Source organism: Pelotomaculum terephthalicicum JT, assembly GCF_022410535.1.
GTDB lineage: Bacteria > Bacillota > Desulfotomaculia > Desulfotomaculales > Pelotomaculaceae > Pelotomaculum_D > Pelotomaculum_D terephthalicicum.
The window spans coordinates 1-55,581 of record NZ_JAKNBL010000020.1 but is presented as its reverse complement, the minus strand read 5'-3'; the positions used below and the strand labels follow the sequence as shown (position 1 = coordinate 55,581).

General features: G+C 48.8%; 67 protein-coding genes, 1 tRNA gene, 1 other RNA gene and 1 riboswitch. Of the genes, 17 read left to right on the top strand and 52 right to left on the bottom strand.

What is annotated here, in order from left to right; all coding sequences use genetic code 11:
• Positions 1-121 precede the first annotated feature (121 nt).
• The 3 genes from L9W92_RS12100 to yabG form a co-directional block, all read right to left on the bottom strand.
• On the bottom strand, positions 122-418 hold the full coding sequence (locus L9W92_RS12100) for a hypothetical protein (protein ID WP_240084009.1): 297 nt from the start codon (positions 416-418) through the stop codon (positions 122-124).
• An 896-nt stretch (positions 419-1,314) separates the two neighbouring features.
• The gene (locus tag L9W92_RS12095) at positions 1,315-1,806 is read right to left on the bottom strand and encodes a hypothetical protein (RefSeq protein ID WP_240084008.1); all 492 of its coding nucleotides are present in this window, start codon (positions 1,804-1,806) and stop codon (positions 1,315-1,317) included.
• 72 nt (positions 1,807-1,878) lie between these two features.
• A complete protein-coding gene (gene yabG, locus L9W92_RS12090; protein ID WP_240084014.1) occupies positions 1,879-2,772 on the bottom strand; it encodes a sporulation peptidase YabG in 894 nt (297 codons plus the stop codon).
• 133 nt (positions 2,773-2,905) lie between these two features.
• Between yabG and L9W92_RS12085 the strand changes: the two genes are divergently transcribed.
• Positions 2,906-3,709 (top strand): glycosyltransferase family 2 protein, encoded by an 804-nt coding sequence (locus L9W92_RS12085; protein ID WP_240084007.1) that lies wholly within the window; start codon positions 2,906-2,908, stop codon positions 3,707-3,709.
• A 171-nt stretch (positions 3,710-3,880) separates the two neighbouring features.
• Here L9W92_RS12085 and L9W92_RS12080 read toward each other — a convergent pair whose 3' ends face one another.
• From L9W92_RS12080 to metG, 6 genes are all read right to left on the bottom strand, one after another.
• Positions 3,881-4,351: a ribonuclease H-like YkuK family protein gene (locus tag L9W92_RS12080; RefSeq protein WP_240084006.1), complete on the bottom strand. Its 471-nt coding sequence runs from the start codon at positions 4,349-4,351 to the stop codon at positions 3,881-3,883.
• Between the two features lie 160 nt (positions 4,352-4,511).
• On the bottom strand, positions 4,512-5,396 hold the full coding sequence (gene rsmA / locus L9W92_RS12075) for a 16S rRNA (adenine(1518)-N(6)/adenine(1519)-N(6))-dimethyltransferase RsmA (RefSeq protein ID WP_240084005.1): 885 nt from the start codon (positions 5,394-5,396) through the stop codon (positions 4,512-4,514).
• A gap of 198 nt (positions 5,397-5,594) precedes the next feature.
• Positions 5,595-6,578: a resuscitation-promoting factor gene (locus tag L9W92_RS12070; protein WP_240084004.1), complete on the bottom strand. Its 984-nt coding sequence runs from the start codon at positions 6,576-6,578 to the stop codon at positions 5,595-5,597.
• Positions 6,579-6,858: 280 nt separating this feature from the next.
• Positions 6,859-7,392 carry a cob(I)yrinic acid a,c-diamide adenosyltransferase gene (gene cobO / locus L9W92_RS12065; RefSeq protein WP_240084003.1) on the bottom strand — a complete coding sequence of 178 codons (534 nt, stop codon included), beginning with the start codon at positions 7,390-7,392 and terminating at the stop codon, positions 6,859-6,861.
• 38 nt (positions 7,393-7,430) lie between these two features.
• Entirely contained in the window at positions 7,431-8,216 is a 786-nt protein-coding gene (locus L9W92_RS12060; RefSeq protein WP_240084002.1) for a TatD family hydrolase, read from the bottom strand.
• Between the two features lie 6 nt (positions 8,217-8,222).
• The gene (metG, locus tag L9W92_RS12055) at positions 8,223-9,773 is read right to left on the bottom strand and encodes a methionine--tRNA ligase (protein WP_240084001.1); all 1,551 of its coding nucleotides are present in this window, start codon (positions 9,771-9,773) and stop codon (positions 8,223-8,225) included.
• A gap of 299 nt (positions 9,774-10,072) precedes the next feature.
• On the opposite strand from metG, the gene L9W92_RS12050 reads away from it, so the two are divergent.
• Positions 10,073-10,327: an AbrB/MazE/SpoVT family DNA-binding domain-containing protein gene (locus tag L9W92_RS12050; protein WP_240084000.1), complete on the top strand. Its 255-nt coding sequence runs from the start codon at positions 10,073-10,075 to the stop codon at positions 10,325-10,327.
• Positions 10,328-10,435: 108 nt separating this feature from the next.
• Here the strand turns inward: L9W92_RS12050 and rsmI are convergent, their stop codons facing one another.
• The 6 genes from rsmI to L9W92_RS12020 all read right to left on the bottom strand — a co-directional run bounded on the left by rsmI (position 10,436) and on the right by L9W92_RS12020 (position 15,814).
• Positions 10,436-11,296 (bottom strand): 16S rRNA (cytidine(1402)-2'-O)-methyltransferase, encoded by an 861-nt coding sequence (gene rsmI / locus L9W92_RS12045; RefSeq protein ID WP_240083999.1) that lies wholly within the window; start codon positions 11,294-11,296, stop codon positions 10,436-10,438.
• Between the two features lie 25 nt (positions 11,297-11,321).
• The gene (locus L9W92_RS12040) at positions 11,322-11,663 is read right to left on the bottom strand and encodes an initiation-control protein YabA (protein WP_240083998.1); all 342 of its coding nucleotides are present in this window, start codon (positions 11,661-11,663) and stop codon (positions 11,322-11,324) included.
• Entirely contained in the window at positions 11,664-12,539 is an 876-nt protein-coding gene (locus L9W92_RS12035; protein WP_240083997.1) for a PSP1 domain-containing protein, read from the bottom strand.
• The gene (gene holB / locus L9W92_RS12030) at positions 12,530-13,555 is read right to left on the bottom strand and encodes a DNA polymerase III subunit delta' (protein ID WP_240083996.1); all 1,026 of its coding nucleotides are present in this window, start codon (positions 13,553-13,555) and stop codon (positions 12,530-12,532) included. Before holB ends, L9W92_RS12035 begins: the two co-directional genes overlap by 10 nt.
• A gap of 87 nt (positions 13,556-13,642) precedes the next feature.
• Entirely contained in the window at positions 13,643-14,323 is a 681-nt protein-coding gene (locus L9W92_RS12025) for a dTMP kinase (protein ID WP_502687946.1), read from the bottom strand.
• A 33-nt stretch (positions 14,324-14,356) separates the two neighbouring features.
• Positions 14,357-15,814 (bottom strand): aminotransferase class I/II-fold pyridoxal phosphate-dependent enzyme, encoded by a 1,458-nt coding sequence (locus L9W92_RS12020; protein ID WP_240083994.1) that lies wholly within the window; start codon positions 15,812-15,814, stop codon positions 14,357-14,359.
• Positions 15,815-16,090: 276 nt separating this feature from the next.
• On the opposite strand from L9W92_RS12020, the gene L9W92_RS12015 reads away from it, so the two are divergent.
• Positions 16,091-16,375: a hypothetical protein gene (locus L9W92_RS12015; protein ID WP_240083993.1), complete on the top strand. Its 285-nt coding sequence runs from the start codon at positions 16,091-16,093 to the stop codon at positions 16,373-16,375.
• On the opposite strand, the gene L9W92_RS19365 is transcribed toward L9W92_RS12015, so the two are convergent.
• Positions 16,327-16,500, bottom strand: coding sequence for a sigma factor G inhibitor Gin (locus L9W92_RS19365; RefSeq protein WP_353681847.1), 174 nt, complete (start codon positions 16,498-16,500; stop codon positions 16,327-16,329). The two genes, L9W92_RS12015 and L9W92_RS19365, sit on opposite strands and share 49 nt — an antisense overlap.
• A gap of 197 nt (positions 16,501-16,697) precedes the next feature.
• Positions 16,698-16,783: riboswitch (cyclic di-GMP riboswitch) on the top strand.
• Between the two features lie 233 nt (positions 16,784-17,016).
• Between L9W92_RS19365 and L9W92_RS12010 the strand changes: the two genes are divergently transcribed.
• A complete protein-coding gene (locus tag L9W92_RS12010) occupies positions 17,017-20,580 on the top strand; it encodes a Calx-beta domain-containing protein (protein WP_240083992.1) in 3,564 nt (1,187 codons plus the stop codon).
• A 189-nt stretch (positions 20,581-20,769) separates the two neighbouring features.
• Here L9W92_RS12010 and L9W92_RS19580 read toward each other — a convergent pair whose 3' ends face one another.
• The 3 genes from L9W92_RS19580 to L9W92_RS11995 form a co-directional block, all read right to left on the bottom strand.
• Positions 20,770-21,360 (bottom strand): Tn3 family transposase, encoded by a 591-nt coding sequence (locus L9W92_RS19580; RefSeq protein ID WP_282442351.1) that lies wholly within the window; start codon positions 21,358-21,360, stop codon positions 20,770-20,772.
• Between the two features lie 31 nt (positions 21,361-21,391).
• A complete protein-coding gene (locus L9W92_RS19575) occupies positions 21,392-22,582 on the bottom strand; it encodes a Tn3 family transposase (RefSeq protein ID WP_282442350.1) in 1,191 nt (396 codons plus the stop codon).
• A gap of 133 nt (positions 22,583-22,715) precedes the next feature.
• Positions 22,716-22,838 (bottom strand): DUF2922 family protein, encoded by a 123-nt coding sequence (locus L9W92_RS11995; protein WP_312038098.1) that lies wholly within the window; start codon positions 22,836-22,838, stop codon positions 22,716-22,718.
• Positions 22,839-22,939: 101 nt separating this feature from the next.
• On the opposite strand from L9W92_RS11995, the gene L9W92_RS19175 reads away from it, so the two are divergent.
• Positions 22,940-23,260, top strand: a complete 321-nt coding sequence (locus L9W92_RS19175; RefSeq protein ID WP_240083991.1) for a 4Fe-4S binding protein — start codon at positions 22,940-22,942, stop codon at positions 23,258-23,260.
• 115 nt (positions 23,261-23,375) lie between these two features.
• On the opposite strand, the gene L9W92_RS11985 is transcribed toward L9W92_RS19175, so the two are convergent.
• The 14 genes from L9W92_RS11985 to L9W92_RS11925 all read right to left on the bottom strand — a co-directional run bounded on the left by L9W92_RS11985 (position 23,376) and on the right by L9W92_RS11925 (position 32,246).
• Positions 23,376-23,774, bottom strand: coding sequence for an iron-sulfur cluster assembly scaffold protein (locus L9W92_RS11985; RefSeq protein WP_240083990.1), 399 nt, complete (start codon positions 23,772-23,774; stop codon positions 23,376-23,378).
• 398 nt (positions 23,775-24,172) lie between these two features.
• On the bottom strand, positions 24,173-24,574 hold the full coding sequence (locus L9W92_RS11980) for an iron-sulfur cluster assembly scaffold protein (RefSeq protein ID WP_240083989.1): 402 nt from the start codon (positions 24,572-24,574) through the stop codon (positions 24,173-24,175).
• A 34-nt stretch (positions 24,575-24,608) separates the two neighbouring features.
• The gene (locus tag L9W92_RS11975; protein ID WP_240083988.1) at positions 24,609-25,952 is read right to left on the bottom strand and encodes an aminotransferase class V-fold PLP-dependent enzyme; all 1,344 of its coding nucleotides are present in this window, start codon (positions 25,950-25,952) and stop codon (positions 24,609-24,611) included.
• 146 nt (positions 25,953-26,098) lie between these two features.
• Positions 26,099-26,305 carry a 4Fe-4S dicluster domain-containing protein gene (locus L9W92_RS11970; protein ID WP_240083987.1) on the bottom strand — a complete coding sequence of 69 codons (207 nt, stop codon included), beginning with the start codon at positions 26,303-26,305 and terminating at the stop codon, positions 26,099-26,101.
• Between the two features lie 162 nt (positions 26,306-26,467).
• Positions 26,468-26,935 (bottom strand): C-GCAxxG-C-C family protein, encoded by a 468-nt coding sequence (locus L9W92_RS11965; protein WP_286726547.1) that lies wholly within the window; start codon positions 26,933-26,935, stop codon positions 26,468-26,470.
• A gap of 219 nt (positions 26,936-27,154) precedes the next feature.
• The gene (locus tag L9W92_RS11960) at positions 27,155-27,442 is read right to left on the bottom strand and encodes a hypothetical protein (RefSeq protein ID WP_240083985.1); all 288 of its coding nucleotides are present in this window, start codon (positions 27,440-27,442) and stop codon (positions 27,155-27,157) included.
• Positions 27,443-27,927: 485 nt separating this feature from the next.
• Positions 27,928-28,119, bottom strand: coding sequence for a hypothetical protein (locus L9W92_RS11955; RefSeq protein ID WP_240083984.1), 192 nt, complete (start codon positions 28,117-28,119; stop codon positions 27,928-27,930).
• Positions 28,120-28,143: 24 nt separating this feature from the next.
• Complete coding sequence (locus tag L9W92_RS11950; RefSeq protein ID WP_240083983.1) at positions 28,144-29,064, bottom strand: permease; 921 nt, start codon at positions 29,062-29,064, stop codon at positions 28,144-28,146.
• A gap of 49 nt (positions 29,065-29,113) precedes the next feature.
• Positions 29,114-29,464 (bottom strand): PadR family transcriptional regulator, encoded by a 351-nt coding sequence (locus L9W92_RS11945; protein WP_240083982.1) that lies wholly within the window; start codon positions 29,462-29,464, stop codon positions 29,114-29,116.
• A gap of 283 nt (positions 29,465-29,747) precedes the next feature.
• Entirely contained in the window at positions 29,748-29,975 is a 228-nt protein-coding gene (locus L9W92_RS19355) for a SoxR reducing system RseC family protein (RefSeq protein ID WP_376741808.1), read from the bottom strand.
• Positions 29,969-30,262, bottom strand: coding sequence for a class I SAM-dependent methyltransferase (locus L9W92_RS11940; RefSeq protein WP_240083981.1), 294 nt, complete (start codon positions 30,260-30,262; stop codon positions 29,969-29,971). The genes L9W92_RS19355 and L9W92_RS11940 overlap by 7 nt, the downstream gene beginning before the upstream one ends.
• Before the next feature lie 36 nt (positions 30,263-30,298).
• Positions 30,299-30,529 carry a hypothetical protein gene (locus L9W92_RS11935; RefSeq protein ID WP_240083980.1) on the bottom strand — a complete coding sequence of 77 codons (231 nt, stop codon included), beginning with the start codon at positions 30,527-30,529 and terminating at the stop codon, positions 30,299-30,301.
• 246 nt (positions 30,530-30,775) lie between these two features.
• A complete protein-coding gene (arsB, locus tag L9W92_RS11930; RefSeq protein WP_240083979.1) occupies positions 30,776-31,840 on the bottom strand; it encodes an ACR3 family arsenite efflux transporter in 1,065 nt (354 codons plus the stop codon).
• Position 31,841: 1 nt separating this feature from the next.
• On the bottom strand, positions 31,842-32,246 hold the full coding sequence (locus L9W92_RS11925; RefSeq protein ID WP_240083978.1) for an ArsR/SmtB family transcription factor: 405 nt from the start codon (positions 32,244-32,246) through the stop codon (positions 31,842-31,844).
• A gap of 130 nt (positions 32,247-32,376) precedes the next feature.
• Between L9W92_RS11925 and L9W92_RS19510 the strand changes: the two genes are divergently transcribed.
• From L9W92_RS19510 to L9W92_RS11895, 7 genes are all read left to right on the top strand, one after another.
• The gene (locus L9W92_RS19510; protein ID WP_312038097.1) at positions 32,377-32,586 is read left to right on the top strand and encodes an arsenate reductase/protein-tyrosine-phosphatase family protein; all 210 of its coding nucleotides are present in this window, start codon (positions 32,377-32,379) and stop codon (positions 32,584-32,586) included.
• A gap of 7 nt (positions 32,587-32,593) precedes the next feature.
• Positions 32,594-32,827, top strand: a complete 234-nt coding sequence (locus L9W92_RS19570) for an arsenate reductase/protein-tyrosine-phosphatase family protein (protein ID WP_312038096.1) — start codon at positions 32,594-32,596, stop codon at positions 32,825-32,827.
• Positions 32,828-33,133: 306 nt separating this feature from the next.
• Entirely contained in the window at positions 33,134-33,514 is a 381-nt protein-coding gene (locus L9W92_RS11915; protein ID WP_240083977.1) for an ArsR/SmtB family transcription factor, read from the top strand.
• A gap of 128 nt (positions 33,515-33,642) precedes the next feature.
• Positions 33,643-34,059: a winged helix-turn-helix transcriptional regulator gene (locus tag L9W92_RS11910; RefSeq protein WP_240083976.1), complete on the top strand. Its 417-nt coding sequence runs from the start codon at positions 33,643-33,645 to the stop codon at positions 34,057-34,059.
• Between the two features lie 288 nt (positions 34,060-34,347).
• On the top strand, positions 34,348-34,689 hold the full coding sequence (locus L9W92_RS11905; protein WP_240083975.1) for an ArsR/SmtB family transcription factor: 342 nt from the start codon (positions 34,348-34,350) through the stop codon (positions 34,687-34,689).
• Positions 34,679-34,930 (top strand): thioredoxin family protein, encoded by a 252-nt coding sequence (locus L9W92_RS11900; RefSeq protein WP_240083974.1) that lies wholly within the window; start codon positions 34,679-34,681, stop codon positions 34,928-34,930. The genes L9W92_RS11905 and L9W92_RS11900 overlap by 11 nt, the downstream gene beginning before the upstream one ends.
• A 3-nt stretch (positions 34,931-34,933) precedes the next feature.
• Positions 34,934-35,893 carry a permease gene (locus L9W92_RS11895; protein WP_240083973.1) on the top strand — a complete coding sequence of 320 codons (960 nt, stop codon included), beginning with the start codon at positions 34,934-34,936 and terminating at the stop codon, positions 35,891-35,893.
• 682 nt (positions 35,894-36,575) lie between these two features.
• On the opposite strand, the gene L9W92_RS11890 is transcribed toward L9W92_RS11895, so the two are convergent.
• The 14 genes from L9W92_RS11890 to L9W92_RS11825 form a co-directional block, all read right to left on the bottom strand.
• On the bottom strand, positions 36,576-36,818 hold the full coding sequence (locus L9W92_RS11890) for a 4Fe-4S binding protein (RefSeq protein WP_240083972.1): 243 nt from the start codon (positions 36,816-36,818) through the stop codon (positions 36,576-36,578).
• Between the two features lie 47 nt (positions 36,819-36,865).
• Complete coding sequence (locus tag L9W92_RS11885) at positions 36,866-37,429, bottom strand: 2-oxoacid:ferredoxin oxidoreductase subunit gamma family protein (RefSeq protein WP_240083971.1); 564 nt, start codon at positions 37,427-37,429, stop codon at positions 36,866-36,868.
• Entirely contained in the window at positions 37,422-38,177 is a 756-nt protein-coding gene (locus L9W92_RS11880) for a thiamine pyrophosphate-dependent enzyme (RefSeq protein WP_376741807.1), read from the bottom strand. Before L9W92_RS11880 ends, L9W92_RS11885 begins: the two co-directional genes overlap by 8 nt.
• Before the next feature lie 258 nt (positions 38,178-38,435).
• Positions 38,436-39,524: a ferredoxin oxidoreductase gene (locus L9W92_RS11875; RefSeq protein ID WP_240083970.1), complete on the bottom strand. Its 1,089-nt coding sequence runs from the start codon at positions 39,522-39,524 to the stop codon at positions 38,436-38,438.
• A 35-nt stretch (positions 39,525-39,559) separates the two neighbouring features.
• The gene (locus L9W92_RS11870) at positions 39,560-40,225 is read right to left on the bottom strand and encodes a hypothetical protein (protein ID WP_240083969.1); all 666 of its coding nucleotides are present in this window, start codon (positions 40,223-40,225) and stop codon (positions 39,560-39,562) included.
• A gap of 70 nt (positions 40,226-40,295) precedes the next feature.
• A complete protein-coding gene (gene ruvB, locus L9W92_RS11865; RefSeq protein ID WP_240083968.1) occupies positions 40,296-41,324 on the bottom strand; it encodes a Holliday junction branch migration DNA helicase RuvB in 1,029 nt (342 codons plus the stop codon).
• Between the two features lie 14 nt (positions 41,325-41,338).
• Positions 41,339-41,974 carry a Holliday junction branch migration protein RuvA gene (gene ruvA, locus L9W92_RS11860; RefSeq protein WP_240083967.1) on the bottom strand — a complete coding sequence of 212 codons (636 nt, stop codon included), beginning with the start codon at positions 41,972-41,974 and terminating at the stop codon, positions 41,339-41,341.
• Complete coding sequence (gene ruvC, locus L9W92_RS11855; protein WP_240083966.1) at positions 41,971-42,486, bottom strand: crossover junction endodeoxyribonuclease RuvC; 516 nt, start codon at positions 42,484-42,486, stop codon at positions 41,971-41,973. Before ruvC ends, ruvA begins: the two co-directional genes overlap by 4 nt.
• Positions 42,487-42,923: 437 nt before the next feature.
• Positions 42,924-43,187 carry a pro-sigmaK processing inhibitor BofA family protein gene (locus tag L9W92_RS11850; protein WP_240083965.1) on the bottom strand — a complete coding sequence of 88 codons (264 nt, stop codon included), beginning with the start codon at positions 43,185-43,187 and terminating at the stop codon, positions 42,924-42,926.
• Between the two features lie 47 nt (positions 43,188-43,234).
• The gene (gene recR, locus L9W92_RS11845; protein WP_240083964.1) at positions 43,235-43,837 is read right to left on the bottom strand and encodes a recombination mediator RecR; all 603 of its coding nucleotides are present in this window, start codon (positions 43,835-43,837) and stop codon (positions 43,235-43,237) included.
• A gap of 2 nt (positions 43,838-43,839) precedes the next feature.
• The gene (locus L9W92_RS11840; RefSeq protein ID WP_240083963.1) at positions 43,840-44,157 is read right to left on the bottom strand and encodes a YbaB/EbfC family nucleoid-associated protein; all 318 of its coding nucleotides are present in this window, start codon (positions 44,155-44,157) and stop codon (positions 43,840-43,842) included.
• 48 nt (positions 44,158-44,205) lie between these two features.
• Positions 44,206-45,945, bottom strand: coding sequence for a DNA polymerase III subunit gamma/tau (dnaX, locus tag L9W92_RS11835; RefSeq protein WP_240083962.1), 1,740 nt, complete (start codon positions 45,943-45,945; stop codon positions 44,206-44,208).
• A gap of 193 nt (positions 45,946-46,138) precedes the next feature.
• An RNA gene (gene ffs / locus L9W92_RS11830) (signal recognition particle sRNA large type) lies at positions 46,139-46,403 on the bottom strand.
• Between the two features lie 78 nt (positions 46,404-46,481).
• Positions 46,482-46,571, bottom strand: a tRNA-Ser gene (locus tag L9W92_RS11825).
• A gap of 232 nt (positions 46,572-46,803) precedes the next feature.
• On the opposite strand from L9W92_RS11825, the gene L9W92_RS11820 reads away from it, so the two are divergent.
• Positions 46,804-47,448: a superoxide dismutase gene (locus tag L9W92_RS11820; protein WP_240083961.1), complete on the top strand. Its 645-nt coding sequence runs from the start codon at positions 46,804-46,806 to the stop codon at positions 47,446-47,448.
• Positions 47,449-47,536: 88 nt separating this feature from the next.
• On the opposite strand, the gene L9W92_RS11815 is transcribed toward L9W92_RS11820, so the two are convergent.
• From L9W92_RS11815 to L9W92_RS11800, 4 genes are all read right to left on the bottom strand, one after another.
• Positions 47,537-48,343 carry an ABC transporter permease gene (locus tag L9W92_RS11815; protein ID WP_240083960.1) on the bottom strand — a complete coding sequence of 269 codons (807 nt, stop codon included), beginning with the start codon at positions 48,341-48,343 and terminating at the stop codon, positions 47,537-47,539.
• Positions 48,344-48,539: 196 nt separating this feature from the next.
• Positions 48,540-49,481 (bottom strand): ABC transporter ATP-binding protein, encoded by a 942-nt coding sequence (locus tag L9W92_RS11810; RefSeq protein WP_240083959.1) that lies wholly within the window; start codon positions 49,479-49,481, stop codon positions 48,540-48,542.
• Positions 49,482-50,756 carry a radical SAM/SPASM domain-containing protein gene (locus L9W92_RS11805; RefSeq protein ID WP_240083958.1) on the bottom strand — a complete coding sequence of 425 codons (1,275 nt, stop codon included), beginning with the start codon at positions 50,754-50,756 and terminating at the stop codon, positions 49,482-49,484.
• 3 nt (positions 50,757-50,759) lie between these two features.
• Positions 50,760-51,596: a hypothetical protein gene (locus L9W92_RS11800; protein ID WP_240083957.1), complete on the bottom strand. Its 837-nt coding sequence runs from the start codon at positions 51,594-51,596 to the stop codon at positions 50,760-50,762.
• A gap of 178 nt (positions 51,597-51,774) precedes the next feature.
• Here L9W92_RS11800 and L9W92_RS11795 point away from each other — a divergent pair, with 178 nt between their 5' ends.
• Positions 51,775-52,581 (top strand): MBL fold metallo-hydrolase, encoded by an 807-nt coding sequence (locus tag L9W92_RS11795; protein ID WP_240083956.1) that lies wholly within the window; start codon positions 51,775-51,777, stop codon positions 52,579-52,581.
• A gap of 8 nt (positions 52,582-52,589) precedes the next feature.
• On the opposite strand, the gene L9W92_RS11790 is transcribed toward L9W92_RS11795, so the two are convergent.
• Positions 52,590-53,756: an LL-diaminopimelate aminotransferase gene (locus L9W92_RS11790; protein ID WP_240084010.1), complete on the bottom strand. Its 1,167-nt coding sequence runs from the start codon at positions 53,754-53,756 to the stop codon at positions 52,590-52,592.
• A gap of 289 nt (positions 53,757-54,045) precedes the next feature.
• Here L9W92_RS11790 and L9W92_RS11785 point away from each other — a divergent pair, with 289 nt between their 5' ends.
• The 3 genes from L9W92_RS11785 to L9W92_RS11775 form a co-directional block, all read left to right on the top strand.
• Positions 54,046-54,318, top strand: a complete 273-nt coding sequence (locus L9W92_RS11785; protein ID WP_240083955.1) for a CD3324 family protein — start codon at positions 54,046-54,048, stop codon at positions 54,316-54,318.
• Between the two features lie 129 nt (positions 54,319-54,447).
• Positions 54,448-55,155 (top strand): SAM-dependent methyltransferase, encoded by a 708-nt coding sequence (locus tag L9W92_RS11780; RefSeq protein ID WP_240083954.1) that lies wholly within the window; start codon positions 54,448-54,450, stop codon positions 55,153-55,155.
• A 161-nt stretch (positions 55,156-55,316) separates the two neighbouring features.
• Positions 55,317-55,581 (top strand): hypothetical protein (locus tag L9W92_RS11775; RefSeq protein WP_240083953.1); only part of this gene is annotated, 265 nt, incomplete at its 3' end.

Below are 55,581 nucleotides of genomic sequence, written 5' to 3'. Positions count from 1 at the left end.
CCCTCAAATATTATTCAAAAAAGATGACAGGCGGACTAACGGACTTTTTCATTTTTGGTCACTTTATCCGTCAAAACATGGACAACTTATACCAGCTGTTTTTGGTCATTATGCGGTAGCATTAACAGAATGAGTTTAAAATGCGTCCAGAAGATCCTCCAGGTGGAGTGATGCTTTTGTCATAACTATCTGAAAGTGATGCTGGGCTACTTAAAATTTTAGGGGACCCTTGCCCTTCTGGATTGGGATTATATAATGCTTTGTCAGTAACATTTGGTCCGGGAACAATCACTTTGTTTCCATTCTTATTAAGCAAGATTTGCCTATCACCCGATGAATTTTTTGCTAAAGCAGTTCCGGCAAAAGTAAATACAAATACTATGCAAAGAATTAATGAAACGACCTTCCTAACCCGCATAATCTTAATTCCTCCCTGTTTTTAATATTGATAAAATCAATGACTTTAATCGGGCTTTACCTAACAAAACCCATACTAATTTAATTATCCATTGGATTCACCCCCCATGTTTACACTAATCCACAATTAAAAAACGGAAGCAAAAACCAAATAAATCTTGGTTCTTAGCTTCCGTCCTTCGGTCAGCTCCAAACATTTTATTCTTTATTCCGTTTTCTAATCAGAAAATCATACCCAACCACTTTACTATTTTTAATAATTAAAGTAAAGTTTCCATATTTTGTATCCCTTAAGAATTTATTAAGAGCTTTTACCGTCTCACTATCTAAATAATTAACTATAACAGTTAATTCATCATTTTTCAATTAATCACAAGCCCTTAAACGATAATTTAATATACAGAAGATATCATAAATTTCTTCATATGTCAACATATTCCTCAATATATTATATTATATTATATAATTATGTCTAATTATGACGAAAACTATTAAAAAACATAAAATCTTAGAACAACCTCCCATCTCAATGGTCACTATAAATAACTCCCTTAATATACTCCCTCTATCCTTTTTCTCTACGTTCACTTTATTGAGAATACTGTTACGTAGTTGGAGTAGCGCTTGCCATTAGGAAGCGATTTTGAGGACGGCAATGGCGAGAGCCACTTTATGATATTAGCGTTTCTACTGTATCGCCATTGCAAGTCAAACCTATTATATTAGAACCGCCTTCGAAATAGCGAGGGAACTGTCTGAGCGAGAGAAGCGAGCGAGTTTGACCGAGCCCGAAGGCTCATGAGTTCATACAATTTTAAGGGGCGAATATGAGCCCGTTGGCAAGCGCTACTCCAACTCAGCCAGTAAAACTTTATATCATGTTATCAAAAATCCTTTTTATTTGCATATAAAATCCCATTTTCCTTTCCATGCAGTATCACAACCGCCGGGCTGTAAAATAGGATCGCCCGTCTTGGCCCTGGCCTCCTGAACACTGGAGCCGTTTGCCAGGACGTGATTATTGGACAGCACCATCAATTCATTGGTTCTCTTGTCTCTGACCACCGCCCCCAAAGTGCCCGCGGTGGACTGGTAATGACCGATGCTCACTCCCGGCTGGCACGGCCGCTCGCGTGACGTGCGCACGTCCAGCATCCTGACGGTGCCGATTTCGACCACGTCGGTATCCAGGCCGTCAATTCGCCTTGGCACGATATGACTGCGGGCAAGGTTCGACGTATGCACTTTTTTTTCCACATAAACGATATAAGCCGGACCTCCGGTATCATTTCCTCCGGCATTTTTGTAGCCGATTCCGACACCCACGACATTTTTTAAGCCCAACAATTTTCCGCGATATTTTTTAAAAGCGTTAAAATACCTATCCATGTTTTCGTCAATCCCTCCTTTGGATCCTACAACATGATATGCAGGCTAATAATCAGAGGGCACTAAACCGTCTTAATAAGGTGATTTCGGAATTCCCATGCGATATTTCCCGCGGGTTTCCATCCCGCCGATGCCTTCGAAGCCGGTTACCGTCCCGGCAATGATATCCTTGATTGAAATCGGATCATAAATTGAGGTGTAAGCGATTTTCTCCACGACAAAAACAGGATCGTAAGCGTGGATTAATACCCGTTGCGGAGAACTGGCGAAGTTGGCTCCGGCGGTCAGGATCGCTTCGTAATGCGACTGGCAGGCCCCCGCGAAAATAACCAAGTCATCCCTGCTTTTTTCATAGCGCCGGGCCGCCTTGATCGCCTCAACAAAATATTTTGACGAGTAATAATTGTCAATGTCCCTAAAATCAACCTTGCCCTTGATAAAACCGTCATGCCCGGTGAGCACAAGCAAATCCGGGCTGTGTTTTTTAAGCAAATCCTCCACAAACGCCGGCTGTTTGTCTTCATCAATGCAGTAACCGTTGGCGGGGATGCTCAACTGCTTGTATGTTGTTAAACAAAGCTCCAGGTAATCATTGTCGCCGTCAATGTGTAAAACAGTGCCGGGAATATCATAACCGTCCATTTTACCCTGTTCCGGTTCTTTGCTCCGGTCCCCTGGAACAGCCCTGCCCAGGATGATTTCCCGTTCTTTTACCCGGCGGCTGAAAATTCGCTTCATGTGTTCGCTGTTGCTCTTGGCCTGCTCCATCAAGTGCCTGGCGAGGACACCGGGTTCGACCTTGATCAGGTCATCCAGCGGCGCGTTCGCGTAGAGCCTGAGATGCAGCCCTTTTAAATAAGCGAGCTTGCGGCCGTCCTCGTGCCTGAACAGATCCACTACCTTAAAAAAAACATCGGAATTATAGGACTTTCTTCCTACAATATCACCTTGTTTAATTTCTCCCATCATACCTGGACTCCTCAATATTCATGTGTCTTTGGTATATAATATGTCAGCTGCAAGGTGACTTGTGATTCGCTAGCAACTTTCCCCGGCTTCTTCCATATGTTAGATTAAATAAATTGAAAGGGAGTTAGCAATGCTTGCTGCCGTAGTGCCGGCCCGCAATGAAGAGAAGCGATTAATCAAAGCCATTGACACACTGTTAAACACACCCGTTGATCTGATTATCCCAGTGCTTAACGGATGCACTGACAATTCCCCTTCTTACATCAGCCGGCTCAAGTCCCCCCGGGTAATGCCGCTATATTTTATTGAACCGCTGGGTATTGACGTGCCAAGAGCGGCAGGCGCTAAAATAGCATATGACGAAGGCGCCGCGGCGATACTTTTTTTGGATGGCGACATGGAAGGAGATATATCAAAAAATATATGTGAACTGCTGGAAAGCGTAAACTCTCACCGTCTTGACATGTCGTTAACTGATTGTTATCCGGCCACCGGCAAAGACGGCCTTTCAACCCTGGCATCCCACCTGCTGGAAGAGCGCCGCAGGTTAAACCGGGAAATCGGCCTGGAAAAAAAAGTCGGCGCCGCTTCACCTTCCCACGGGCCGCACGCTGTGTCCCGGCGCTTCCTTAACACCGTGCCGCTGCGGGAACTGGCGATTCCCCCGGTCTCCCTGGCGCTGGCGGCAAAAAACAATTTAACAATTGACATAGGCACGACAATCGGCCATAAATACCTGGGCTCACCCGAAAAAGACGAGCACCATTCCAGGCTCATCGCCGAAACCATCATCGGGGACTGTATCGAAGCCTTCTGCGCCTTTAATAATAAAAAACGGGGCAGAATCAGGGGGGGTATTGAATATACGGGCTACCACCTGGAAAGACGCTTCGACATCCTGGATGGATTCACCGCCGCTCCTTGTTTATATTGACAAACATATAAATTTAATTAATCTCTATAATGGCAGGGGGGGGAATAGGGAAATCAACGGCCGCAATCACGCCAATGAAAACAATTCGGGTAATACCGGCGAAGGTATGCCCGAATTCTATTTACTGCAAGAATGTTTGCGGAAGCGGGGTTAAGCGGAAGCTAAACGAGTTCACTTCGTATGTTTATCAGCCACGCTGGAAGCGCCATAAGCGTCTGGTTTGATTTTTGCCCGGAAACCGCTTCCCGTGACCATGCCCACCACTTCGCGGATGAGACTCTTAGTTTCACCGTGGTTGCCCACGTCAATATGGATTTCCACGTTCAATTCATCAAAACCGCTGTTGCTGAAGTATTTATTGACCATTCCTCCCAGTTCCAGGCTTAGCGCCGTTTCGTAAAAAATTTTTTGCCGGAGGCTTTTGATCTTCCGGTGTGTTTTTTTCCGGTAATAATAACGGGCGCCCTTACCCAAACGATGCACAATTACGGCGGTGACAAAGGAAGTTTCCCTTTTAACCTGGGAATCCGAACCGATAATGATTTTATACGACGAGGTGGGTATGCCTTTAATATAATTAATTATGTCGTTCATCATTTCATCAAAGTCCATGCGGCCCTTCGAAGGGCTTACAAAATACATGGCAACCAACCCCCACCTGTCAAATTCAAGACTCCCATTCGGGCTTCCTGACCCTTAAGCAGTTACGCTATTTTACAATTCAAGACGATAAACTGATTACTCTACTTCTATAATAATCATATCTAAACATATTGTTTCTAAATACCGCGCGGCTTAACTTTCAACTCCCCCGGATCTTCTGCAAGCAACCGGTTAAACGGGCAAATTCGGCCAGGCACAAAGTTTCACCCCGCCGTCCCGGATCGATAGCAGAACTCTCCAGCACCGCCTTCCACACTTCCTTCTCAATACCAAATCCCGAATCCGCCAGAGAGTTCAGCAATGTCTTGCGGCGCTTGCCAAAAGCCGCCCGCACAACCTTGAAGAAGGTTTTCTCATCCTGAACAGGATCACGCGGCGGCCGCGGTAAAAGCCGCACAACAGCGGAATCCACCGCCGGCGACGGGAAGAAAACAGTTCTGGGAACCCGGAAAAGAACTTTTACCTCAGTAAAATACTGCACGGCCACGCTCAGCACGCCATAATCCTTGGTGCCGGGCGCGGCGGCGAGCCGGGCGGCCACTTCGGACTGAACCATCACAACTATGCGGGATAAATTATAGCGCTCCTGTAGAATATGTATTAACAGCGGGCTGGTAATATAATAGGGCAGGTTGGCGAGAAGCTTGTACTGCCCGCTTCCCCGGCCAAATCTTCCACCGGTTTTTTCGTGAACCAGCTTGTCAAAATCAATTTCAAGAGCGTTGCCGTGAATAATTTCCACATCTCCGGCGCCTTCCACTACTTCCGCCAGCACGGGCAGCAATCCCCGGTCCACTTCCACCGCCAGCACCTTGCCGGCTTCGCGGGCAATTCTCGTGGTCAAAGCGCCGAGCCCGGGGCCGATTTCCACGGCCAGATCGCCGGCCGACAAGTCGGCCGCTTCGATAATTTTATCAATTATATTGGAGTCTACCAAAAAGTTTTGGCCTAAACTCTTCCGGCAGGATAATTTATTGCGCTTAAGCAGATCCCGCACTACCGCCGGTGACGCGACTTCCTTCAAACTGGCTCCTCCCGCGTTAACTCTCAGCCCAGGATGACGTGGCGCTTACCTAGAGGGCGATTTCTTAAGCCATTATGCAAAGAACGAGTGAGCCCTCGAATAACCATTAAAGCATAATTTCGACATACTACATTTATTTCCTCTTTATTATGCCCTAATATAAATAAAACAAAAAGGCCTTTCGGCCTTTTAATATAGCTAATCCAGCACATATACTTTTACCCGCCTCAAGCCCCATCCCATAGCTTCGCCATATGATCCGAAAAACAGGTCGATGCGGTTTCCTCTTATCGCGCTTCCCCGGTCAAGGGCGGTGGCATAACCATAACCGTCAACATATAATCTGGTCCCCATCGGAATCACGCTGGTGTCTACAGCCGCGACGCCGTAATGCGGGGCGGCGCCTGAAGCAGTGTTGCTGCCGGTGTAGGTATAGGCTGAAGCCAGCATATCCATGGCGCGGGAATACCGGATATTTTCGCCGCCACGGGACACAGCCATGGTGCTCCCGTATACGACTATCTTGTCTGTCGGCGGTTCAAGCACCTCCCGGGAAACTAACTGCCGGTCAATCTCCTGGCCGTCTTTAAAAGTAACCTGCCAGGTCTGACGCTCCTTCCCTTCTTTGCCCTCCTGCGCCACGCGGCTGGCTCCGCCCGGCATCAAAATAGTGTACTGTTTTTTCGTCTCGTAATCAATTGGAGCTTCACACACCTGATTTTCAGTTTTAATCCTGACAACTTTTACAGTCATCCCGGGGCTGACCGGGTCGTCTTTGGCCGGTTCAACCTCATCTTCCGGACCCAGGCTGATCCCGTATTCTAAAAGCGCGTCCTCAACTTTCCGGGTCATCGTTCTAGCGGCAATTTCGGTTCCGTCCACGGCAATCGTCAGATCCGTGGCCCGCTTTATCGTTACCACCATGCCCTTTTTCAACCGGGAATCAAGAGAAGGAGTCACCTCGTCCTTTTCCAGCAGGGCGATATCTTGCGAATTCAGCAAACCTCCAACCGTTAGGGAAAAGGTTGTCACTGCCGTCTGGCTGCCGTCAATATCCACAACCACTGTTTTCTTCGCCCAGGCATAACAGCCCAACAGGAACACAACCGCCACGGCAATCAAAACAGGCCACTTGAACAAAGCCCCCCGGTCATAGTTTACTTCTTTCTCTTTACTACTCATTAATTGCCTCCCTTTTTTATAGTATGGCAATAATGCAGACCTTAAACGCTGGAAACATTATCAGATTGCGGCACGCCGTCCGCGACAGCCATGATTATTTTTTCCAATATAATTTATTTTGCCATGTATTATTTTACTATATGGAGTAAGCCCTGGATAGATTTATTTTTTGTAAGATTATAGCTAATAATGCCAAAAAAACCGGGTTATCCGCCCAGTGGTTCCACTTCTTATTTTTGTTATATTAAGTAAATTTATACTCCATAAGGAAATTTATACTTTAAAACTCAATACCCCTTTGGGCGTAGAGCCCTTCTGTAAAGGGGTGCTTTATTTCCTTCATTTCAGTAACCAGATCAGCCTGTTTGATAATCTCGGGAGGCGCGTGACGTCCGGTAAGCACCAGATGCAACCGCTCCGGCTTTCCGGCGACCAAGGCCAGCACGTCTTCAATGGAGAGCAGGCCGTAATGCAGCGCGTATAATATTTCATCCAGAATGATCAAGTCGTATTTACCCGCGTTAATTTCGTTCGCCGCCGCGTTCAACGCCTCCCGGGCAGCGCGGCTGTGCCGGTCCGGAGACTCTTCACCCGCGCCGCGAATAAACCCTTTCCCCATCGGCCGTATTTCAAAACCCGGCCCAAGCTTCTCCGCCGCCTTGCTCTCCCCCGACTGCCGGCCGCTTTTGATAAACTGGAGGATCAGCACCTTCATGCCCTGACCCCAGGCGCGCAGCGCCAGCCCCAGCGCGGCGGTCGTTTTGCCTTTGCCGTCGCCGGTGTTAACCAGAAGCAGCCCTTTCCCCCTGTCCATTATTAAAATCCCCTTCCGGCAATGGACTTAATTAATACTTATAAATGGGGACATTCCTCTAAACGGAATAATCTCCGGCCGTTTTCAACGCAAATCTTGGCTAGTTCGTCAGCTTCCATCTTTTTCAGAGCGGCTATTTCCGTCAATGTAAACCCTACGTAAGCAGGCTCGTTTCGTTTTCCCCGGTGCGGCACAGGGGTAAGATAAGGCGCGTCGGTCTCCACCAGGAGGCGGTCCAGCGGCACGCGCGCGGCCACGTCTTTCAGCCTCGCGGATTTGGGAAAAGTCACCGGCCCGGCGATGGAGATATAGAACCCCATCGCCATACACTCTCTGGCCATCTCCCAGCTGCCGGAGTAGCAATGGATAACCCCGCCCGCGGGGAAAGGGCCGTCGTTGCGCAAAATATCCATCATGTCGCCGTGGGCTTCCCGGTCGTGAATGACCACGGGCAAGTCAAGCCTCCTGGCAAGAGCCAGTTGACCTCTAAACACTTTTTTTTGTTCCGGGACCGGGGAAAGGTTCCGGAAATAATCCAAACCCATTTCACCCAACGCCACGACTTTTGGATGAGCCGCCAGCTTCTCCAATTGCTCAAGGTAATCGGCCGCCGTCTCGCCCGCGGCATGGGGATGCACTCCAACCGCCGCGTAAACCAAATCATACTTTTCCGACATGCGCAGGGCCCTGCGGGAAGAATCGAGTTCAAACCCGACATTGACGATATTCACCACTCCCGCGGCGCGGGCCCGCCCGATCATTTCATCCCGGTCGGCGTCGAAATCTTCAAAGTCTATGTGGGCGTGCGTATCAAACAAGATCATAAACAATCATTCCTTTAATTTTTTCACGTCGATGCGCGGGAACAAAGCCTGCCCCTTTTGGACCGCCGCACCTACAGGCAGTTTGCCCCAGACCAGCGCGTCCCAAGTCGTCAGCTCAGGCCGGTCCTCAATGCCAAGCTGCGCCCAGACCTTCCCCGGCAGCAACGGCATAAACGGAGAGAGCATGACGGCAATGAACCGCAGGCTCTCGGCGAGGTTGTATAATACCGTGGCAAGCCGCTCTTGCTTGGCGGGGTCCTTGGCCAATCCCCAGGGAGCCGTTTCATCCACGTACTTGTTGGCCCTGCCGACCAGACGCCAAATTGCGGCCAGCGCGTTGGACAGCTCCATTTTGTCCATAAGCTCTTCAACAACCGCGGGGGTCTGTTCAGCCAAGTCGATCAGTTCCCTGTCCAGTTCTTCAGGCGCGGCAGGCGTCTGAACCGTTCCCTGAAAATATTTTTCCACCATCGCCACGGACCGGCTGACCAGGTTGCCCAAGTCATTGGCCAGGTCCTTGTTGATCCGCTCCACCAGCAAATCCTCATTGTAGTACCCGTCCGAACCGAACGGCAGCTCGCGGAGCAGGTAATAACGGATGGCGTCGACGCCATATTTGTCAATCAGCGCCAGCGGGTCAACCACATTGCCCTTGGATTTGGACATTTTGCCGCTCTCCAAAAGGATCCAGCCGTGGCCCACCACCTTTTTCGGCAGTTCGATCCCCAACGCCATGAGAATTGCCGGCCAGATGATGCTGTGGAACCGGATGATGTCCTTGGCCATCAAGTGCACATCCGCCGGCCAGTATTTTTTAAACAAGCTGTCGTCCTCAGTCCCGTAACCGAGGGCGGAAATGTAATTGGTGAGAGCATCGATCCAAACGTAGATGACATTTTTCTGATCAAAAGGCACCGGAATGCCCCAGTCAAAGGTTGTCCGGGATACGCAAAGGTCTTCCAGGCCGCTCTTGATAAAACTCACCATCTCGTTCCGCCGGGAGGCCGGCTGGATAAAATCAGGGTGCGCCTCAATATATTGAAGCAATTGATCAGCGTATTTGGAAATCCGGAAAAAGTAATTTTCCTCGCGGACCATCTCCACCGGCCGGCCGCAGTCGGGACAATTGCCTTCAACCAGCCGCGCTTCCGTCCAGAATGTTTCACACGGGGTGCAATACCACCCTTCATAGCCGGCTTTGTAAATATCACCCTGATCGTAAAGCCTTTGAAATATCTCTGAAACTACTTTTTTATGGCGTGGCTCGGTGGTGCGGATAAAGTCGTTATTGCTGATCTCCAGCCGGCTCCAGAGGCGTTTAAATCCAGCGACAATCTTATCCACATATTCCTGAGGCGTCTCCCCCTTGGCCATGGCTGCCCGTTCAATTTTTTGGCCGTGTTCGTCGGATCCCGTCAGGAATCTGGCGTCATAACCCGTCATTTTTTTGAAACGGGTCATCGCATCCGCGGCCACGGTGGTGTATGCATGGCCGATGTGCAGGTTGTCACTAGGATAATAAATTGGCGTGGTGATATAAAATGTTCCTTTTCCCATGATCCTTCCTCCCTGACTCTCCAATAGCTAATTCGCCTGATGAGTCATATACTACATATTATTGCTCTGAGCGGCGACAAAAAAACCCGCACCCCGTTTAGACGACAAGGGCGGAATTTTTATACTGATTTTAAAGGATGAACAGCAATTTGTCAAGTTTGCGCCAATGCTGGCGCCAAGCAAAAAAATTGTAAAAAATTATAAATTTTTAGTTGACTTTTAATGACATCATTGGTACCATTTAGTTATGCAATCTTTATTTTTTATTGCATTATATAGAAAAAAAGGAGGAGGTAGCAATGAAATCTACGGGGATTGTGAGGAAAGTTGACGAACTTGGACGGGTGGTTATTCCTATCGAATTAAGGCGTACTTTGGGGATTGACGAGAAAGACGCGCTGGAAATCTATGTCGACGCGGAAAAGATTATCCTGAAAAAGTACGAGCCTGCCTGCGTTTTCTGCGGCAACGCGTCTGACGTGCAGCATTACCGCGGCAAGCTGGTCTGCCGTGAATGTGCGGTAAGCATGTTCGAAAACACCAAGGCCATCTAAGAACCGGGAAACAATACTTTAACTGCGGAATTATTCAACGAATCTATACCTATTCATGGTACAAGCTGTTTAACAACTAAGCAACTAAAAAGAGAAACCTCTCTCTTTTCAGTTGCTTTTTTGTTTTTTCAGCACCACGGCGCGGTAAACCTCCCTTCTCGGCAAGCCATGCGCGCGGGCGACCGCACGGATGGCCTCTTTTCGTCCGGCGCCCTCCGCTTCCAGCCGGGCAACGTGCTCAGCCGGTTCCAGGGAAACCTCCGTCTTTTCAGCCGTCTCCAACAGCTCACCGGCGGCGCCGGCCAGAACAAGACAAAATTCCCCCCTGGGCTCTTTTCCCCGGAAATGCTCCAGCACCTCGGCAACCGTACCCCTTACCACCTCTTCGTGCTGTTTGGTCAGTTCTCTCGCGGCTGCCATCAGGCGGTTTCCAAAAACCTCTTGCAAATCAGCCAGTGTTGCCGTCAAACGGTGTGGCGCTTCGTAAAAAATCAGCGTCCTCGGCTCACGCGACAAAGCAGCCAGCTTGTCCCGCCGCGCCTTTCGGGCCGCCGGCAAAAAACCTTCGAAGGCAAAAGCGCCGGCGGGCAGCCCCGACACAACTAGCGCGGTGATACCCGCGCTGGGGCCGGGAACCGGAACCACCTTCAGATTGTTTTTCAGCGCCGACACCACCAGTTCGGTGCCGGGGTCCGAGACTCCAGGCATGCCGGCATCGGTCACCAGCGCGATCTGCTTGCCTGAAGCAAGCAGATCAAGGAGATACCCTCCCTTTTTTTGACGGTTGTGCTCGTGGTAGCTGGTCAGCGGGGTGTGGATATCGTAACGGCTCAGCAGCTTGCGGGTATGGCGCGTATCCTCGGCCGCTATCAGGTCAACTTCGCGCAGCACCCGCAAGGCTCTTAACGTGATATCCTCCAAGTTGCCGATGGGAGTGGCGCAAAGATACAGCGTCCCTTTTTGTTCCATAGTGAAAATTCACCTCTGCGGCAGTTCAGCCTTCCGTTCGCTCCGCGCGCGGCTCATGCTCCTTTCTCAAAAAAGCCATACAAAACAGACAATCCACCGTCCGCCTGCTCCCGAAGTTTAAATTGCACACATGAAAACCCTGATCATAAAGCTCCAGGAGATTTATGAAGCCCTCGCCCGTTTTCCCCGTTTCACCCTGCCCCGCGCAGGCAATGCCTCTCTCCCGGCAGGCGTCGGCCAGCCCTTTTCTCAGCCTGGCGTTTTCTTCTTCCAGCTGACGCGCTTTATTTTTTATATCCTGCATTTCCGCTAACAGGGCATGCAGTTTGGCTTCCATATCTTTCGCTATTTTAAAAAAAGATTGCAACTAAACACTCTCCTCGCCCGGTGTTCCGGCGCTCTCCTTTTGCTCATCCGTCAGGCAATTGCAGGCGGGACTGTTTTTCAACGTTACTTCTTCGCTCTGGTATTCCTTCACTATTTTGCTTTCCTTTAATTCCACGCTCAGGCCTTTTTTGATAATATTAACGGCCGCCACTTTTCCTTCGCCATCAGGGGTTATAACCCATGTCCCAATTTCCGGGAACTCCTCCTTGGCATGTTCGTAGCACTCATTTTCATATTTCAGGCAACACATCAGCCTGCCGCAGATACCTGAAATTTTAGTCGGATTTAAAGACAGGTTTTGGTCCTTCGCCATCCTGATCGATACCGACACAAAATCAGACAGCCAGGCCGAGCAGCAGAGTTCCCTGCCGCAGCAGCCAAGTCCGCCGACCATCTTCGCCTCGTCCCGCACACCGATCTGCCTCAGCTCAATCCGGGTCCGGAAAACAGCAGCTAAATCCTTAACCAGTTCCCGAAAGTCGATCCTTCCTTCGGCGGTAAAGTAAAAAATTATTTTATTTCCATCAAAGGTTTGCTCAACACCCACAAGTTTCATTGGCAGTTTATGGGCGGCTATCTTCTCCAGTCCGACCTGAAAAGCCCTGCATTCTTTTTCTCTGTTCAGCGATACTTGGTGCAGGTCGGCGTCGGTAGTCTTACGGATCACCTTTTTCAAGGGCGCAACCATCTCATCTTCTTCCACCTCGAGGGGACCGGCCACCACCTGCCCGTACTCTATACCTCTGGCAGTTTCTACGATTACGCCGTCACCCAGGGTCAACATATGCCCGTCAGGGTCAAAAAAGTAAACTTTTCCAGCCTTTTTGAAGCGCACCCCTACCACTATCAGTCCCATTGGTTAACCTCCAAATCTGTTTGTGTGCCGCTCATACCGCCGGCCAGGCGCAGGAATAACACCTCAAGGACCAGTCTCATGTTCGCATTGGCCAGGATCTTGTTTTTGGCCTTGGCAATAATCTCTATTATTCCCACAAGACGCCCGGTTTCAAAATAACCAGCCCCTTTTTTTAACGCATTAATCTGGTCGGGGTTAAATAATAGTCCTGCTTCGCCCGTTTCCTGCCAAATGAGCAGATCCCGGTACCAACAGGCCAGCATTTCCAATAAACCCAGAGCCTCATCCCTATTCTTGGACATCCTTTCGGCTTCTGCCAACGCCTCCAGGGCGCCCGCTTCCTGCAATAAAACGGTTAACCGGACAGCGGCGTCCCGCCTTTTTTGAAAAGAACCTGAAACATAGGCAAGCGCCTTGCCCGGGCTGCCGCCGGATAGAGCGGCCAGCAGCCTGGCTTCCTCCCGCGCCAGTCCATGCTGCTTGTTCAGGAGCGAGGCCAACTCATGAAAAGGAATCAGCTTGAAAATATACTGCTGGCAGCGCGACAAAACGGTGGCGGGCAATGCCTGCGGCAGCGCCGTCAGCAATACAAAAACGGTTTCGTCAGGCGGTTCCTCAAGGGTCTTTAGCAGGCAATTGGCAGCTTCGGCCGTCATGGCTTCAGCCTGCTCAATGATAATTACTTTCCGGCCGCCCTGATATGAGCGAAACATTACCTTGCGCTGAATGCCGCGAATCTGTTCAATCTTTATTGACGAGCCCGCCGGACGCACCCAATGAAAGTCAGGGTGATTGGCGTGCTCAAACTGGCGGCATGCCCGGCACCGCCCGCAGGCGTCTCCCCGGTCCGCACCTTCGCAGAGCAGCGCCCCTGCGAACGCCAGAGCGGTTGTCGCCTTGCCCACCCCTTCCGGCCCCGCGAATAAATAAGCGTGGCCCACCCGGTCATGTAGCAGAGCGTTAAGCAAAGCCCGGATAATTTGTTCGTGCCCGGCGATTTCCCTCAAGAGACGCATTTAAATAAAACTCCTACCATAATAAAGTAGTCAGTAGTCAGAAGTCAGAATAAAAGAATGGTTAATTGTCTTGATATATTTTAAATTCTAATCGGAAACAATATCCCTGACCACTTGATAGATTTCTTCGTGAATCTCCCCGATGTTTTTCAGCCGCCCGCCGGCCACACAATCGATCCGGCGCCATTTGTGCCGGTCGGCGATCTCGCGGGCATTACGGTAAGATTTTACGATAAATCCGTAATCCCGCTCATGAATGTCTTTTTTATCTTCGCCTGACTTGTTAACCCTGCCGTCGATCAGCTTCCTGCTGTGCTCCGGCGGCATGTCCAAAAAAATAACGCAGTCGGGCGCCGGGAGCTGAAACAAGTTAAACTCGAAATCCAGCAACCAGTTGATATAATTTTCTCTTTCCATATCGCCGGTTATTTTCGCCGCCTGATGAACCATGTTCGCCGTCGTGTAGCGGTCAGCGACAATAATGCCGCCGTTTTCATAGAATTCTTTCCATTCCTTTTTATAGGAAGCATACCGGTCGACAGTATAAAATGTGGATGCGACATAGGGATTTACATCACCTGGCTCACTGCCGAATTCACCGTTCAAGTACATTTTAACCAAGGCCGAAGATGCGCTTCCGTAATTCGGGAACTCAACTTTTCTCACATGATACCCCTCGGCCGCCAACCGTTTGTACAGTTTTTCGGCCTGGGTGCCCTTGCCGCTTCCGTCACCCGCTTCTAAAGCAATGAGTTTTCCTCTCATAATTGCTCCCGCACAGCCCCCTTGCTTCCTCATATGCTATTCTACCACAACTTTTATACTTTTTAACGTACGGCCGGACAATCCCTGGCAGGTCAATCCAAGTTTCACCACCGCGGCCAGGTACTCATAAACCGCGGGAGTTATTTCTTCGCCCGGGCACAATACAGGAATACCCGGCGGGTAAACCGCCACCATCTCGGCGCATATCCTGCCGCGCGCTTCTGCCGGCGCAACCCGCCGGGCAGAAGCAAACCAGGCGTCCCGGGGCTTCATTCTTTTCACCGGGCAAGCCGGTATTTCGGGCAATGGGACAGGCGCCGCGGCCAGCCTGTCCCGCCGCGCTATGTCCCGCAAGGCGAAGACCAGGGCGTCGCACTCCGCCTGGGTGGTGCCGGTTGACAAAAACGCCACAATATTGACCAAGTCGGCCATTTCAATAGCAATATTATAACGGCTGAACAACAATTCGCCTACCTGATAACCGGTCAGGCCCAAACCGTCAACCGACACGACCAGCTTAGTCAAATCAAGAGCCCGGCTGCCGCCGGACAGGTGTTCTTCCGATAGAACCTTCAGCCCGCTGACGCCGGCCAGCCGCTTTCTTGTTTCGCCCGCCAGCCTCAAAGTCTTTTCCAGCAATTCCTGGCCGGTCAGGACCAGCTGCCGCCTGGCCAGGTCAAGAGAGGCCATCAGAATATAAGACGGACTGGTTGTCTGCAATAAATCCAGCGCGCCGGCCACCGCGCCGGGGTCAAGGAGTCCGCCGCTCAGATGCAGCAGGGCACTCTGGGTCAAAGAGCCGCCCATTTTGTGGGTGCTCTGCACGGAGGCGTCGGCACCGGCCGCCATGGCGTCACCGGGCAATCCGGGGTGAAACCGCAGGTGGGCGCCGTGCGCCTCATCAACAAGAAGCGGTTTGCCCGCATCATGCGCCGCCCGGACCTGCCCGGCCAGCTCGTCCGCCACCCCGTAGTAGTTCGGCCGGACCGCCAGGACAGCCCCGGCACCGGGGTTCGCTTCAAGCGCCCGACGTACCTGCCCGGGTGAAACGCCCCCAGCTATCCCAAATTCTTTGATTGTCCAGGGAGCGACATACTCAGGGTCGGCGCCGGACAAAATCAAACCGCCCATTACGGAACGGTGGGCGTTCCTGGGCACAATTACTTTCCCCCGGCCTCCCACCGCCAGCAGTAAAGCATGCACGCCTGCCGTGGTACCGTTTACCAGAAAAAAGCTCTTGGCGGCTCCATAGGCCCGGGCCGCCAGTTCCTGGGCGCGGGCAATCACCCCCCGCGGGTTATGCAAGTCGTCCAGTTCCGGTATTTCTGTCAAATCCAACGCGAACAAAGCTTGTCCGCCGAGAGACGACAATTCCACGGGCAGACCGCGGCCCTGCTTGTGCCCCGGCACATGAAAATTTGCCGCCCATTTCCCGGCATAATTTTGCAGCATCTTAAAAAGGGGAGCGTCACACTGTCTGGTAATCGCCGGCAACCTCCAGACTCATTATTTTAAAATGCCATAAATTGCTTAGGCAAGATCGAGTCCATTATATTTCAGAAAAATGCAAGTTATACTAATTAAATATTTTATCATACCTGACATCGACCTACCAAGTTTAGGCATTGTCATTGCCAGCAGTTTTAACTCATAGATAACCGATTCCTGGTCAAAATATTTTTATGCAAGAGTCAGTAATTGAACTTTTTCGTCCCGAATTATTCTGACTCCTGACTCCTGACTCCTGACTCCTGAATACTTAAAGAAAGGGTGTGGACAGCCACGGCCGGAAATATTAATAAGAAGGTCGATGAAAAATCCCTGTCAAGAAAGTATCGCACTAATGTCGGCAGATTAATCAGGGCGTTTAAACTCGGTCTTTCCGATCAAGAAATTGCCGAAAGAACCGGTGTCAAGCTTTCCACCATCTATTTAATCAAGCAGGACATCGAAATGCTCCACAGGCGGATCCGGCTTGCCAAAAAAAAACAAGCCCTGGCGGAAGCTCAAGCCCTTGGGAAACACCAAATTTTTTTCAACCCTGTAATAAAATAATCATAATCAGGGTTATCAGCGGATAAAGCCAAGATTTTATTTTCGCAGTCGCAACAGATATTATGGCCGGCGACCCAAAGCGCCTGCTCTCCCTCTTGCAGCGCCCGCCGGCAAATGATACACACTGGAAAAATGCTGCTCACCCTTCTTCATCACCTAATATTTTTTTAAAAGATTTCAACATTAGATTATGCGCTCAATCATTTCGGGGTGACCTTATTAAGGTCGCCTGCAAATAAGAAAAGTAAATTTTGTAAAAAAACAACCGCTTCGACATATTACAACACTATCCGCCACTATCATATGATATAATACAATTTATAGTATAAAATGGCAAACCGATTGAAAAGTTGGGGCGCAAAGCTATGGGTCTAAGGCTGGTAAGGCTATGACTGCCAGGCTGCTGTGACATAATCCAAGCTGATCAAGCCTCTTATCCTTCACCGGTGCGGAGGCTTTATTATATATCTCCAATCTAACCAAGTTCGGGGATTGCCAAACAATCCCATAATCTAATAAAAGCGTTGCTAAATACTTTGAAAACTTGACCTTAAGGATTGCTTATTAGTTGACGAACTAATATATATAGGGTCTATTTGATTAGCGAATTATTTTACCAAGTTTGAGGAGGCTTGAAAAGAATGATTCCAAAACTGAAGCTTATAAAAAACATACTATTTTTCTTTTTGTTCTGCGTTGCCTGGTTGAATCCTTTTCAAATTAAACCGTTGTTCGCAGCTACGCAGACGTCATTTTCAGCTGTTACGTACACGGTAGCGGAAAACGCGGGCACCGCGACGATCACGGTCTACCGGAACGGCGGCTCCACTGGACCGGTGACGGTTGATTACGCCACCAGCAACGGAACAGCCCGGGCCGGCACCGACTACACGGCCGCCAGCGGCACTTTGACCTTTGCCGACGGTGATACCAATGAGTCTTTCACCGTGCCTATTATAGATAACGACGCCAAGGAACCAACCAAAACAGTCAAGCTCACCTTGAGCAACCCGACCGGCGGCGTTGCCCTCGGCTCTCAGAAAACGGCTGTCTTATATATTACTAATGACGACGAGTCCAACGGACAGCTTGAGTTTTCCGCCGCCGCCTATACTGTAGGGGAAGACGAAGCGACCGGATACGCAACGATTACAGTCAACCGGAACAACGGTTCCCATGGGGCGGTAACGGTTAACTACGCCACTGCCAACGGAACGGCCAAGGCCGGCACGGACTACACGGCCGCCACCAATACGCTGACCTTTGCCGACGGTGATTCAGCTGCAAAAACATTCACCGTACCTATTATAAATGACACCGCCTATGAATCGACGGAAACAGTCAAGCTTACCCTGAAAAGCCCGACCGGCGGCGCCACCCTCGGCTCCATGAGAACGGCTGTCTTAAACATTACCAACGACGACGCGTCTCCCGGTCAGTTTGAATTCTCCGCTTCCACTTACACGGTTGCGGAAGACGTATCAGGTGGAACCGTAACCGTCGAGGTTTACCGGAACGGCGGCTCCAGCGGGGAGGCGACGGTTAACTACGCCACCAGCGACGGAACGGCCAAAGCCGGCACGGACTACACGGCCGCCACTGATATTCTGACCTTTGCCGACGGCGAGACTATACAGACGTTTGAGGTTACTATTACAAATGATGAATTTTACGAGCCGACGGAAACAATCAAGCTCACCCTGAGCAACCCGGCCGGCGGCGCCACCCTCGGCTCCCCAAAAACGGCTGTCTTGCGGATCGCCAGCGAAGATTCTTCCAACGGCGAGATGGAGTTTTCCCTCACCTCGTACAATGTGATGGAAGATGCGGGCACCGTAACCGTCGAGGTTAACCGGAACGGCGGCGACAACGGCCCGGTGACGGTTAACTACGCCACCAGCGACGGAACGGCCAAGGCCGGCACGGATTACACAGCGGTCAACGATACTCTGACCTTTGCCGACGGTGATACGGCCGCAAAAACATTCGACGTGCCTATTTTAAACGACAGCACCTATGAGCCGACCAAAACGGTCAAGCTTACCTTGAGCAGCCCGACCGGCGGCGCCACCCTCGGCTCACAGAAAACGGCTGTCTTGAACATCATCAACGACGATGAGTCCAACGGACGGCTTGAATTTTCCGCCGCCGCCTACACCGTGGCGGAAGACGCGGGAACCGTAACGGTCTCGGTCTACCGGACCGGCGGCTCCAACGGGCTGGTGACGGTTAATTACGGCACCACCAACGGAACAGCCAAGGCCGGCGTGGATTACACAGCCGTCAACGATACTCTGACCTTTGCCGACGGTGACACGGCCGCAAAAACATTTGACGTGCCTATCACAGACGATACCGTCTATGAGCCGACGGAAACGGTCAAACTCACTTTAAGCAGCCCGACCGGCGGTGCCACCCTCGGCGCCCAGAAAACGGCTGTCTTGAACATTGCCAACGACGACGCGTCTCCCGGCCAGCTTGAGTTCACTGCTGCCTCATACACATTTGCGGAAAACGCGGGAACAGTTGCGATTGCGGTCTACCGGAGCGACTCCAGCGGCGCGGTGTCGGTTAACTACGCCACCAGCAACGGAACGGCCAAGGCCGGCACGGACTACACGGCCGCCAGCGGCACTCTGGATTTTGCCGACGGACAGACCACCAATACATTTAACGTACCTATCATAGATGACGGCACCTACGAGCCGGCGGAAACGGTCAAGCTCACCCTGAGAAATCCAACCGGGGGCGCCACCCTAGGCACCCAGAAAACGGCTGTCTTGAACATTGCCGACGACGATAACAAAGGGCTGTTTGAATTTTCCGCCGCCACGTACACAGTAGCGGAGGACGTTGTCACAGCCGAGATCACGGTCAGCCGGAACGGCGGCTCCAACGGCGATGTGTCCGTGGTATGCTATACCAGCAACGGAACGGCCAAGGCCGGCACGGACTATACGGCTACCAGCACCACTCTTAATTTTGCCGACGGCGATACTACTGAAACGTTCGACGTGCCTATTACAAACGACGGCCTGTGTGAATCAACGGAAACGGTCAAACTCTCCTTGACCAGCCCGGCGGGTGGAGCCATCCTCGGCGCGCTGAAATCGGCCGTGTTGTATATTACCGACGACGACGCTTCCAACGGCCAGCTTACTTTTTCCGCCGCCACGTACACAGTAGCGGAAAACACCGGAACGGCGACGGTCACGGTCAACCGGGAGGGCGGCGACAGCGGTGCGGTGACGGTTGATTACGCCGCCACCAACGGAACGGCGAGGGCCGGCGCGGATTACACCGCCACCAGCGGCACCCTGACCTTTGCCGACGGAGATTCAGCCGCAAAAACATTTGACGTGTCTATCACAGACGACGGCCTGTATGAAAAGACGGAAACGATCAAGCTCAAATTGAGCAGCCCGACCGGGGGCGCCATCCTGGGCCCCCAAAAAACGGCTGTCTTGAATATTACTGATGACGACTGCAAAGGCGAACTTGAATTATCCGACGCCGCATACACAGCAGCGGAGGATGCCGGAACGGCTGCAATCACGGTCGAACGGAGCGGCAGCACCAGCGGAGCGGTGACAGTCAATTACGCCACCACCAACGGGTCAGCCAAGGCCGGCGCGGACTACACGGCCGCCAGCGGCAGTCTGAGCTTTGCCGACGGAGAGGCTTCCAAAACATTCGACGTGCCTATTATAGACGACAGCTTGTACGAGCCTGCGGAAACAGTCAAGATTACCTTGAGCAGACCGACAGACGGCGCCACTCTGGGAGCCCGGAAAACGGCTGTTTTGAGCATAACCGACGACGACGAGTCCAACGGTCAGTTTGAATTTTCCGCCGCTTCGTACACGGTGGCGGAAGACGAAGCGACCGGATACGCAACGATTACAGTCAACCGGATCGGCGGCGACCACGGGGCGGTCACGGTAAGATACGCCACCAGCAACGGAACGGCCAAAGCCGGCGCCAGCGCGGACTACACGGCGGCCAACGGCACCCTGAATTTTGCCGACGGAGAGACTTCGCAGACGTTTGAGGTAGATATTAATAACGACGACTTGAATGAGCCTACGGAAACGGTCAAGCTCACCTTGAGCAGGCCAGCCGGGGGCGCCGCTCTCGGCTCCCAAAAAACAGCGCTATTAAGAATTACCAACGACGACTCGGCAACTGGCGAGATAGAATTCTAACAATTAGTATATTATGAAATTGGTTTTTGAAAATGTAAAACCTGCCGGCTCCTAATAGGAACGGCAGGTTTTAAACTTTCATGCAGCTCATATCGGGGTATCGCCAACATTTTAACGAGAATATACTCTAAGACATAAATTACCAGCTAAATCGCTGGTTTCTTTACTCTAAGATATATATTACCATTTTTATATAGTGGTCTGCAGTGGCCTCAACGAATCCAGCGTTGTTGTGTTTCGTAAATCAAAGGTGTATTCTCCCAGGAAGTTAATGTGTTCCCATGCAAGAGGGGAAACGTGCGGCAGTAGTTCTTTAACCCTTTCGTCTGTTTTTAACTGCTTAGTCGCTTCTGTGAGATAAACCGTATTCCAAATGCTAATAGCATTAATCAGTATATTTAAGGCACTGGCTCTTTGTAATTGATCCTGTAGGGCACGTTCGCGAAAATCACCTTGTTTCCCGAAGAATATAGCCCGAGCCAGGGCGTTCATGGCTTCGCCTTTGTTTAAGCCTTTCTGTATCCGCCGACGCATGGCTTCACTGGAAATGTAATCGAGAATGAAAATAGTCTTTTCAATGCAGCCCATTTCTTGTAGAGCATCCGTTTCGTGGTGCAGTAGCCCATCAATAATATGAATTGCGTCCCGGGCGTTGGTATTAATAATTTTTGTGTAGAAAGCGGAGAATTGGTCACTGGTAAATCTGTATATGGTGGCACCTTTGCCCGATCCGTAGTGAGGGTTTGCATCGGCGCGCAGCGCCGACACACCAATTTGCATTCTCATTCCGTCAGAAGACGATGTGCTTCCATCACCCCAAAAAGAGGTAGGGCCAACTTATGATGGAAATTGACCAACGTGGCCTGTGCCGGTTCATCGCATCTTCATACATTCTCCATTGGGCTACATTGGCCATCTGGCGATATGAAACGCCTGGTGTGGCTTCGGCCATTTTAGTCAGCCCTATATTTGTTCCCATGGCCATGAGAGTAGCCATAAGTACCGGTTTTTCTTCCTCATGAGGGGGCTTGCCGGTGGAAGCATGGATAAATTGATTCTCAAAGCCTGCCCAACTGGATACCTCAATGAGCAGTTCAGTCAGCTTGATTCGTGGAAGCATCCCGTACAGGCTTAAACTGAACTGCCTTGCTTCATCGGGAACGTTTTTCTCCAGCCTTTCAACATGGATCTTGCCTTTTTCCAAACTTACTCCTTCAAGGTCCTTGATGTTTTTGCTCATCCAGTTCAGGCGGCTTAGGAGAGCGTTGGTGCGTTCCTCTAAATATTCGTCAACTGATAAGCTAACAGCAAGCCTGGTGCCGGCAGTGCGGGCTATCTCCCATTCTTCCCGTGAGAAAATGTATTCATCAAAGTCCTTATGCTGCCGGCTGCCCACGATTGAAACATCTCCGGAACGGACTGAATTTCTCAACTCCGTGAGCGCGGCCATCTCGTAAAAACGGCGGTTAATGTTCCCGTCTTCATCATAAACATGTTTCTGCCATCGACTGCAGGATATGAAATCTAACGGTGCGTCTTCCGGAACCTTGCGCTTCCCTGTTTCATTCATTTCCCGGATCACGTCGAGAGCTCTAAGTAAAGGTTCTGTAGCTTTCGTGCAACGAAACTCCAAAGCTTTTAATAGAGTGGGAGTATACTTCCGGAGGTAGGAAAAACTATTCTCCAATAAATCAAGGAAATCGTAATCAATAGGCCGCGACAGTTTTTTGGCTTCCTCAACCGAGGATACGAAGTTATCCCAGGGCATTACGGATTCTAATGCCTCATACGGATCTGTTCCCTCATTCCTGGCCCTTATCAATGCATCGCCCAGGTTGGCAAAGTGAACCACTTTTTCATTGATGGATTTACCATTTTTCTTTTGTATTTCATCCTGAGTTTTTTTGCCCTTCTTCTGAAGGTTTGATATTAACTTATCATGAATTTTAAAAGCCTGGTCAATCAGATCCTGGCTTAAATCCATCAGGTATGCAACCAACATGGCATATTTTTTAGAGTCCTTGAACCTCCGGAAAAGAAATGGTTCATACCTTGCCCCAAGCCGGGACAACTGACGCAGACGGTTAGGGTGAATCCCCTTGGTATCGAAGTTAAGATTTAACTGCCTAATATACTTAAGTTGTGGTATAAGCTTTGTTATTCTTTGTTTGATCGTTGTACTTGGACACCAGATCGCCGTCGGCGTTACCGAAAATGTTTTTGGCAATAATCAGGTCCATCGCGGCCACCACCTCCACCTCGGTCAGGGTATTCTTGGGTTTGTCCAGCGAAATGGTGGTCCGGGTTCCCGCCTGGCACTTCCGGCGGTGAGCGCCTTTTATACACTCAATTTTACCGGATGCACGACCTACACTTCAAGCTCCGTGGTCAAAAACGAGATGCGGATCGCGATTCCGGCTATGGGGTGTGCTCTTATCGTCAGTGCGATCTTTGTTTTGTCAAGGAAATTGATCTGGTGGGAAGATTTATTAAAGGTTTCAGCTACCTGCACAATGTTGCCACGCTGGAGTTGTATCCAGAGAAATGTATTGGCTGTGGCTGGTGTTTAGAGGTCTGTCCACACCAGGTCTTCCCACTCGTAAAAAATAAGACACATCACCGATTTCAATGCCTGCATGGAATGTGGCACCTGTGCCAGAATTTGCCTGCCCGCTATTGATGTCGGGATCGGTTGCGCATCGGGACTCATCAACGAATGGTTTCTTGAACAAAGTTACTATAGTTCCCTTAAGAAATGCTGCGGATGAGAAATTGCTTCAGGTCAATTGATCAATCTATTCTGTTTGTGTTTTATAGCGAAGGATTTCCCCGTTGAACAATTCCAACAAGAACTTGGCTTTTTCTCGCATTAATTCGTCCTCGCATCCCAGAAATTGAGAAAACGCATCCTCTTTTATAAGGGCGGCCTCGTCCAAAGTCTTCCCTTTCACCAATGTACAAAGAATCTCTATGGCTACGTTGGTTGTTGGATCGCTGATACATTCATACTTGATATCAGAAATAAGGTTATCGACCACCTGGATATAGAGATACAAGAAATCGTCCGTATTTCCACAGACGGGGCTGACTTCTCCGAAAGTTTTCAGGGAAATGGATGCATTTTCGAGTTTACCTATATATTCAAATCCCGTTTTTAATAATCTATGGTAATAAGTCATAACTGCTTCGTGCATTTCGTTCTCCTCCTTTATTCGCTTGACTTAAATCTCAGATATAGCCGCGCTCTTTGGATATCACATCCAGCGTTTCTGGGAATATTCGACATTCATCCATGGTATTGTAGAAGTAGCAGGAAACCTTAGCAAAAACTATATAACAGAGCAGGAGCTGCAGCAAATGCAACTCCTGTTGATACCCATCAACCGCTTCAGCATAGACGAACTACCGATTTCAATGCCTGCATGGAATGTGGCGTCTATACCAGGAATTTTCCTGTCCCCGCTATACGTGTTGATGCCGGGATCGGTTTACGCATCGGGGCTCATCAGCGAATGACTTTTTGAACAAAGTTTCTATATTTCCCTTAAGAAATGCTGCAGATGAGAAATTGCTTCAGGGCAATTGATCAAATCTATTCTGCTTGTGTTTTATAGCGAAGGATTTCCTCGTTGAGTAATTCCAGCAAAAACTTGGCTTTTTCTTGCATTCCTTCGTCCTCGCACCCCAGAATTCGAGAAAACGCATCTTCTTTTATTAGGGCAGCTTCGTCTAAAGTCTTCCCTTTCAACAATGTACAAAGAATCTCTATGGCTACGTTGGTTGTTGGATCACCGATACACTGATACTTGATATCAGAAATGAGGTTGTTGACCACCTGGATATAAAGATCCATGAAATCGTCCGTGCTTGCACCACAAGCGGCGCTGACATCTCCTAAAGTTCGCAGGAATATAGATGGATTTTCGAGTCTACCGGTATACTCGGATCCCGTTTTTATTAATCTCTGGTTATACGCTATAATATTTTCGTGCATTTCGTTCTCCTCCTTTGTTCACTTGACTTAAATCTTAGATATAGCCGCGCTCTTTGAATATCTCATCCAGCGTTTCCAAGAATATCCTGCACTCATCCACGGTATTGTAGAAGTAGCAGGAAACCCGGTACACCATTCTATGCTCACTGTGTGATATGGGGCGGGTCCATTCCGGTCCGAACTTCTCGTTAAAATAGGAATGCACACAGAAAACACTGTCCCTGATCATAACGTTATTCTTTTCGCTGAGATCAACGGCCATCCCCACCGCATTCGGCCGTTTGACCTCGAAGGTCAAGATTCCGCCCCTTTGTGACGCATCTTGTGGGCCGACGATTCTGAACCATCCCGTATCCCCATAACGGTTCATCAGTTCCTCGGTCAGAAAACGGTTCAAACCGGCCTCATGGTCCCTTATCCTGTCCATTCCAATCTGCTGCAGGTATTGGACAGTTATTCCTGAGGCAATCTGGGCGGGGTAATTCTGGATTCCTGCTTCGAATCTATACGGCGGAAGCATAAGGGCGTAGGAATGATATGTCGAATCGGCGACCGTTCCACCGCCCAGGATGACAGGCGCGACCACATGATCTGCCTCATCCTCTTCATGGGGATTCTGTCCAAGAAGTTCTTTTTTCCCATAAAGCACACCCACCCCTCGTGGCCCACACATCTTATGAAGTGAAAAAGCCAGGAAATCGACGTCCAGGTTCTGAACGTCAATCGTTTGGTGGGGCACGGCCTGAGCGCCATCAAGGAGTACCAGGGCACCGTATTGATGTGCTATTTTGGTTATTTCTCTTGCAGGAATGGTATAACCGGTTACGTTTGACGTGTAGGAAATACTGACCAATCTGACCCGGCCAGTTTTCATCTTCCGCTCGAAAGCATCGAGGTCAAAGTTATCCTGATCATTGGGTAATGTAAAATCAACCTTGATACGTCCTGCTTTCTGCAACTTCAGCCAGGGAAGCAAATTCGAATTGTGTTCCTTATCGGTCAGTAAAACAACATCCCCGGGCTGGAACGGGAAACCAAGCGCCACCGTGTTGAGGGCATGAGTTGTATTGAGGGTAAAGATGATTTCTTTTTCAGAACCGGCGTTGATAAACTCGGCTATAATCTGTCGTGAGCCCTTTATGCCCTTTCCGGGATTTCCTTCAATTCGTTCGGAAACCTCTTGGGCAAACCAGTGACGGCTTCTTGTGCCGCTGCATGAGGGATATTCCATATAATACTCTTGAATTGACTCAATGACCTGTCTGGGCACCAAGGTTGTGCATGCATTATCCAGGTAAATGGGAGGTTTCCCCTTTCGCTGTCTCTTAAGTGAGGGAAAGTCTTCTCTACATTCCTCAATGGATTTTCTGCTATCCATGCTTTCCACCTCGTCCTGGTAACTCTTGATAATTATATAGAAGGATCTCTGATGATGGGCGATGCCATTAAGTCTGTATCACCCCGCCCCTTACAGCAACTGCGAGTTCCAAGGAACCCACAGTTGCTGTGTAATTTAATTATGTTCTACTCGGTTAATATTATTGAGTTAGTTGGGCAACTTTCTTCACATGCGCCGCAATCAAGACAGGCATCGGGGTAGACAACTGTCGAAATTTCTTTGATTTCAAATACCTTGGGCTCTGCCGGACACAATTCATAGCATGTTGCGCAAGCAATACACGTCTCACCATTTACAACTGGATAAATGCTGTAACCCCAAACATGCGGCATATTGCTGACCTCCCTTTTTCTGCCCTTACCAATTTGAACCTTTATTACTGTTAACCTCGGCATAAAAATAACCTTACTTTGTCCCCCTTATCGGCAGACTTGATGTGTAGGTCTGAATGTACGCTTGTGGCTGCAAATGCTACGCAAAAACTTTCCAAGATCTCAGTCTTCCTTAAGTAACTCTTCCAAGATTTCAACAGAATCCTGTACGAATTTAGGGCACACGGAGGTAAAGAGGTTCTTATCTATAGCATACTTTATCCCTTCAGAAGTACTAATGTCACATTTTATTAAATCCTTGCAAATTGTAGATCCGTTTAGTGTTTCAAATCTCTTAATAAATTCCCGCGCAACAGCATAAGACTTTTTCATAGCTTTATAATTTTTTGCGTTTATGTCCGCATATTTTAGCCCTATTACCATGAAGGCGCCATTAACAGCACCGCATGTGCCGCCTGTATGGCCTACTCCACCCCCAAAAGCGCCGGCTACCCTTATAGCTTTTTCTTCCTCCATACCTAACTGTGGAGCAAATGAAGCAAGGACAGCCTGAGAACATTGAAATCCATTACTAAAAAGTGATAAAGCTGTTTCTAATCTACTCGTAAAATAAACCCTCCTAAAAAAAATCTTCGGTTGTTGTAATTTTGTTATTTTTAGTTGTAATATTAATTACCGTTAATTAATATTACGGGTTGTTAAAAAACTGTATGAGGCAGGAGTGATGCTGTCCCCTACAGTTTTTTTCTTAGAAAACCGCTTTCTTATTGTGATTATTTTTTCTGAGCGAAACCACTCAAACAAATTTATTCTGTTTTACCAAAACAGAAGAGGTTATTATCATGTGTCTCAACATACTAGGCTCTGATCAAATTCCATGGCCTTTTTCACTGTAGATGGATCAGCTATATAGTTTCTATATGCCAAATATAGAGCCCACTCGTATTGCCTTTCCGCACTTTTAGGGATATAGTTTGTTCTCCCGACTATTTCCAATAGTTTTTTAGAAGCTTGATCACCCTTTAAGCCAAGTTTCAATACCTCAAGAAAAGCTCGTTCTACTCCAGCCAATCCTATCATATCTCCACCGACATCTATCTTAAATATTTTTGATGCATTAGGAACACTACTGCTCATATCTGATTATCCCCCCCTTCTTTTTAAAATGTCAAATTAAAGGAATATCCAGCCATTATTTATCTATTAAGTTAAGTTCTTTAACGTCCAAAAATACCTGTTCCAGCCCTAACAACCTCGTCATGTCGTCGCCAACTTTTAGTTTATAAACTTTTGATGCGTCTAGATTACAACAACTGCCCATGTATTGATCCTATCCTTTTTTAATTCTTATTTTATATACTAGTATAAGCTGATTATTTTAACAATTTGATTTTACCTTGTCATCTTTAGAAACATTTTTATTATTATCTTCTTTGTCCACCTGGACAATTTTCATGTCACATCATCCTGAAGATGACTTAAGATTTTTTAAAAAGCCAAACGACCCTTTCTTTTCCTCTTTTTCTTTACTCATTTTCAAAACTCCTCCGGCGTTCGCCTTGTTATTAGCCTCTAGCTATATAGTTTTTATATTCTTGAGGAGAGCTACCCTGTATTCAATTTCAGCACTTTCCGGAACATAATTTCTTCGCTTCCACTATTTCCAACAGTTTTTCAGCAACTTCTTGACCCATTAAATTAAGCTCCCTTACATCCAGAAAAGCCTGTTCAACTCCGGTCAATCCCACTACTATACCACCAACGTTCAGCTTATAGATCTTGGGAGCATCGGGATCACAACATTTTTTGCCCATTTATACACCTTACCCCCTTTCGTTTTATAATATTGGTTGCAGAATTTGAAAAATGAATCCGGACAGTATGGCTACAACGAGAATCGTGACTGTAAAAGTAGCTACCAATTTCGGTTTAAAAATGGATGCCAGTAATGTTAATTCAGGAATACTGGCCCCGGCACCACCGATTATCAATGCCATTATCGCTCCCAAACTCATGCCTTTCGCCAGCAACACCGTACCAATGGGAATCATGGTTTCAACTCGAATATACATTGGAATCCCAATGGCGGCAGCGACCGGTATGGCAAATAGGTTGCCTGGTCCGGCAACTTTAATAATAAATTCCTCAGGCACAAAGCCGTAAATAAACGAACCGATACCGGCACCTATAATTAAATAAGGAACAACCTGTATAAATAAACCCCATGTTTGTAAACTGGCACGTTTTACCTTTCCCTTATTGGTTAACGGTCCATCAGTTTTTTCAGTTTCCTCACAGCAACCATATTGTATCCGCACATTTTTATATGTGCTGGCTAGCCCCACTCGCTCCCATAATGCACCGAAAAACACTGATGCGACAAAAGTCAATATCCCGTATAGTATTGTAAATTTCCATCCCATCATAGTTAAAAATAAGGTAAGTATAACGGGGTTGAGAAGAGGTGAAGAGATAAGAAAGGACATAGCCGCACCAAAAGGCGCTCCTCCATTTAGTAAACCAACTAGTATGGGAATAGTGGAACAGGAACAAAAAGGTGTAACTGCCCCTAAAGTTGCTCCGAGGATATTCCCCAGCCATTTTTGGGGTTTTGCAAGATACTTCCGAATAGTTTCTTCGGTGATAAACTCTTGGAGCAAGGCAATAAGGAAAGAGATACCGACGAATAATGCCAGCAGTTCACCACAAATCACAAGAAAATACTTTCCGGCAGTGATTAGATTATTTAACTGAAACATTAAGACACCCCCGTTCTGATAAAACACACCAAGGATTGCTTTTCGAAAGCTATTGTTTTATAGCCTCAAGAATGTACTTAGCTGTTACCCCCCAGGCTTGAGCTGCTACTTGATAAGCATTCTCTCCTTTAGGTGTTAGGGTATAAATCTTTCTTTCGCGACCGGAAACAACTTGGGTAGTCAATTCAACTAATCCGTTATCCGTGAACTCCCGTAAGACTGGGTAAAGGCTTCCCTCAGTAGGCGCACAGCATCCATCAGTAAGACAAGACACTTGTTTGGTAATCTCATAACCATGTAGTGGTTGCCGATGAAGTACCTGCAAGATAAAGAAACGGGAAAGACTCATTCTAATTAAGCTTTCCCAGTATTCCTGGCATTCGTATTTTATATTAAACACCTCCGCATGAATAATAGGGCTATACATATAACCTAAATGCATTATACGGTTATGCATTAATTTTTGTCAATAAAAATATGTTAAGAAGTAAGAAAATTACTAAGATAAAAGCTCACTCTAAACCTTTATCCTCTTCACTTTGGAGACTCTGTGAGGTATTGTAAACAATATTTTCAAGGTTGTAATGCATATTGATAAATATACGATAATAGTTTTATCCCGGCATGAGTCCTCTTCCGATAAATATGATAATTTGGGTTCTTCAGGTTCCCAGTCTTGATGTTTACTTTTCAGATATAACATCTGTAATGACCGGAATCATTTTGGTTTTGATAGACCTGTCATAATATTTTATATATAAAAGTGTCAGAATAAATGCAACGATACTTGTACTAACCTCAGATAATAACGCTGGAAATCCAAACTCTTGCGAAATCAATACACCGATCAAGAAACCCATAAACGTTGTTAGTAGAGGTAACAAGAAGGCAATAAAGGCTGCTATTAACATATTGTCTTCAGGTATGAGAACGTAATTAATTCAAGTACGACTTCACCTTCTTTAAGGCCGGCAATTGCAATAGGGTTACCGCATCCTAATCCCATATTCGCTTCAGGCGGTACATTTTTTAAATCGCTTTCCGTATAGCCGATGTCAATAGACGCTTCATTCACGTCCAATGGAATGCTTTCACAACCGCATCCGCCACCACAACAGCCCCCACCTGCGTTTTTTAACGCGACATCAGCATAATTCTTCCGAATAAATTCTCTAATTTCTTCATTATTATCCGGCATATTTACACCCCATTAATCATTAATGAATAATTCTTGTTATTCTACAAGTTCGCTTACTACTTCCGAAATCATAGCTATTGAAAATCCACCATGGAAGCGTGGTTCACCGTTAATCACAGTCAAAGGGAGCCTTACTCTATCCAAGATCTTAGTAATATCGGGATAATTCTTCATCTCTTTACTTTGCACATCCACGTAAGTATATTGGATGGCCTCGCCAAAATTTTTCACAAGAGATTCTTTCAAATCTTCAGCTTCTTCTTGCATTGTCTTTGTAGGACCGCAACATGCGGCCTCCGGTGATGGGTCTCAGCAGCCGCCGGAAGGCATAGGCGCATTAGTTCCGAATATGGCTACACTGACTTTTTTCATTGTCAAATCCCTCCATGATTAATAAAATATTTTTGGCAAATTGAGACGGAAGCATGTCCATCACTATTTGGACAGGTTAGATCTTCATGAAAACCACACTTATGTATTTATTTTGCAGTTCATTGGAATCTTTTTAGGTAATTACCTTGCCCCCTGCATTTCATTTGCAAAATACTTGCGTTTGAACCCAAGAGCGATGTTAACCAGCCCAATCATTACAGGTACTTCAATAAGAGGCCCGATGACCGCGGCAAAAGCCTGGCCGGAATCAATGCCGAATACCGCCACGGCCACCGCTATAGCCAGCTCAAAGTTATTGCTGGCGGCCGTGAAGGCGAGCGTCGTGGCCTGACCGTAATTGACTCCGGATGACTTACTAAGGAAAAATGACAGGAAAAACATTATAACGAAGTAAACAAGTAGTGGTACGGCGATTCTAGCCACATCCATCGGCAAGGTTATGATATAGTTGCCTTTCAAAGAAAACATCACGATGATAGTAAATAATAGGGCGATCAAAGCAAGTGGGCTAATCTTGGGGATAAATTTTTTCTCATACCATTCTTTGCCCTTGGCCGGCATCAAGGTAAATCTGGTAATCACACCACCTAAGAAAGGAATACCGAGGTATATCATCACGCTTTTAGCCACTTCACCCATGGAAATATGGATGGCCATTGATTTAATCCCCAGCCACTGGGGCAAAAGAGTGACAAAGAAGTAGGCGTAAACCGAGAAGAAAAGCACCTGGAAGATTGAGTTTAGGGCCACAAGCGCGGCTGCGTACTCCGCATCCCCTTTGGCCAAGGAGTTCCAGACAATAACCATGGCAATGCACCGGGCCAAGCCGATGATAATAATGCCCACCATATATTCCGGATAACTTTGCAAAAAGATGATTGCTAAAAAGAACATCAACACCGGCCCGATAATCCAGTTCTGCAGCAAAGAGAGTCCCAGAACCTTGACGTTTCTAAATACATTGCCGATTTCTTCGTACTTTACCTTGGCAAGTGGCGGGTACATCATCACAATTAGGCCGACGGCAATGGGAATCGAAGTGGTGCCAACCTGGAATTCTCTTAGCAGGTTCGCCACTTCCGGCATAACATAGCCCAATCCCACGCCAAAAAACATAGCCAGAAAGATCCACACTGTTAAAAAGCGGTCGAGTAAGGAGAGCCTTCCTAAGGCTTTTTCCGACATACTACTGTTTACCTCCTCTTCTCTTTATTATGATTTTTTCTTCATCAATCATTTTTTCGCAAACTTCGGGGTCGAAACCCATTTCTGTGCAAAGATTAGGATTTTGTCTGAGCTGCGATGGTTTCGGCAGGGAACAGGAAAAACAAGAAAGCTCATCAAGAAAACAGTCCAACTGCTTATAAAATTCCCTGATACCATCTTTATTCAAAGTATAGAATACAATTTTTCCCTCCTTTTCACTATTAATCAGCCCCGCCTGTTTTAAGATTTTTAAATGGTGCGCAATGGCCGGCTGCGACAAGCCGATGGCCTGAATAATCTCACATGCCCCCATTTCCTGACATGTCAACAACTTTAATATATTTAGCCTGTGCGAGTCTCCTAGTGCCTTAAATATGTTGATCATAGTACCACCTTATACTATATATTTAAATAATTAAATTTTTATGTTATATTGTAATTATTACTGGATTTTTAGTCAAGTAGTTTCCCAAGATATGTTTCCCAAGATATGTTGGAAGGTGATTAACCTAAACATGGATACTAAGCCGTTGATTTACTTTCTTTGTACGGGCAATTCCTGCCGCAGTCAAATAGCGGAAGGTTTTGCGAAATATTATGGCGGTGAAAAATTTAAGGTTCTTAGCGCTGGAATAGAAAACCACGGTGTTAACCCAACAGCCCTGCAGGTAATGTCAGAAGCTGGTATAGATATATCTAAACAGACTTCGGATTTATATCGATGAAAATATTTTGATAAAGAGTGACTATGTAATTACTCTGTGCGGTGATGCTAATGATAAGTGCCCTATAACTCCCCCCGGTGTAAACAGGGAGCACTGGGATTTACCAGACCCAGCGAAATTGTCCGGTAACGAACAAGAAATTATAAGAACTTTTCGAATGGTTCGTGATGCTATAGAAGAAAAAGTAATGGATTTACTGAAGAGGATTTCACCCACAGAGCAAACAACCACCGCCCCATAATAGTAATTATTTATGGGGGAGTTAACGGGTTAGTTTATAGGATCGGTGAGACTGTAAATTGGCAGCCCGGAATAACTTGCAGGTTTTTATTCATGGCCACTCAGACAGTTAACCGAAATCTTCCTCGTTCAGGTTTGTAGTGTAGACAAGTTACCAATGAGTATACTATTATCTTTAAAAATATTTTCTTTACATCTCTTTTAAGTATTGACAATAAATCTTAAAGCGCTTAACATATAAGTATATACTCATATGTGTCGATACTAATATCAAAATAGACCAATATCAGAATTGGAGGAGCTTTGTGTGGGTGAGTTTTTCGGGGAAACCAATGTTGAACACGTTGCTAAACTATTTAAAATTCTAGGAGATACCAACCGTCTTCGTATTCTGCTTGCTATTGGTAAGGGCGAAAGTTCCGTATCCCAAATTATCGAAGTTACAAGCCTTTCCCAAACTCTTGTCTCTTTTCATTTAAGAGCTTTACGAGAAGTGGGTTTTGTAACAGCAGAACGACAAGGTGCATTTATTTACTACCGTTTGTTTAATTCAGATTTGTTAGATTTAGTTAGTGAATTTCAGGAATATGCAAGTAAAGAAACGGTTAGTAAAGAAACGGTTGAAAATAAGAAAGTAGAATTTTCATCCCCTTGTCCCCCAATTTGTAAAATATTTAAAGGTAGGTGATGGTTATAGTGATACAGTGCGGATCAGTATGGATGGCCAGAAGATGACAGAATAACTTGGCTTATATCTTATTTATATCAGGTAACACCATGGAAATATTAAATTACTATAAGGGGGTCCATGGAAAAATGAAAGAACAAATGGGTATGATGGGTGCAATGAACCCAATGGAAATGATGCAGAAAATGTGCGGAATGGGTATGGATAAGATGGAGCATATGGAAAAAGGGTTCAATCCTATGGAAATGTGTATAAAAATGACTGAATCCGTAACCAAGGCGGCAGAAATGGGAAGTTACGCGACACCGGAAGTACGGGCGTTATTTGAGGACTGGGTCGGAGAGGTAGAAAAAGAAATATTAACATTCATTGAAGCCAAGGATGAAGTTAAGACAAAGGATATTGCCGAAAAGTTAAAAATTAACGAGGGAAGCGTGATATTCTTTATTAGCCGTCTAGCCCAACAGGGGAAAATAAAAATTAAAGGTATTAGCATTGGTGATTATAAAAGTGACGCTAACAAAGTGGCTCAACCGACGGAATAATTGGCCTGTCTTAGTTATTAGGTTAGTCTAGAGAGAATTATATTATTAAAGCTGTCTTGAAACCCGAGTGATTCGACGGGCTTCAAGACTTTTTTTCCGACATCGCTTGGCTTATACTCACGGGTAATTTAATGCTGTCGCGTTTCTTTCATTGTAGACAATATTAGAATATTATCATATAATGAAAATATAATTAAGCATTTAGGATTTAACGTCCCGGAAAAAGCCGCCCTCAGTTTTACGTTCGGTAGCAGCAGGCGTTGTAATAAAAATAAAGGGGGATGACTGTTGAACGAAAGGTTGTTATCCATGGAAGCTGATTTTATAAAAGCTTTAGCACATCCAACCAGGATTCGAATTATTAAATACTTGATGAACAGCGAAAGATGTGTTTGTGAGTTTACCGAGGACTTGGATGTGGAACAATCAAATATGTCACAGCATCTGGCTATTTTAAGGAAGCAGGGGATCGTTAGCTCTCGTAAGGATGGCATGAAAGTTATGTATAAAGTGAACCATCTCCAAATTTTTGAAATTCTGCAACTGATTGAAGATATCCTGGTATCGCAGGTTAAAGAAACTTTGAGTATATTAAGTAAAAAAGGAAGGGAGGATGAAAATGGATATTAAAATATTAGGTACCGGCTGCGCTAACTGCAATAAGCTTGAGCAAATGGTTATCGACTTGTTAGGAGAGTTGAATGAAGACGCGAATGTTTCCCATGTAAAAGATTTGAGGGAAATATTAGCTTATAATGTGATGCGGACACCGGCCCTGGTTGTTAACAACCAGGTTAAGTTGTCCGGAGTAGTTCCAAGCAAGGACAAGTTGAAAGAAATTATCACCAGTGCGTTAAAGAAGCGAGGGTAAACTATGTGGCAGAAATCTGTTGACTATTTGGTTTATGGTCTGATGGGGTTGTCACCTGAATCACACCTGGGTTCGGCAGTTAATTTCTTTCTTTATGACACGGTCAAAATATTATTTCTGTTGGTCCTGATCATATTTATTATAGCTGTAATCAGAAGCTTTTTCCCGCCAGAGAAAACAAAGGTAATGCTGGGCCATAGAGGGGAGTTCATTGGCAACATTATTGCGGCGGTGCTTGGTATTCTCACACCCTTCTGAAGCTGCTCTGCGGTGCCGATGTTCATCGGCTTCGTGGAAGCGGGGGTCCCGCTTGGAGTGACTTTCTCTTTTCTGATATCTTCGCCGATGGTGAATGAGGTTGCCCTGGGAATGCTCTGGATGATGTTTGGCTGGGAAATAGCGCTAATATACATTATCAGTGGGGTTATCATTGCTATAATTGCAGGAACGGTTCTGGGCCGATTGAAACTGGAGCATCTTGTTGAGGAATATGTGTACCAAATTAGTTCTCCGGGATGCGGCTGTGCCGTCGAAGAGCATGAACAAACCTGGAAAGAGCGAATTAGTTATGCAAAAGATTATACAGTGCAAATATTTAAAAAGGTTTGGATTTGGGTTATTGTCGGAATTGCTGTCGGAGCCGTGATGCACGGCTATGCCCCGGCCGGTTTCCTGGCTCAATACGCGGGCCCGAGTAATCCTTTGGCAGTACCGCTTGCAGTTGTAATTGGCATTCCTTTATATTCCAATGCTGCCGGAATGATTCCAATTGTAAAGGAACTAGTTAGGACGGGCATGGCGATGGGCACAGCCCTGGCTTTCATGATGGCGGTAACGGCACTGTCTTTGCCTGAAGCAATTATTTTAAGGCAAGTACTGAAACCAAAGCTACTTGTAACTTATTTCAGCATTGTTGGTTTGGCGATTATCGGTATAGGCTATTTATTCAATGTCATTCTTTAGCTTATGTTGTAATAAATAGCTTAAAAACTAAATACTATTTTTACTACATTATTTCCAAAACATATATATGAATTTAAAACCAGTCGCCTTCTTATAGCCTCTGGTATATTTTGTTCTTTCATATGTATCTGAATTTAATGACTAGATAAAATTAGGACTGTTGTATCCTCTGAGCCTAAAAAGCTTACCTAATAGCTGGTATATACGGTATACATTGAAATTGGTTCGTAAACTCAAAAGCCGGATTAATCCTGAGAGGGGGTAACCCGGCTTTTGAGTTTATGTAGAGGTACCGCCCACATGAGCAATATCACAAATTAGTGAATTGTCTAACAATTACCCCTGGTTAAATCCTTGCTGGTAATGCCCCATATTACCAAAACATAAAACCAGAAGCTTTCTTATAGCCTCTGGTTATTTTTTGTTTTTTCATATATATCTGATTTAAGACTGTAAAGATAAAATTAAGACCATTATATCCTCTGACCCTAGGAAGTTTACCTATATTATACAAAGCAATATATGGCAGAATACGGATTAGAGTAAAAATATCCATTAGTTAGCTGTCAAATTATATCTTAGCGTATATTTTCGTTAAAATGTTGGCGATACCCCATATCTCATATCTCATACCTCGTTTATAACCATGCGGGAACCGTTGAACGTGGTCTTAGGTCTAATGCTAATGCTTCACCTTTTTTTCAATATGTATCGCGCAGTCCGGGCAAACGTCCCGGCAAATTCCGCAGGCAATACAGTCGCTGTTTGCCCGCACCGACGGCGTGCCGTAAACCCCCAGCACGTCCGACCAGCCCAGGGACTTTTTCGGGCATTTTTCGATGCACAGCCCGCAGCCCTTGCATAAACCGGGGAAAAGCGTAAAATAACCTTTTTCCAATTCCTGCGTTCTTGGTTGAAATTCCATAGTCACGGAAAACTTCCTTTCCTCACCAATCTTTCAAGACCGGGCTTTCAAGCTTCGGCAACCAGCTCAACACCGCGCTCCATCGCCTTAAAATTCAAATCACGCAATTTCGGCTGCTTTTCAAATTTATAACCCAGCTTTTTTTCCACAGCGGCTTTGGCCCGCTCCAGGGGAATCACGCCGGTGGCGCCGATCACCGCTCCCATGATGATGATGTTGAACACCCTGGGGTGAAACTCGTTTTTAGCCACATCGATGGCCGGTATGGGCAAGATCCTGCCTGCTTTTTGAGGAAGCTCACTTTCTATGCCCTCGATCCCGCTCTCATACACAAAAGTGGTGCCCGGTCCCGCGTAATTAACGGTACGGCGCACGGCGCGGTCACTGAGCGCCACCACGATATCGCCGGTTTGAAATTTCGGCGCGCCGATATCGCCGTCACTGATCTGGACATAGGCCACCGACACCCCGCCGCGCTGCTCCACCCCGAAGTTAGGAATATATAAGGCCTGTTTGCCTTCCTCATTTGCCGCTTCCGCGATAATCTCGGCCACTGACTGAACTCCCTGGCCCCCCTCACCGGCCAGCACAATCTTTGTTGTTTTATTCATTTTTCCTGGTTTCACCCACCTTGAAATAAACCGGCATTTTTTCTTCAATAAAATCCCACGTTTCCGCGGCATTGGTACGCCAGTTCGTAGGGCAGGCGGAAAGAGCCTCGACAAAAGAAAAACCAATCTCCTTCATCTGGTTTTCCAGCGCCTTTTTGATAAAGCTCTTCAGCTGGCGGAGGTTGGCAATGCTGCCCCGGGCCACGTAAGCCTCTTCCCTGCTGACGGATGCGACCATTTCCTGGCCGTGCAAAGGGAATCCCGTGGTCTCAGGGTCGCGTCCGTAAGGAGTGGTTTCTGTTTTTTGCCCGGGCATGGTGGTTGGCGCCATCTGGCCCCCCGTCATCGCGTACTGCGTGTTGTTGGCCAGAATGGCGGTGATCTTTTCATCGCGCGCGGCCGCGCTGATGAGATGCTGCACGCCTATCGAATAACCTCCCCCGTCACCCATGTACGCTATACAGATCAATTCCGGCCTGGCCCGCTTGATGCCGGTGACAACCGGCGTGGTGCGCCCGTGGTGTGTCTGGACGGAATCCAGGTTAAAAAAGTCCCATGACAGCAGGGAACAGCCGATATCGCACCCGAACACCGTTTTTCCCTGGATGCCCAGTTCATCAATCGCCTGACCCAGGCATTTCAAAACCAGGCCGTGCCCGCAACCCGGGCAAAACTTGTGGGGTTTGGTGTCCGCCCGCCAGCTTTGGGGCATGACGGGCTCTATCGCGCAAGAATTATTAACTGACAATCCACAGCACCGCCCTCAAGTGGTATTGTTGCCGACAATCATATCTTTACCTGATTAGCAGGCAGTTTATACTGTAAATCGCCTAAAGATTTTTATTACTTTTATTACTATTTAGGTATTCAGAATTCAGGAGTCAGAATCACAAAATAGGAGTCAGTAGTCAGAATTCAGTAGGGATTTCTTGCTTTTCTTCAGGGTTTTTAAACCCTGAAGCTTTACCCCAAAGTTATTCCGACTCCTGACTCCTGTCTCCTGTTTTTATTTAAGAATCTCCCTGGCCGCGGCTTCCACCTCTTCTGCGGTTATGCCCATACCCGGTTTGAAAAATGTATTAATCTTGGTGGACGAACCATAAGCAACGTCTTTAAACAACCTGGCCAGCTGACCGTACGAGGATTCCATCAACAATATCTGTTTATTGCTTGCCATCAATTCTTTAATTTGTGGAACAGGCAGCGGGCGCAAGGTCACCGGCCGGAAATAACCAACCCGCAAACCCTTTTCCCGCATGGCTTCCACGGCCGCTTTGATCGCGCGATAGACAATACCGTGCCCGACAATCACCAGTTCAGCGTCTTCGATGCCGGCAGAGTGATACTCAGCCACATCCGGACTGATCTTTTCATAGTCCTGGAGAGCATCCATCACCAATTCGTAAAGTTCTTCCTCCATATTGTAAGTGTTCCTGAAATGGGCGGGCGGCCTGTCTTTCCCGGGCACCCCTTCCTTGCCGACATAAGCTTCGGGGGGAATTAACTCGATGCCCCGTGCTTCCGGGTCATACAGCGTCAGCGACTCGCGCATTTTGGCCTGGTAACCGTCTCCCAGCACAAAAGTGGGAAAGCGGTATTTCCACGCCGTGTTAAAAGCCTTGATGGTATAATCATAGAGTTCCTGGTGACTGGATGTGGAGTAAACAATGCGCATACCCTCCCCATTGCCGCCGATAGAGGTCATCGTCACTTCCTGCTGCGAATAAATTACTGTGGCCGTGGACGGGCCGCCCCTCTGCTGGACAACCACCACGGTGGGCAGGCGCATCATTTCAGCCATGGACATGGGCTCCTGCATCAGGGTGTTGCCCGGCCCGGCGGTGGCGGTAAAAGCCTTGCGGCCCGCCATAACGCCGCCGATGGTGGTAAAACCGGCGGAGAGTTCATCTTCCGTCTGCAAAAAGCTTTTTTCATATTTGGGCGCCATTCTTGTCCAATAATGCATGATTTCGTTCTGCGGGGTAATCGGGTAACCATACATGATGTCGGCCTTGGCGGCCAGCGCGGCCCAGGCAACCACCTCGTTGCCGGTCATAAAAGCCCTTTTCTCCTGCTCAACTATTTTTTTTGACACTCGTGGATCCCCCTTTGGTCAAATTCCGTGATAAATTACCAAAATGCCTTCTGCATGTACCTTGTCAAAACACGGACCGGATTGCCCATGCAGTCGACATCACCGATTTCTTCCGCTATACTTGTTACGGCGGCAGTCGCCACTACCGGCAATCCAAGATGCCGGGCAGCCTCCGCAACCACTCGCGCGCCTTCCTGAACCACCTTTGGCGTGGTTTCATCAGCGAGGTGGGTATTGTTCAGCAGAGCGTCGACCCTGCCCATCTCCCTGACGTGCTCCACGATATCTTTGACTTCGGCCGTCATGGGACGCGAAATGTTTATCACAGCGATTACCTGCAAATCCTGGTCGGTCGCGGCACCCTCCAGCAAATTCAGCGTCCTGGTACCTTCCACACCGTAGCCGATGTCCAGGATGATATCCCCTTCATGCCGCAGCGCCCACCTGGCGCCCGGTTTCAAAGTTGTGCCGGCCTCACCCAGTCCGACGGTTTCCGCAGTTTTCCAAGCTATTACATTGATGCCCAGGGCTCTTAATTCTTCCTGGATCGGCCGCAAGGTGTAAACCGGCTCGACGATATCCAGGTCGACCAGGGTGACTATCCTGCCCTGACGGGCCAGCGCCAAAGCCCGGTTCAAAGCGTTCTCACTTTTGCCCCCAGCATACTCGCCGGTATACGCCTCCACTATTCGCTTCGACATTATTATGCTCACCTGGCCGCAAAAACATCACTAACCCCAACCGCCCCTTACCACCAGGTTTTCGCTCCTTTCAAATTTTAATTTGCCCGCTCCCGTGAACGAATATCCCGCTATTGCCAAGATGCTGATAAGCTTTTTGGGTAACCCTGCGCCCGGATGGCGATCTGCTGATATACCCGGTTTTCAGCAAAAAAGGCTCCACCATATCCTGCAGGGTATCAACTTCCTCATTAAGCGTGGCGGCTATTGCTTCTATACCAACCGGACCGCCTTGATAATTCTCAATTATCGTTTTCAGGTAGGATTTATCCATTCCGTCAAGGCCTTCCGGGTCGATACCTTCCAACCCAAGAGATTTTATCGCTATTTCTTCGTTTATCGAACCGTCGCCGATTACTTCGGCATAATCTCTCACTCTTCTTAAGAGCCTGTTGGCAATCCTGGGCGTGCCCCTGGAGCGCCTGCCGATTTCCAGCGCGCCTTTTTCATCCACAGGCACATTGAGTATTGAACTCGACCTTTTGATGATCTCGCTTAATTCTTCCGTTGTATAAAAATCAACATGGTGCAGAATACCAAAGCGGTCGCGCAAAGGCGCCGATAAAAGACCGGCCCGCGTGGTGGCTCCCACCAGGGTGAAATGCTTGATATTTACCTTGATGGTTTTGGCAAACGGTCCTTTATCCACGACAAAGTCGATTTTAAAGTCTTCCATCGCGGAGTATAAAAATTCTTCAACCGGCCGGGGCAGCCGGTGTATTTCATCAATAAATAAAACATCCGCGTACTGCAGGTTGGTCAGTATGCCCATCAGGTCCCCGCTCCGCTCAATGGCCGGACCGGAAGTGCAAATAATATTGGACGCCATTTCGTTGCTGATGATATGGGCCAGCGTTGTTTTCCCCAGGCCGGGCGGCCCGTACAGCAAAACATGGTCAATCGGCTCGCCCCTCTTTCTCGCCGCTTTAATCGATATGCCGAGGCGGTTAAGCAAATCTTTTTGACCTATGTAGTCGGATAATTTATCCGGCCTGAGCGACCACTGATACTTTTCCTCGCCGGGCTGCTCATTTGTATCAATTAGACGGAGCCGTGTCAAATAATTCACCTCTTCTAAAACGATCTAGCCTTGCTTCTATAAATTTCTTCCAACAGCTCTTCCGCTGTCAGAATATTATGATTCTTAGAAACAGTCTCCTTAATCATTCTTTTTGCCTCGCCTAAGTTGTATCCCAATTGAAGGAGCACCTGCAACGCTTCATTGCCAATGCCGGGCTCAGGCCGGCCGCCGCCTGCGTCATCACTTTCGCCGGAAGCTGCCGCGAAGGCGGCGACCTTGCCCCGGAGCGACGCAATTATTTTATTGGCTGTTCGTTCCCCAATTCCTTTAAGTTTTTTCAGCGTTTCCACATCCGGTTTTTCAATGGCCTCCGCAATCGCCGAAATCGGGATCGTTACGGCCGCCAGGGCGGTTTTCACCCCGACCTTGGCCACACTGGTAAACAACTGAAAGAAATCTTTGTCGGCTTCATCTTCAAATCCAATCAAAGTTGGGGTCTGATGTCCGCCGGCGAGGCTGCTTTCAATATAATAAATAGTATGCAGTGAAATTCTCTCACCGGTTTTTCGGGTTTGAAAACGTTCCCTGGAAAAGCTCGTCAGGCATACCTCATAGGTAATATTGTCAACATCCAGCAATAGCCCTTTTGGGCTCAGCCCGGCGTAAACGCCGCTTATTTTCACGATCATTCAACACCCTCCAGGTCATGGCAATGAAGAATGTGGCACAAAGCCACGGCAATGGCGTCCGCGACGTGGTCCGGACGGGGCAGCGTGTCAAGCTTCAGCCTGGCCTGAACCATTTTCTGCACCTGGCCTTTAGTGGCGCCGCCGGTGCCGGTAAGGGACTGCTTCACTTTTCTGGCCGGGTAATGGTAAACCTTTATGCCCGACCGGCCCGCGGCCAACAGGCACACACCTCTCGCGTGCGCCATCAGCAACGCGGTTTTCGGGTTCTTGTAATCTGAATACAGTTCCTCTATGGCAAAGACACCAGGCTTAAATTCATTAATTATTTCGTCCAAACCCGAATATATCTGACTCAGTCTGTCTTCAAGGGAATGCCCGGCCGGCGTCTTAATAATTCCCCCTTCAATTAGTTGAATAACAAAACTGTTCCGATAATCCAAAACGGCGTAGCCAGTCCCGGCCAGTCCCGGGTCCACCGCTAAAACACGCAGCATGTCCGGCATGTTCAGCATCACGACTCTTTAGAATTTCCTAAATTATAATATACAATAAAAAAAATTCAAACCCGAAAGTTTGAATTTCCCCTACTTTTCGATTGTATACATGTAAATACTCAGATAGTCAGGAGCCAGAATTCAGTAGGGATTACTGCATTCCCTTGGGGTCCTTAAACCATTGAGATAAAACCAAAGATTATGCCGGTTCCTGGATTCTGAGTTAATTTTATTCTTCCGTAATCTGTTCCATGGGGGACAATGGACAATGGGGACGGTTCTCATTGGACAATGGGGACGGTTCTTGTTTGGGTCCCGTGTCAGGCAATAAGGACAATGAGAACCGTCCCCATTGCACAGAACCTTGTCTTTGTCCATTGTCTTTGTCTTCATTGTTCTACATTGCACATTGCATCTTTGCATCTCATTCTTTTATTCTGACTCCTGGCTCCTGGCTATATAATAAAGTAATGAATCAGCACCAACAGCGCCACCCCGGGCAGTTGGAGAATCCCGGCGGTCAGGAGTGTAACCGGATTGACGGCGATATGCAGGCCCAGGTGTCCGAAAACAGCGTTTATCGCGATCAATAAGCCCCCTCCCAGCAGCATATAGGCGGCCAGACGCACTAAAAGCCTCAAAGGGCGGAACATGGCCGTGCCGATTAAATATAGCCCCAACAGGCCCGCCAAACCGATAAAAACAAATTTTTCCTCCAATCCGGAGCACCCCCCTAGCACCATTATATGGCTGGGGATGAAAAATATTACTTTATTTCCTGTCTGCCTTCCAGGGATTTGCTCAAAGTAATTTGATCCGCATACTCCAGATCGGCCCCTACGGGCAAACCATGCGCTATCCGCGTGACCTTCAAATTCAGGGACTTAAGCAATCCGGCCAGGTACAGCGCCGTGGCGTCGCCTTCCACGTTCGGATTGGTTGCCAGAATCAGCTCAAGGACTTCCCCGCCTTCGAGGCGCCTGAACAATTCTTTTATGCGCAGCTGCTCCGGCCCGACGCCGTCCATGGGCGATATAGCCCCGTGCAGCACGTGATAAAGTCCGTTAAACGCCCTGGTTTTCTCCATCGCCACGACGTCCCTGGGACGCTCCACCACACAGAGCACATCCCGCCTGCGCCGCTCGTCGCGGCAGATAAAACACGGGTCATCGTCGGTAAAGTTGCCGCACACGGAGCAGTAGCGAATGGCGGTCCTGGCCTCCTCCAGCGCGCGGGCCAGGCTCAAAGCCACGTCAGGCGGGGCGTTCAAAAGGTGAAAGGCCAGCCGCTGCGCCGTTTTAGGCCCGATGCCGGGCAGCTTGGAGAGCCCGTCAATCAGCCGGGCAACCGGCCTGGGGTAAAAATGCATAACTAAAACAACCCGGGGATATTCATCCCGCCGGTGAGCTTGCTCATTTCCTGGGACACCATTTCCTGCGCTTTTTTCAGCGCGTCGTTAACCGCGGCCAGAACCAGGTCCTGAAGCATTTCCACGTCTTCCGGGTCTACCGCCTCGGGGTTTATTTCTATTGACAGAATCTCATTATTACCGTTGGCGATCACTTTGATCATACCGCCCCCGGCCGTGCTCTCCACTGTCCGGCTTTTCAATTCCTCCTGCAGTTTTATCATGCCTTGCTGCATTTTCTGCACTTGTTTCATCATTTTGTTCATATTTCCGCCCATCATATTATAAAACCCCCTTTATTGAATAAAGTGAATAAATTACTGATCTTATCAGTCGTCCCAGTCGTCGAACAACGAGCCTTCCGGATCATCTTCGGGGATAACTTCCTTCCCTTTGAAACGGCGGCTGATATCATTGGCCGGCTCAACGCGAACAGCGGGCATCTGGATTTCCCCCTGGTAAAATTTATAGATAACCTGCCACTCACCGCTTAAAAACTTGCCCAGCAGTTTCTCAAAATATTTCTTATTCTCAGGGCGCTCCGCCATCGCATAAGCCAAATCCTCACCCTCCGGGAAACCCGCAATCAGGCAGTGCTCCTGTACCTGCAAGGGAACAGCTTTGGTAAAGTTCGGATAGAGCGGCGGCCTTTCCTTGCGCAGCGCGCCTATGATGTCCCCCCAGGAATTCCGCACCAGGTCGAGGCTCACCCCCGGCACTGCTTCCCCGCCGGATGCTACCCCGGCTAATTTTTCTGACATAGCATCCGCCGGGCCGGTTTCTTTCGGGTTGGTTTCTGCCGGCGCCTGAACCCCTCCGGCATGGTCCGGCTCACATCGCGCGCCGGTTTCGTCAGGAACACTGTCAGGTTGACGCAAGCGGCCCGTTGCCTCAGGGAAACTTTGGACTGCTTGGTATTTAACCAGATTTTTTAGCTTCTCCTCCAGAGCCGCCACTCTTGCCGAGAGGGATGTCAGGTCATAGGTAATTTCCGGGCGGCAGGCTTTCACCAGGGCAAGCTCCAGAATGACACCGGGCAGGCTGCCCCACTTCATCTCCTGCTCGGCTTTGATCAATATGTCTACAGCGCGGATCAGCCTCTCTTCGCTGAAATCCGCCGCGCCGGGAACATTCTTTAAAGCGTCGCCCCATACTCCGCCCCCCGCGTCACCCGGTGAAATCCTCTCCAGGGCAACAGCCCGCAAAAAGGCAGCCATTTCCCTGGCAAAAAGCCGCAAATCCTTCCCCATGCCCGTTAACTCGCCGACCAGCCGCAGCGCCTGCCCGGCCTCGCCGGCAGCCAGGTACCCCGTCATTCTGCGCAGGATATCGACGCGCACAGTGCCAAGAATGTTGTGCACGTCCCCGGCCGTTACCTTCATTTCCCCCAGGGCCGCCCCCTGGTCAAGAATACTGAGCGCGTCCCGCATGCCCCCCTCGGCAGCCCTGGCGATCAGCAGCAGAGCCTCCTCATCCGCCGCTATACCCGCCCCGGCGGCTACTTCTTTCAGTCTCCCGGTAATCTCGTCCGGGGGAATGCGTTTGAAATCAAACCGCTGGCAGCGGGAGAGAATGGTCAGCGGCACTTTATGCGGTTCGGTCGTAGCCAGGATAAATACAACGTGGCTGGGCGGTTCCTCTAAGGTTTTCAGCAAGGCGTTGAAGGCCTCGTTGGTGAGCATGTGCACCTCGTCAATGATATACACCCGGAACTGCCCGGTCGTAGGCGCAAACTTGACCTTTTCCCGCAAATCCCTGATCTCGTCGATGCCGCGGTTGGAAGCGGCGTCAACTTCAATCACGTCGACGGAATAGCCCTCGGTAACGGCCTGGCAGTTAGCGCACCGGTTGCAGGGCTCCGGTCCTTTCCGGTCAAGGCAGTTCAAAGCTTTCGCCAGCACTTTGGCAGTGGTCGTTTTGCCGGTGCCGCGGCTGCCGCAAAAAAGATAGGCGTGGCCGGTTCGGCCCGCTTCCACCGCGTTCCGCAATGTTCTGGTTACGTGCTCCTGCCCGACAATATCTTTGAAGGTCTGGGGCCGCCACTCCCTGTAAAGCGCCAGATAAGCCATTTTAATGTCCTCTCTTGATACATTGGCTCAAGCGCACTGCTTGAGCGACTTGAGCCAAGTGCTATGGTTCCCGGTTATTATTTCGCTGTATAATATTATTTTCCTGTTAAAAGAGAAAAAATCACTGCATGAGGCGAATATAAACGAAACCGCCTTCAGTTACGCTAAGAAGGCGGTTCCTTATATTTTCAGGCCGCGCACCTGCCTTTGAATATTAGCTTCCGGGCGATACATCCGCAGGTAGCTCGGACCAGGCGACCTCACGGCACCCGGAGTATTTCTCTTAGTGCTGCTTCCGTCAGGACCTGACACGGTTCAAGAAGCTCCGTCGCGTGAGACCCGATCGTCCACACCCCTTGCAAATGCCGGACCCCACAAGCTAAACCCTCGGGCAGGGATTCAACCCCGCTGCAGCGGTTTGCGGGTTCAGGGCACCGCTACCTCCCCGTCTAGCACGGCCAAAGTCATTCTTTTTTCGTCCGGCGGCGCCGGTTCCCCCGGCCTGCCGCCGCCAGGCAATCGCCCGGGCAATAAAATGGCGGAGAGAGTGAGATTCGAACTCACGAGACGGTTACCCGTCCACACGCTCTCCAGGCGTGCGCCTTCATCCACTCGGCCATCTCTCCGTGCACTGCTACTCAGGTATCACTATTCACTATAACTCGCGCAATACCGCCTTTAGAACATAAACCACGTTAAATTATTATACACGCATTTTTTATTCGCCGCAAGTGTTTTTCCCGCCCGGCGGCGCCAGGTAAACCTTGTAACGTAACCCGGTCAACGAACATTTATTATTAATGGCGAATAATATAATTTAACAATAATTACCTTGACGCATGGAGGTTAGAAGCAAACATGACGTACTATATGACACCGCCGGGCCGTCACCAGTTGCCGCCGCTCCCCTATCCCTACAACGCCCTTGAGCCGGTGATCAGCGCCAGCACCCTGCGGTTTCACCACGACCACCACCATAAATCATACGTTGAAGGCCTGAACAAAGCTGAGCTGAAGCTGGTGGAAGCGCGCCAAAAGAGAGATTTCGCTTTAGTCAAGCACTGGGAACGCGAATTGGCCTTTCATGGTTCCGGCCATATATTGCACAGCATTTACTGGACTGTCATGGCGCCGGTCGGCAGCGGCGGGCAGCCCTGCGCTCAAACCATTAACCAAATAAACAGCTACTTCGGCAGCTTTTCCGCTTTCCAGGAACAGTTCAGCGCGGCCGCGACAGATGTGGAAGGCTCGGGATGGGCCGTATTGGTCTGGCAGCCGGCCTGGGGGCGCATGGAAATCCTGACGGCGGAAAAACACCAGAACTTGACCCAGTGGGGCGGCATCCCCATCCTTGTGCTTGATGTCTGGGAGCACGCTTATTATCTGGACTATCAATACCGGCGGGCCGACTACGTCAAGGCCTGGTGGCAATTGGTCAACTGGTTTGAAGTCGAAAAGCGCCTCCTGCTGGCGATGCCCGCGCAAATACCCCTGACATTATAGCTAGTTAACTTCAGATCCACAACCTTCAGTGAAAAACCGGGTAAGGATTCAATTTTATATACTTGAATGTGAGTCGAGAGTGGCCCCGCTACTGGATCAGCCGGTTCTTGACCATGGTCAGGGGCAGCCGGATAGTCAATACGACGAAAGCCGCCAGCCAGCCCAAGTCGGCCAGGTTGGACCAGGCCACCTTGCCGTGCAGCAGCGGGCGGATAACTTCCACGGCGTGGTACAATGGCGTGAACCAGGGGAGAAACCTGATCCCCGCCGGCAGGTTGTCCACCGGAAAGAATACCCCGGCGAACAAAAACATCGGTGAAATCAGCAGGGTGAAAAAATATCCGAAAGAATCATAGTTCGGCGCGATGCTGGTCCAAACCAGGGACATGACGGAAAAAGACATGACCATCAAAGCAAGCGGCACCGGCGTCAACAGCGCCCAGGGCGACTTCACCAAACCGAACAGCGCCACCACGATTAAAAAAACAATGCCGTAAAGCACACCTTTGAATGTCCCGTATAGTATTTCACCCATAACCACGTCATCCATGCTCACCGGAGTAGCCACCATGCCCTGAAAAACTTTTTGATGCCCCATTCTGGTGAAGCTGCCGTAAGTCATCTCATATGTGGTGGAAAACATCGCCGAAGAAGCAATCAGCGCGGGGGCTAGAAAATCAATGTATGACAGCCCCTCAATCTGGCTCACATACACCCCCAGGCCGAAGCCCATGGCCCACAGGTACAGCATGGGCTCTATGAAATTAAACATAATATTTGCCTTCCAGGTTTTTTTGAAAACCAGCAGGTTGCGGTAGACGACCTTCATCACCAGCGGCCATGACAAGTCTGGGATAGCGGTTATGCCATTAAACAATTGTTTTCTTTTTACCATGCCGTCAGCCTTCCTTAAATTCTTCCGCAGTTATCCGGTGACCTATGGGCTTATGCAAGCGCACAGGTCACTTATCCGTATATTACCATATCTTGGAGCGGCTTTATAGAATTTACTGCAACAACTCAAAAGTCAAAGTTACGATGAGGAATGGTTTATTGTCTTCAGATATTCTGACTCCTGACTCCTGAATACCTTAGTCTTCTTTAAGCGTTTCGCCGGTAAGTTTCAGAAACACATCTTCCAGGTTGGCCGGCCTGAGCCTTTGATGTCTCACCGGAATACCCAGGGCGGCGGCCCTGCCGGATATCCTTTCAGCCAGTTCCCTGCCGTGGCCGGTGAACAATACCAGGTCGTCCCCCAACATCTGGCGGGCTTTGATCAAATCCTCGTTCCCCTCCATGAGAACCCCGTGCCGTGCCGGCTCCACTCCCAGTTCCAGGGCGTCGTTGCCGGTATGACGCTCAATCAATTCCCTGGGCGCGCCCCGCTCTAATATTTCCCCATGGTAAAGCACAATGAGCCTGTCGCAAAGCTGGCCGGCCTCTTCCAGATAATGGGTGGTCAAAAGCATGGTGGTGCCTGATTCCTTCAGTTTCTTCAAACGCTGCCACACCAGGTGGCGGGCGTAGGGGTCCAGACCCGTGGTAGGCTCGTCCAGGATCAAAAGCGCCGGCTGGTTGAGCAGCGCCCGGCCGATAGTCAAACGCCGCTTCAGGCCGCCGGACAGTTGCTCCACCACCGCGCCGGACTTGTCCTGCAAATCCATAAACGCCAAAATGTCCCCGGCCCTCCTTTGGGCCATATCCTTGGGCATCCTGAAGTAGCCGGCGTAAACCAGGAGGTTTTCCCAGACCGTCAATTCCGGGTCCAGGTTGTCCTCCTGCGGCACCACCCCGATTTTGGCCTTGATATTTCTCGCCCCGGTCATAATATCTTCTCCAAAAACCTCAAGTTTTCCGGCGGTAACCGGGGAAAAACCGTAGATCATTTTCGCTATGGAGGTTTTCCCCGCTCCGTTCGGCCCGAGCAATCCAAAGCATTCTCCCCCGCAAACGGTAAAGTTAACCCCTTTTACCGCTTCAAAGTCGGCGAACCTTTTCACCAAGTTCCTGGCTGCAATAACGCTTCTTCTCATTTAACCCCATCGTTCCTTCGTAATGAATCTATTATAAACATTATAACCCGACCGCATCATTCCGGATATCCTTTTGGCTTCCTGACAGACCACCCAGAACAGGCAATTTTCTTCAGAAGGGGTAAAGTGATCGCCGGTTTGTTCAAAATTTACCGCGTAGCAGCCTCCGGTGCATTTTCTGGAGCAGCGCTTGCAATTCTCCTGTTGACGGCTAATTGGATTTTTAAATGGTTCCAGCAAATGGACATCGATCTCAGTATTAACATTACCCACAATACACCTGCCCGCCTCACCGGTCAAGCCCAGCAGCTTGGAACAGGGACTGACATCTCCGTTAGGCGCCACAGCCAGCGACGTGCTGCCGGCCCGGCAGCCCCAACCGGAATACTCATTTTCATCCTTTTCGAATTCCTCAATAAAAACAGGGACACCTTTCCGTTTTAAGGCATGGTAGTCCAGCAATATTTTCAACAAATTAAGGCCGTACCGCGTGATCTCCTCCCTGCTCCAGCTCTTGGCGCCCTGCGCGGGGGCGATAATGAACTGATTGATACCCAGGTTCACAAGCTGTTTAAAATCTTCCCTCATACTTTCTATGGCGGCGTTGCTCACGGTCATCCGCACCCCCAGCCAGGGCTGGTACATTTTCATCATGGGAATTGAATAGGCGATTTTGTGCCAGGTGCCTTCCCCGTTTTTTGTCCGGCGGTAGCGGTCATGAGTTTCCGGACCGCCGTCCATGCTCAACAAGATGTTGATTTTATATTGCGAAAAGAATTTTAAAATATCTTCGGTAACTAAAGTGCCATTGGTGGTTACGGCCCAGGTAACGGTCAGGCTGCGCTTTTTCGCGGCTTCCAGGGCGTATGGCACAATTTGCTTGATTAGATCAAATTCCAGCAGAGGTTCCCCGCCGATTAAAGTTATATTAACCATCGGAAAGGCCGCCTGCTCCACCAGCAGGTCGACGGCGTTCCTGGCCGTGGTGAAATTCATTCTGTCACGGGCGTTTTTTTCGTGAACAAAACAGTATTCACAAGTTAAATTGCATTTAAAGGTCAGGTTCAATTCCAAGGCCGCCAGACCGAGTTTAGCCTGGGATAATTCCCTTTCAGCCAGGCGGGCTAATTTTTCCGCGTCCTCGTTATTTAAAAAATATTTTCTTTTTAAAACATCTGCGAGAACCCGGGGGGAGCGCCCGGGATTGGTTCTGGCATACTCCCCGATAAAAAACGCCGCCTGTTCGAGCCAAGTACCGCGGTCACTTATTCCCATGATTTATTCCTTTTCTTTTTTGCCGTTATTTTTCTGTTCTTTCTTAACCGCGAAATCCATCGGCATAGGTGATGAAACCGGCTCCATTCCGGCCGGCGCTCCCGCCGCCGGACCAGTTACGCCGTAAAACTGGGCGGCGCAGTTATACCCGCTTGACGGGACGCACTGTAAAGCATTAAACGAGAAAAAGCCGCAGGGCTGCTGAAACTGGAATGTGGTGCACGGCTGCTGGTATTGGCATACACACGGCTGCGCGTATTGGGAGACGCAAGGCTGCTGGTACTGGCATGCGCAGGGCTGCTGATATTCATACATGCAGGGCTGCTGGTATTGGCATGCGCAGGATTGCCCGTACTGGAAGGACCCGCAATAAAAAGTCGGGCACCCGCCGCTGTCGGTCATTGGTCCCACTACTCCGCAGAACTGCTGGCCGGGACAGCTATGCCCTCCCGGTATTTTGCAATGCGAACCAAATTGGAAAGGCCCGCAGGCACCAGGCGCATAGTTGTCCGGACAAGTATAGACGCCCGGGCAAAAGACCGGCGGCCGGCAAGAATGCTGCTGGCTGCAGGCATACTGCGGTCCGGTGCAGCCGATCTCCGCTTTCACGCTATCCCTCAGTTGTTCCGCGAGACGCTCCATGCTTTTCCCGGTCAGGGTCTGTTTTGAAGGTTCCCAGACGATTTGAATCGCCTTGAGCGGGATTGTGCCGACTCCTTCAGCAGTCTCTATGCGCACAGATTGCTCACTCACTGTTATAACGGTCCCGGAAACGATTCTGCCGTTAACCAGTTCAACGGCAATATTCTTGCCTTTACTGGCCTGCAATTGTTCAAACAACTAAAGTCACTCCCTGGGCTGATATTTTGTCTTATTCAGTATATGATTGAAGGAGTTTTTCGGTTCAGCCGGTCAGAAGGGATTAACGGTTTTGCGTGGAAGTGTTTTATGTGGAAATACTCTCGTGGATTCTTTTGCTACGGAAAGCATTCCGGCGGCAAGCAATGGGGGATTAAATTTGAGATTTTGCAGCCTTTCATCCTGCAGCTACGCCAACAGCGTCGTGGTGCAGGACGGCAATACGTGCATCCTAATCGACTGCGGCCTCAGAAAGAGAGATATCAAGCCATTCCTGCAGCAAGCCGGTCTGTCGCCGGGTGACCTCGACGCGGTTCTGGTAACCCACTGTCACACCGATCACATTTACGGACTAAAATTTCTTTGTCAGGAAAAAAACCTGCCCGTTTACTCAACCCCGGGCATATTAAACGAATTGAATAAGCTCTGCCGTTTCAACACACCCCCGGCGTTAACCGCCTTTGGCAGCAACGCCCGGGAAAAAATCGGCAGCCTTGCGGTGACTCATTTCAGGTTATCCCATGATGTGGAAACAATCGGCTTTATTATCGGCGGCGGTGACGGCGAGCAGATGGGGTTTATCACTGATACCGGTTACTTCCCGGAGAACTGCCTTGACGCATTCCAATCACTTGACTACTTGTATATCGAGTCGAACCACGACATCAACATGTACCAAAAATCATCCAAGCCGTGGCACGTGATCAGGCGCAACCTAGGTCCCACCGGGCACCTGTCCAACGAGCAGTGCGGCCTGGCGCTGCAATCCATGGAGCTAAAGAACTGCAAGCTGGTTGTGCTGGGCCACCTCAGTGAAAACGACAACGATCCCGCCATAGCGGTAAGCAACGCCCGGCGCCGCCTGGCGGCAAACATACCGCTGACCAGCGCGCCCGCCCGGGTCCCGGGTCCTTGGTCAGATCGATTCCGCCAATCTGGGGAAGCAGCTCATGATCACCGGGTTTAAGAATGACATTATTTAAACCGGAAGTTTTCGCTCACCCGGCGCACAACCTCACTCAGCACTTTTTCGTCCTTGACCAGCGCGATCCGGACATACCCCTCGCCCCGCCGCCCGAAAGCAACGCCTGGTATAACGATAACGCCGGCTTTCTCCAGCAACTCGGCGGCAAAAGCGGCTGAATCGCTGTAACCCGGCGGCAGCGGCGCCCACACGAACATGGAAGCCCGCGGTTTGGGCATGGACCAGCCCAAGGCAGCCAGTCCGTCCATCAGCACATCGCGCCTTTTCTGGTATGTGGCGGCGGTTTCGGCCACACAATCCTGCGGCCCGCTCAACGCGGCCGCGCCGGCCTCCTGCACCGCGTAAAACACCCCGTAGTCAATGTTCGACTTAATCAACGCCAGGCCGGCCAGCACACCGGCGTTGCCCACGGCGAAACCCAGGCGGCAGCCGGCCATGTTATAGGTTTTGGAAAGGGAGAAAAACTCAACGCCTGTTTCCTTCGCGCCAGGCGTTTCAAGAAAGCTCACCGGCTTGAATCCGTCGTAAGCCAGCTCGGCGTAGGCCACGTCATGGCAAACCAGGATATCACGGCGGCGGGCGAATGCGACAGCCCTTTCAAAAAACTCACTATCTGCTATTGCCGCCGTCGGGTTGTTCGGGTAATTCAGCCAGAGCATTTTCGCCCGGCGCGCCACTTCAGCGGGAATAGCGTCAAAATCAGGCAAGAAACTGTTCTCCGGCAAAAGCGGTACGGGGTAAATTTCTCCGCCGGCCAGGAGTATGCCGAACTCGTAGATCGGGTAGCCGGGGTCAGGCACCAGCGCCACGTCGCCCGGGTCGATGTACGCCATAGCCAGGTGGGCCAGGCCGTCCTGCGAGCCCATTAATTCCAGCACTTCCGAGCCCGGGTCCAGGTCAACGTTAAAGCGCTTTTGGTAACGCTCCGCCACTGCCAGGCGAAGAGATCGCAAACCTACCAGCGGGTACGTATAATTCCGCGGCTTCTCCACCGCGCGGCGCAGCGCCTCCATAATATGCGGCGCCGGAGGCAGGTCGGGGCTGCCGACTCCAATGTTGATCACTGCCAGACCACGGGCCTCCACCCTTCTCTTGCGCTCTTCCATCTCGTTAAACACACCGGCGGATAAGTTGTCTAGTCGCTTCGCCCTGTTCATCATGTCCCCCTGACACTTCAATCAATAACATAATTCTGCTTTTCATTATAATATATTTAGGAGTCAGCAGTCAGAATAATCTTTGGGTTCATGGGCAGGGTTCATGCAATCGCCTTTGTTGACACTATGGCATAAAAAACATATAATCTAAGTAGTTATCGAGGAAAGGGGTATGACATATCCGTACAATGGAGTCGGTCTTTTATGCGTAGCAAAGGCTATTGCATGAAAGACAAATAAAATGAGGTAGCCTTTGCTCAATCCTGATTCCATCATAGGAGGGAGCATAATGGGCTATAAAAGTGCCAATGACATATTGCCGGAAGGCTTACTGGATGCAGTACAAGAGTATGTTGATGGAGAATATCTCTATATACCGCGAAAGGAAGGTAATAAAAAATCGTGGGGAGAGCTTAGAAAGAGCAAGGAATATTTTTCTGCCAGAAACGCCGAAATATTGAATAAACATCAAGCAGGAATGTCCGTCAAGGAGCTCTCAGAGGAATATTACTTATCCATCAAGACCATCTATAAAATTGTTGCTTTCCTTAAGTCAGGCTAATCGCTAAAGCGCCGCGAGTATTTCTCTTGGCGCTTTTTCATTTTTGAAACGTAGTATAGAATTTTAGCCGCAAAATATCTGCTATTATTAAATCACAATCAAGTAATATGAAAGGACGGAAATGAAGCAATGAAATTTGGAAGAAATACCAATTTTGACAAGGATTTTTTATTGAAAAATATGATGGGGCCTAACTGCGTCAGGATAGCAGAAGAACTTACCCAAAAAATCCAGCTATCTTCCGAAATGAGAATACTGGACTTAGGTTGTGGCACTGGATTAACTTCTATCTTTCTTGCAAAAGAATTTGGAGCGCAAGTCTTCGCAGCAGACCTTTGGATTAAGCCCACTGAAAACTATGAGCGGTTTAAGAAGTTTGGTTTTGAGAATCAGATTATACCAATTCATGCCGAAGCACATGAATTGCCCTTTGCACATCACTATTTTGACGCAATCATCAGCATAGACGCCTATTACTATTTTGGAGCAGAGCCGGATTATCTTGATAAGCATATTGTACCCCTGATAAAGAAACATGGACTTATAGCAGTGTCAGTACCCGGATTGCAAAAAGACTTTTCTCAGGGCGTTCCAGATGCACTGAAACCTTATTGGCAGGAAAATATGAATTTCTATTCCCGCAATTGGTGGAAAGACCTTTGGGAACTCTCACCCAACATAGTCATTGAACAATGTTTCTCACACCAATGCCATAAAGAAGCGTGGAAAGACTGGCTGGAATGTGACAATCCCTATGCGAAAACGGATGTCAAGATGATGGAAGCCGAAAATGGAAATTATTTTGATACAATCGGCCTTATTGCTGCGGTTAAATAATAAAACAATAGAAGGACGTTATTCTGCTGCCAAGCGGCATATAAAAAAGCCGTCATTTGGCAGACGATACTTTGTGGCCAAATGCATATGATAAGCCAAACGGCGGTTCAAATAAAAATCAAAGCCGCAGCTTCTCTTTGTCGCGGAATTTTTACCCTTGGATGCATCACGACGAATTTATTGATATAACCGATTTTTTGCGGTCTGCGGGGAAATGGGATTGCGGCAAGCAAGCGCGTTTCCGGCAGGCCAAAGCCCGCGGCAGCGCCCGCGGGACACTTTGCCGCGAAGCGGAAATTGTCAGAGTGGGTCATATACTTTGCCAAAAGTATATGACCCACTCTGCACTCGTCCCTATCCTAAATATATACACTCGCCTAATATTTTTCGAGGAACCCGGCCGGGCTGATAATCTCCGGCTTCTCC

Bases quoted from the DNA above. Each gene is read 5' to 3' on its own strand.
- L9W92_RS11985 (WP_240083990.1), bottom strand. From the start codon at position 23,774: ATGCACGAAGCAGTTATGACTTATTACCATAGATTATTAAAAACGGGA.
- L9W92_RS11900 (WP_240083974.1), top strand. From the start codon at position 34,679: ATGGATATTAAAATATTAGGTACCGGCTGCGCTAACTGCAATAAGCTT.
- L9W92_RS19580 (WP_282442351.1), bottom strand. From the start codon at position 21,360: ATGCAAATTGGTGTGTCGGCGCTGCGCGCCGATGCAAACCCTCACTAC.
- L9W92_RS19355 (WP_376741808.1), bottom strand. From the start codon at position 29,975: ATGTTAATAGCAGCCTTTATTGCCTTCTTGTTACCTCTACTAACAACG.
- L9W92_RS12100 (WP_240084009.1), bottom strand. From the start codon at position 418: ATGCGGGTTAGGAAGGTCGTTTCATTAATTCTTTGCATAGTATTTGTA.
- metG (WP_240084001.1), bottom strand. From the start codon at position 9,773: ATGGGAAAAGGAACATTTTATATCACCACGCCAATTTATTATCCTAGT.
- holB (WP_240083996.1), bottom strand. From the start codon at position 13,555: ATGCGTCTCTTGAGGGAAATCGCCGGGCACGAACAAATTATCCGGGCT.
- L9W92_RS11840 (WP_240083963.1), bottom strand. From the start codon at position 44,157: ATGATGGGCGGAAATATGAACAAAATGATGAAACAAGTGCAGAAAATG.
- L9W92_RS12070 (WP_240084004.1), bottom strand. From the start codon at position 6,578: ATGAGTAGTAAAGAGAAAGAAGTAAACTATGACCGGGGGGCTTTGTTC.
- recR (WP_240083964.1), bottom strand. From the start codon at position 43,837: ATGCATTTTTACCCCAGGCCGGTTGCCCGGCTGATTGACGGGCTCTCC.
- cobO (WP_240084003.1), bottom strand. From the start codon at position 7,392: ATGGACAGGGGGAAAGGGCTGCTTCTGGTTAACACCGGCGACGGCAAA.
- L9W92_RS19575 (WP_282442350.1), bottom strand. From the start codon at position 22,582: ATGTTGGTTGCATACCTGATGGATTTAAGCCAGGATCTGATTGACCAG.
- rsmI (WP_240083999.1), bottom strand. From the start codon at position 11,296: ATGGAACAAAAAGGGACGCTGTATCTTTGCGCCACTCCCATCGGCAAC.
- L9W92_RS11960 (WP_240083985.1), bottom strand. From the start codon at position 27,442: ATGAGCAGTAGTGTTCCTAATGCATCAAAAATATTTAAGATAGATGTC.
- L9W92_RS11805 (WP_240083958.1), bottom strand. From the start codon at position 50,756: ATGGGAATAAGTGACCGCGGTACTTGGCTCGAACAGGCGGCGTTTTTT.
- L9W92_RS11870 (WP_240083969.1), bottom strand. From the start codon at position 40,225: ATGTCGAAGCGAATAGTGGAGGCGTATACCGGCGAGTATGCTGGGGGC.
- L9W92_RS11810 (WP_240083959.1), bottom strand. From the start codon at position 49,481: ATGAGAAGAAGCGTTATTGCAGCCAGGAACTTGGTGAAAAGGTTCGCC.
- L9W92_RS11910 (WP_240083976.1), top strand. From the start codon at position 33,643: ATGAAAGAACAAATGGGTATGATGGGTGCAATGAACCCAATGGAAATG.
- ruvA (WP_240083967.1), bottom strand. From the start codon at position 41,974: ATGATCGTGAAAATAAGCGGCGTTTACGCCGGGCTGAGCCCAAAAGGG.
- L9W92_RS11940 (WP_240083981.1), bottom strand. From the start codon at position 30,262: ATGCCGGATAATAATGAAGAAATTAGAGAATTTATTCGGAAGAATTAT.
- L9W92_RS11970 (WP_240083987.1), bottom strand. From the start codon at position 26,305: ATGCCGCATGTTTGGGGTTACAGCATTTATCCAGTTGTAAATGGTGAG.
- L9W92_RS11975 (WP_240083988.1), bottom strand. From the start codon at position 25,952: ATGGATAGCAGAAAATCCATTGAGGAATGTAGAGAAGACTTTCCCTCA.
- L9W92_RS12010 (WP_240083992.1), top strand. From the start codon at position 17,017: ATGATTCCAAAACTGAAGCTTATAAAAAACATACTATTTTTCTTTTTG.
- L9W92_RS11890 (WP_240083972.1), bottom strand. From the start codon at position 36,818: ATGGAATTTCAACCAAGAACGCAGGAATTGGAAAAAGGTTATTTTACG.
- L9W92_RS11885 (WP_240083971.1), bottom strand. From the start codon at position 37,429: ATGAATAAAACAACAAAGATTGTGCTGGCCGGTGAGGGGGGCCAGGGA.
- L9W92_RS11785 (WP_240083955.1), top strand. From the start codon at position 54,046: ATGGGCTATAAAAGTGCCAATGACATATTGCCGGAAGGCTTACTGGAT.
- yabG (WP_240084014.1), bottom strand. From the start codon at position 2,772: ATGGGAGAAATTAAACAAGGTGATATTGTAGGAAGAAAGTCCTATAAT.
- L9W92_RS12080 (WP_240084006.1), bottom strand. From the start codon at position 4,351: ATGTATTTTGTAAGCCCTTCGAAGGGCCGCATGGACTTTGATGAAATG.
- dnaX (WP_240083962.1), bottom strand. From the start codon at position 45,945: ATGGCTTATCTGGCGCTTTACAGGGAGTGGCGGCCCCAGACCTTCAAA.
- L9W92_RS11980 (WP_240083989.1), bottom strand. From the start codon at position 24,574: ATGCACGAAAATATTATAGCGTATAACCAGAGATTAATAAAAACGGGA.
- L9W92_RS11780 (WP_240083954.1), top strand. From the start codon at position 54,448: ATGAAATTTGGAAGAAATACCAATTTTGACAAGGATTTTTTATTGAAA.
- L9W92_RS19510 (WP_312038097.1), top strand. From the start codon at position 32,377: ATGGATACTAAGCCGTTGATTTACTTTCTTTGTACGGGCAATTCCTGC.
- L9W92_RS19175 (WP_240083991.1), top strand. From the start codon at position 22,940: ATGCACGACCTACACTTCAAGCTCCGTGGTCAAAAACGAGATGCGGAT.
- arsB (WP_240083979.1), bottom strand. From the start codon at position 31,840: ATGTCGGAAAAAGCCTTAGGAAGGCTCTCCTTACTCGACCGCTTTTTA.
- L9W92_RS12035 (WP_240083997.1), bottom strand. From the start codon at position 12,539: ATGGGACTGATAGTGGTAGGGGTGCGCTTCAAAAAGGCTGGAAAAGTT.
- L9W92_RS11950 (WP_240083983.1), bottom strand. From the start codon at position 29,064: ATGTTTCAGTTAAATAATCTAATCACTGCCGGAAAGTATTTTCTTGTG.
- L9W92_RS12050 (WP_240084000.1), top strand. From the start codon at position 10,073: ATGAAATCTACGGGGATTGTGAGGAAAGTTGACGAACTTGGACGGGTG.
- L9W92_RS11790 (WP_240084010.1), bottom strand. From the start codon at position 53,756: ATGAACAGGGCGAAGCGACTAGACAACTTATCCGCCGGTGTGTTTAAC.
- L9W92_RS11925 (WP_240083978.1), bottom strand. From the start codon at position 32,246: ATGATCAACATATTTAAGGCACTAGGAGACTCGCACAGGCTAAATATA.
- L9W92_RS11820 (WP_240083961.1), top strand. From the start codon at position 46,804: ATGACGTACTATATGACACCGCCGGGCCGTCACCAGTTGCCGCCGCTC.
- L9W92_RS12095 (WP_240084008.1), bottom strand. From the start codon at position 1,806: ATGGATAGGTATTTTAACGCTTTTAAAAAATATCGCGGAAAATTGTTG.
- L9W92_RS11935 (WP_240083980.1), bottom strand. From the start codon at position 30,529: ATGCAAGAAGAAGCTGAAGATTTGAAAGAATCTCTTGTGAAAAATTTT.
- L9W92_RS11815 (WP_240083960.1), bottom strand. From the start codon at position 48,343: ATGGTAAAAAGAAAACAATTGTTTAATGGCATAACCGCTATCCCAGAC.
- L9W92_RS12085 (WP_240084007.1), top strand. From the start codon at position 2,906: ATGCTTGCTGCCGTAGTGCCGGCCCGCAATGAAGAGAAGCGATTAATC.
- L9W92_RS11955 (WP_240083984.1), bottom strand. From the start codon at position 28,119: ATGGGCAAAAAATGTTGTGATCCCGATGCTCCCAAGATCTATAAGCTG.
- L9W92_RS12060 (WP_240084002.1), bottom strand. From the start codon at position 8,216: ATGATCTTGTTTGATACGCACGCCCACATAGACTTTGAAGATTTCGAC.
- ruvC (WP_240083966.1), bottom strand. From the start codon at position 42,486: ATGCTGAACATGCCGGACATGCTGCGTGTTTTAGCGGTGGACCCGGGA.